44 protein-coding genes, 1 tRNA gene, 1 rRNA gene and 2 pseudogenes are annotated in these 57,671 nt (G+C 70.7%); 19 read left to right on the top strand and 29 right to left on the bottom strand.

Going from position 1 to position 57,671, the window contains the following annotated elements; translation table 11 throughout:
- Positions 1 to 4: 4 nt before the first annotated feature.
- The gene (locus tag F7R91_RS27545; RefSeq protein WP_150952530.1) at positions 5 to 1,240 is read left to right on the top strand and encodes a trypsin-like serine peptidase; all 1,236 of its coding nucleotides are present in this window, start codon (positions 5 to 7) and stop codon (positions 1,238 to 1,240) included.
- A gap of 70 nt (positions 1,241 to 1,310) precedes the next feature.
- Here the strand turns inward: F7R91_RS27545 and hflX are convergent, their stop codons facing one another.
- The 6 genes from hflX to miaA all read right to left on the bottom strand — a co-directional run bounded on the left by hflX (position 1,311) and on the right by miaA (position 9,444).
- Positions 1,311 to 2,804, bottom strand: a complete 1,494-nt coding sequence (gene hflX / locus F7R91_RS27540) for a GTPase HflX (protein WP_150952527.1) — start codon at positions 2,802 to 2,804, stop codon at positions 1,311 to 1,313.
- A 144-nt stretch (positions 2,805 to 2,948) separates the two neighbouring features.
- Positions 2,949 to 4,481 carry a M1 family metallopeptidase gene (locus F7R91_RS27535; protein WP_150952524.1) on the bottom strand — a complete coding sequence of 511 codons (1,533 nt, stop codon included), beginning with the start codon at positions 4,479 to 4,481 and terminating at the stop codon, positions 2,949 to 2,951.
- A 119-nt stretch (positions 4,482 to 4,600) separates the two neighbouring features.
- Positions 4,601 to 6,766, bottom strand: a complete 2,166-nt coding sequence (locus tag F7R91_RS27530) for a RelA/SpoT family protein (RefSeq protein WP_150952521.1) — start codon at positions 6,764 to 6,766, stop codon at positions 4,601 to 4,603.
- Between the two features lie 211 nt (positions 6,767 to 6,977).
- Positions 6,978 to 7,847 (bottom strand): diaminopimelate epimerase, encoded by an 870-nt coding sequence (gene dapF, locus F7R91_RS27525; protein WP_150952518.1) that lies wholly within the window; start codon positions 7,845 to 7,847, stop codon positions 6,978 to 6,980.
- 46 nt (positions 7,848 to 7,893) lie between these two features.
- Positions 7,894 to 8,397, bottom strand: a complete 504-nt coding sequence (locus F7R91_RS27520; protein ID WP_150952710.1) for a hypothetical protein — start codon at positions 8,395 to 8,397, stop codon at positions 7,894 to 7,896.
- Positions 8,398 to 8,505: 108 nt separating this feature from the next.
- Positions 8,506 to 9,444 carry a tRNA (adenosine(37)-N6)-dimethylallyltransferase MiaA gene (miaA, locus tag F7R91_RS27515; RefSeq protein WP_150952515.1) on the bottom strand — a complete coding sequence of 313 codons (939 nt, stop codon included), beginning with the start codon at positions 9,442 to 9,444 and terminating at the stop codon, positions 8,506 to 8,508.
- Between the two features lie 183 nt (positions 9,445 to 9,627).
- On the opposite strand from miaA, the gene F7R91_RS27510 reads away from it, so the two are divergent.
- Entirely contained in the window at positions 9,628 to 9,885 is a 258-nt protein-coding gene (locus tag F7R91_RS27510; RefSeq protein WP_150952512.1) for a hypothetical protein, read from the top strand.
- A gap of 28 nt (positions 9,886 to 9,913) precedes the next feature.
- On the top strand, positions 9,914 to 10,180 hold the full coding sequence (locus F7R91_RS27505; RefSeq protein ID WP_150952509.1) for an antitoxin: 267 nt from the start codon (positions 9,914 to 9,916) through the stop codon (positions 10,178 to 10,180).
- Positions 10,181 to 10,281: 101 nt separating this feature from the next.
- Here F7R91_RS27505 and F7R91_RS27500 read toward each other — a convergent pair whose 3' ends face one another.
- Positions 10,282 to 11,046: a class III extradiol dioxygenase subunit B-like domain-containing protein gene (locus tag F7R91_RS27500; protein ID WP_150952505.1), complete on the bottom strand. Its 765-nt coding sequence runs from the start codon at positions 11,044 to 11,046 to the stop codon at positions 10,282 to 10,284.
- A 184-nt stretch (positions 11,047 to 11,230) separates the two neighbouring features.
- A complete protein-coding gene (gene miaB, locus F7R91_RS27495; RefSeq protein WP_150952502.1) occupies positions 11,231 to 12,754 on the bottom strand; it encodes a tRNA (N6-isopentenyl adenosine(37)-C2)-methylthiotransferase MiaB in 1,524 nt (507 codons plus the stop codon).
- 197 nt (positions 12,755 to 12,951) lie between these two features.
- On the opposite strand from miaB, the gene F7R91_RS27490 reads away from it, so the two are divergent.
- Positions 12,952 to 14,349 (top strand): hypothetical protein, encoded by a 1,398-nt coding sequence (locus tag F7R91_RS27490; RefSeq protein WP_150952499.1) that lies wholly within the window; start codon positions 12,952 to 12,954, stop codon positions 14,347 to 14,349.
- A gap of 260 nt (positions 14,350 to 14,609) precedes the next feature.
- On the opposite strand, the gene F7R91_RS27485 is transcribed toward F7R91_RS27490, so the two are convergent.
- Entirely contained in the window at positions 14,610 to 15,014 is a 405-nt protein-coding gene (locus tag F7R91_RS27485) for a pyrophosphohydrolase domain-containing protein (protein WP_150952496.1), read from the bottom strand.
- Positions 15,015 to 15,204: 190 nt separating this feature from the next.
- On the opposite strand from F7R91_RS27485, the gene F7R91_RS27480 reads away from it, so the two are divergent.
- A complete protein-coding gene (locus F7R91_RS27480; protein WP_150952493.1) occupies positions 15,205 to 16,200 on the top strand; it encodes a TAXI family TRAP transporter solute-binding subunit in 996 nt (331 codons plus the stop codon).
- Here F7R91_RS27480 and F7R91_RS27475 read toward each other — a convergent pair.
- Together F7R91_RS27475 and F7R91_RS27470 are read right to left on the bottom strand one after the other, a co-directional pair.
- A complete protein-coding gene (locus tag F7R91_RS27475; protein ID WP_150952490.1) occupies positions 16,190 to 17,572 on the bottom strand; it encodes a sensor histidine kinase in 1,383 nt (460 codons plus the stop codon). The genes F7R91_RS27480 and F7R91_RS27475 overlap by 11 nt on opposite strands.
- Before the next feature lie 9 nt (positions 17,573 to 17,581).
- Positions 17,582 to 18,268 carry a response regulator transcription factor gene (locus F7R91_RS27470; protein ID WP_150952486.1) on the bottom strand — a complete coding sequence of 229 codons (687 nt, stop codon included), beginning with the start codon at positions 18,266 to 18,268 and terminating at the stop codon, positions 17,582 to 17,584.
- Between the two features lie 290 nt (positions 18,269 to 18,558).
- Here F7R91_RS27470 and F7R91_RS27465 point away from each other — a divergent pair, with 290 nt between their 5' ends.
- From F7R91_RS27465 to F7R91_RS27435, 8 genes are all read left to right on the top strand, one after another.
- Entirely contained in the window at positions 18,559 to 19,335 is a 777-nt protein-coding gene (locus tag F7R91_RS27465) for an amino acid ABC transporter ATP-binding protein (RefSeq protein WP_150952483.1), read from the top strand.
- A 67-nt stretch (positions 19,336 to 19,402) separates the two neighbouring features.
- Positions 19,403 to 20,251 carry a glutamate ABC transporter substrate-binding protein gene (locus F7R91_RS27460; protein WP_150952481.1) on the top strand — a complete coding sequence of 283 codons (849 nt, stop codon included), beginning with the start codon at positions 19,403 to 19,405 and terminating at the stop codon, positions 20,249 to 20,251.
- A 125-nt stretch (positions 20,252 to 20,376) separates the two neighbouring features.
- Positions 20,377 to 21,045 carry an amino acid ABC transporter permease gene (locus F7R91_RS27455; RefSeq protein ID WP_150952707.1) on the top strand — a complete coding sequence of 223 codons (669 nt, stop codon included), beginning with the start codon at positions 20,377 to 20,379 and terminating at the stop codon, positions 21,043 to 21,045.
- Complete coding sequence (locus tag F7R91_RS27450) at positions 21,042 to 21,959, top strand: amino acid ABC transporter permease (protein ID WP_150952478.1); 918 nt, start codon at positions 21,042 to 21,044, stop codon at positions 21,957 to 21,959. The genes F7R91_RS27455 and F7R91_RS27450 overlap by 4 nt, the downstream gene beginning before the upstream one ends.
- Before the next feature lie 175 nt (positions 21,960 to 22,134).
- Positions 22,135 to 23,751 carry an FAD-dependent monooxygenase gene (locus F7R91_RS27445; RefSeq protein WP_150952476.1) on the top strand — a complete coding sequence of 539 codons (1,617 nt, stop codon included), beginning with the start codon at positions 22,135 to 22,137 and terminating at the stop codon, positions 23,749 to 23,751.
- A 32-nt stretch (positions 23,752 to 23,783) separates the two neighbouring features.
- Positions 23,784 to 23,870, top strand: a complete 87-nt coding sequence (locus tag F7R91_RS44355) for a putative leader peptide (protein ID WP_313960178.1) — start codon at positions 23,784 to 23,786, stop codon at positions 23,868 to 23,870.
- A gap of 100 nt (positions 23,871 to 23,970) precedes the next feature.
- The gene (locus tag F7R91_RS27440) at positions 23,971 to 24,480 is read left to right on the top strand and encodes a cupin domain-containing protein (RefSeq protein WP_225320813.1); all 510 of its coding nucleotides are present in this window, start codon (positions 23,971 to 23,973) and stop codon (positions 24,478 to 24,480) included.
- Complete coding sequence (locus tag F7R91_RS27435) at positions 24,471 to 24,878, top strand: rhodanese-like domain-containing protein (RefSeq protein WP_408056068.1); 408 nt, start codon at positions 24,471 to 24,473, stop codon at positions 24,876 to 24,878. The genes F7R91_RS27440 and F7R91_RS27435 overlap by 10 nt, the downstream gene beginning before the upstream one ends.
- 28 nt (positions 24,879 to 24,906) lie before the next feature.
- Here the strand turns inward: F7R91_RS27435 and recX are convergent, their stop codons facing one another.
- Entirely contained in the window at positions 24,907 to 25,707 is an 801-nt protein-coding gene (gene recX, locus F7R91_RS27430) for a recombination regulator RecX (RefSeq protein WP_150952467.1), read from the bottom strand.
- A 3-nt stretch (positions 25,708 to 25,710) separates the two neighbouring features.
- Positions 25,711 to 26,835 (bottom strand): recombinase RecA, encoded by a 1,125-nt coding sequence (gene recA, locus F7R91_RS27425; RefSeq protein ID WP_150952464.1) that lies wholly within the window; start codon positions 26,833 to 26,835, stop codon positions 25,711 to 25,713.
- A 484-nt stretch (positions 26,836 to 27,319) separates the two neighbouring features.
- On the opposite strand from recA, the pseudogene F7R91_RS27420 reads away from it, so the two are divergent.
- Positions 27,320 to 27,724: pseudogene (locus F7R91_RS27420) on the top strand (hypothetical protein); the annotation flags it as partial.
- A gap of 32 nt (positions 27,725 to 27,756) precedes the next feature.
- On the opposite strand, the gene F7R91_RS27415 reads toward F7R91_RS27420, so the two are convergent.
- Together F7R91_RS27415 and F7R91_RS27410 are read right to left on the bottom strand one after the other, a co-directional pair.
- Positions 27,757 to 28,995 carry an AI-2E family transporter gene (locus tag F7R91_RS27415; protein ID WP_150952461.1) on the bottom strand — a complete coding sequence of 413 codons (1,239 nt, stop codon included), beginning with the start codon at positions 28,993 to 28,995 and terminating at the stop codon, positions 27,757 to 27,759.
- Positions 28,996 to 29,055: 60 nt separating this feature from the next.
- The gene (locus F7R91_RS27410; RefSeq protein ID WP_150952457.1) at positions 29,056 to 29,250 is read right to left on the bottom strand and encodes a DUF3046 domain-containing protein; all 195 of its coding nucleotides are present in this window, start codon (positions 29,248 to 29,250) and stop codon (positions 29,056 to 29,058) included.
- A gap of 79 nt (positions 29,251 to 29,329) precedes the next feature.
- Here F7R91_RS27410 and F7R91_RS27405 point away from each other — a divergent pair, with 79 nt between their 5' ends.
- Positions 29,330 to 30,274 (top strand): hypothetical protein, encoded by a 945-nt coding sequence (locus F7R91_RS27405; RefSeq protein ID WP_150952454.1) that lies wholly within the window; start codon positions 29,330 to 29,332, stop codon positions 30,272 to 30,274.
- Positions 30,275 to 30,282: 8 nt separating this feature from the next.
- On the opposite strand, the gene F7R91_RS27400 is transcribed toward F7R91_RS27405, so the two are convergent.
- Genes F7R91_RS27400 through F7R91_RS27390 form a run of 3 tightly spaced genes read right to left on the bottom strand, consistent with a single transcriptional unit; the run spans position 30,283 to position 32,242 of the window.
- Positions 30,283 to 30,591 carry an AzlD domain-containing protein gene (locus tag F7R91_RS27400; RefSeq protein ID WP_150952451.1) on the bottom strand — a complete coding sequence of 103 codons (309 nt, stop codon included), beginning with the start codon at positions 30,589 to 30,591 and terminating at the stop codon, positions 30,283 to 30,285.
- A complete protein-coding gene (locus F7R91_RS27395; RefSeq protein WP_225320812.1) occupies positions 30,588 to 31,376 on the bottom strand; it encodes an AzlC family ABC transporter permease in 789 nt (262 codons plus the stop codon). Before F7R91_RS27395 ends, F7R91_RS27400 begins: the two co-directional genes overlap by 4 nt.
- A complete protein-coding gene (locus tag F7R91_RS27390) occupies positions 31,277 to 32,242 on the bottom strand; it encodes an AraC family transcriptional regulator (RefSeq protein WP_150952448.1) in 966 nt (321 codons plus the stop codon). The genes F7R91_RS27395 and F7R91_RS27390 overlap by 100 nt, the downstream gene beginning before the upstream one ends.
- A gap of 93 nt (positions 32,243 to 32,335) precedes the next feature.
- On the opposite strand from F7R91_RS27390, the gene F7R91_RS27385 reads away from it, so the two are divergent.
- The 3 genes and pseudogenes from F7R91_RS27385 to F7R91_RS27375 all read left to right on the top strand — a co-directional run bounded on the left by F7R91_RS27385 (position 32,336) and on the right by F7R91_RS27375 (position 39,054).
- Positions 32,336 to 37,321, top strand: a complete 4,986-nt coding sequence (locus F7R91_RS27385; protein WP_150952445.1) for an ATP-dependent helicase — start codon at positions 32,336 to 32,338, stop codon at positions 37,319 to 37,321.
- A 66-nt stretch (positions 37,322 to 37,387) separates the two neighbouring features.
- Positions 37,388 to 38,131: pseudogene (locus F7R91_RS27380) on the top strand (DNA-formamidopyrimidine glycosylase family protein); the annotation flags it as partial.
- Between the two features lie 158 nt (positions 38,132 to 38,289).
- Positions 38,290 to 39,054 (top strand): SDR family NAD(P)-dependent oxidoreductase, encoded by a 765-nt coding sequence (locus F7R91_RS27375; protein WP_150952439.1) that lies wholly within the window; start codon positions 38,290 to 38,292, stop codon positions 39,052 to 39,054.
- 547 nt (positions 39,055 to 39,601) lie between these two features.
- Here the strand turns inward: F7R91_RS27375 and F7R91_RS27365 are convergent.
- The 8 genes from F7R91_RS27365 to F7R91_RS27330 form a co-directional block, all read right to left on the bottom strand.
- A complete protein-coding gene (locus tag F7R91_RS27365) occupies positions 39,602 to 39,982 on the bottom strand; it encodes a helix-turn-helix domain-containing protein (RefSeq protein ID WP_150952434.1) in 381 nt (126 codons plus the stop codon).
- 109 nt (positions 39,983 to 40,091) lie between these two features.
- Positions 40,092 to 40,637 (bottom strand): CinA family protein, encoded by a 546-nt coding sequence (locus tag F7R91_RS27360; RefSeq protein WP_150952431.1) that lies wholly within the window; start codon positions 40,635 to 40,637, stop codon positions 40,092 to 40,094.
- Complete coding sequence (gene pgsA / locus F7R91_RS27355) at positions 40,634 to 41,389, bottom strand: CDP-diacylglycerol--glycerol-3-phosphate 3-phosphatidyltransferase (RefSeq protein WP_150952429.1); 756 nt, start codon at positions 41,387 to 41,389, stop codon at positions 40,634 to 40,636. The genes F7R91_RS27360 and pgsA overlap by 4 nt, the downstream gene beginning before the upstream one ends.
- Entirely contained in the window at positions 41,386 to 42,855 is a 1,470-nt protein-coding gene (gene rimO, locus F7R91_RS27350) for a 30S ribosomal protein S12 methylthiotransferase RimO (RefSeq protein WP_150952426.1), read from the bottom strand. Before rimO ends, pgsA begins: the two co-directional genes overlap by 4 nt.
- A 94-nt stretch (positions 42,856 to 42,949) precedes the next feature.
- Positions 42,950 to 43,789, bottom strand: a complete 840-nt coding sequence (locus F7R91_RS27345; protein ID WP_150952423.1) for a helix-turn-helix domain-containing protein — start codon at positions 43,787 to 43,789, stop codon at positions 42,950 to 42,952.
- A 237-nt stretch (positions 43,790 to 44,026) separates the two neighbouring features.
- The gene (locus tag F7R91_RS27340; RefSeq protein ID WP_225320811.1) at positions 44,027 to 46,735 is read right to left on the bottom strand and encodes a DNA translocase FtsK; all 2,709 of its coding nucleotides are present in this window, start codon (positions 46,733 to 46,735) and stop codon (positions 44,027 to 44,029) included.
- Positions 46,736 to 46,858: 123 nt separating this feature from the next.
- Positions 46,859 to 47,545, bottom strand: coding sequence for a response regulator (locus F7R91_RS27335; RefSeq protein ID WP_150952417.1), 687 nt, complete (start codon positions 47,543 to 47,545; stop codon positions 46,859 to 46,861).
- Positions 47,546 to 47,857: 312 nt separating this feature from the next.
- Entirely contained in the window at positions 47,858 to 53,335 is a 5,478-nt protein-coding gene (locus F7R91_RS27330; RefSeq protein WP_150952414.1) for a HAMP domain-containing protein, read from the bottom strand.
- Positions 53,336 to 53,732: 397 nt separating this feature from the next.
- On the opposite strand from F7R91_RS27330, the gene F7R91_RS27320 reads away from it, so the two are divergent.
- On the top strand, positions 53,733 to 56,483 hold the full coding sequence (locus tag F7R91_RS27320) for a SpoIIE family protein phosphatase (RefSeq protein ID WP_150952409.1): 2,751 nt from the start codon (positions 53,733 to 53,735) through the stop codon (positions 56,481 to 56,483).
- 44 nt (positions 56,484 to 56,527) lie between these two features.
- Here F7R91_RS27320 and F7R91_RS27315 read toward each other — a convergent pair.
- The 3 genes from F7R91_RS27315 to rrf all read right to left on the bottom strand — a co-directional run bounded on the left by F7R91_RS27315 (position 56,528) and on the right by rrf (position 57,577).
- Positions 56,528 to 56,603, bottom strand: a tRNA-Thr gene (locus F7R91_RS27315).
- Between the two features lie 81 nt (positions 56,604 to 56,684).
- On the bottom strand, positions 56,685 to 57,347 hold the full coding sequence (locus F7R91_RS27310; RefSeq protein ID WP_150952704.1) for a DegT/DnrJ/EryC1/StrS family aminotransferase: 663 nt from the start codon (positions 57,345 to 57,347) through the stop codon (positions 56,685 to 56,687).
- Between the two features lie 113 nt (positions 57,348 to 57,460).
- A 5S ribosomal RNA gene (gene rrf, locus F7R91_RS27305) occupies positions 57,461 to 57,577 on the bottom strand.
- Positions 57,578 to 57,671: the final 94 nt, after the last annotated feature.

Here is a 57,671-nt window from a genome sequence, read left to right as displayed (position 1 = left end):
GACCATGCGTTCCATACGGCCGTCGTTCACCGCTCGCGGGGAGCATCGCGGGGGAAGGGGCGCGCGCCGCAGAACCTCCCCCGTGCTTGCCGCCCTGGCACTCGCTTCCGCGCTCGCGCTCACCGCAACCGCCTGCGAGTCGGGCGACACCCAGGCCGACGGCCAGGCCTCCGCCTCGGCCGCGTCCGGCGAGGACGGCAAGTTCACGATCCCGGACGGCATCAAGGACAAGCTCGAAGAGCACGGGATCGACATCGACAAGTGGAAGGACGGTGCCTGGAAGGACTGGGACAAGGACGACTGGCTGCGGGAGGCCCAGGACTACATCAACCCGATCATCGAGGGTCTGTGGGACCCGGAGCGGATGCGCGACGCCGATGACCCGGACACGGGCGTCGACGAGAACGATCTCTCCGGTGACCAGGGCGTGACCGACCCGACGCCCGAGCCGGTGGAGGCGAAGGCCGTGTCGCCTGCCTACCACGACAACGCCCCCGAGGCGGGCAAGGTGTTCTTCGACTCCCCCGAGGGCACGATGGTCTGCTCGGCGACGGTCGTGCAGGATCCGGCCCACCCAGGCAAGTCCAACCTGGTGTGGACGGCGGGCCACTGCGTGCACGCCGGCAAGAAGGGCGGCTGGTACCGCAATATCGCGTTCGTACCGTCGTACAACAATGCGGGTGAGACGGCTGAGCAGTTGCAGGACGTCACCAAGGAGCAGGTCGCTCCGTACGGTGTCTGGTGGGGTGACTGGGCGCAGACCTCCGCGCAGTGGATCGAGCAGGGCGGTGCAACGGGCGGGGACGGTGCCCCGTACGACTTCGCCGTCATCCATGTGACGCCGGAGAACGGCAGCGGCGGCAAGTCCCTGGAGGAGACGGTCGGTTCAGCGCTGCCGGTGGACTTCAACGCCCCGGCCGTGACGAAGGTCGACGGCATCACGGCGACCGGTTACCCGGCCGCGTCGCCGTACGACGGGCAGGCGCTGTACCAGTGCCAGGACAAGCCGGGCCGGCTGTCGATCAGCGCGTCCGACCCGACGATGTACCGCATCGGCTGCACCATGACCGGTGGTTCGTCCGGTGGCGGCTGGGTCGCGACGGGCTCGGACGGCAAGCAGGCACTCGTGTCGAACACCTCGATCGGCCCGGTGTCCGCAGGCTGGCTGGCCGGACCGCGACTGGGTGAGGCGGCCCAGGGGGTGTACGACTCCGTGAGCAAGAAGTTCGCAGGTCGGTGACCCGGGCATGCTGAAGGCCCGCTCCCTGCGAGAGGCAGGGAGCGGGCCTTCGGGCCGTGGTTGATGCGGCTCAGCCGAGTGCCGCCGGGATGTACGGCGCGAGGTCGGCCGCCAGTTCCTCGTGCACCCGCGCCTTCAGCAGCGTGCCCTCCGGGGTGTGCTCCTCGGAGATCACCTCGCCCTCGGTGTGGGCACGGGCCACCAGCTTGCCGTGGGTGTACGGGACAAGCGCCTCGATCTCGACCGACGGCCGGGGCAGCTCGTTGTCGATGAGCGCCAGCAGCTCGTCGATGCCCAGGCCGGTGCGGGCCGAGACCGCGATCGAACGCTTCTCGATCCGCAGCAGCCGCTGGAGCACCAGCGGGTCGGCCGCGTCCGCCTTGTTGATCACGACGATCTCGGGCACGTCGGTGGCGCCGACGTCCGTGATCACCTCGCGCACGGCGGCGAGCTGCTCCTCCGGGGCCGGGTGCGAGCCGTCCACCACGTGCAGGATCAGGTCGGATTCGCCGACCTCCTCCATGGTGGAGCGGAACGCCTCGACCAGGTGGTGCGGCAGGTGCCGGACGAAGCCGACCGTGTCGGCCAGCGTGTACAGCCGGCCGCTCGGGGTCTCGGCCCGGCGCACGGTCGGGTCGAGGGTCGCGAACAGCGCGTTCTCGACGAGGACGCCCGCGCCGGTCAACCGGTTCAGCAGCGAGGACTTGCCGGCGTTCGTATAGCCCGCGATGGCGACCGACGGCACCTTGTGGCGCTTGCGCTCCTGGCGCTTGATCTCGCGGCCGGTCTTCATCTCCGCGATCTCCCGGCGCATCTTCGCCATCTTCTCGCGGATCCGTCGCCGGTCCGTCTCGATCTTGGTCTCACCGGGACCACGGGTGGCGAGGCCGCCGCCCTTGCCGCCGCCCATCTGACGGGACAGCGACTGACCCCAGCCTCGCAGCCTCGGCAGCATGTACTGCATCTGCGCGAGCGCCACCTGCGCCTTGCCCTCCCGGGACTTGGCGTGCTGGGCGAAGATGTCCAGGATCAGGGCCGTACGGTCGATGACCTTGACCTTCACGACGTCTTCGAGGTGGATCAGCTGGCCGGGGCTCAGCTCACCGTCGCAGATGACGGTGTCCGCGCCCGTTTCGATCACGATGTCCCGCAGCTCCTCGGCCTTGCCGGAGCCGATGTAGGTGGCCGCGTCGGGCTTGTCGCGGCGCTGGATCACGCCGTCGAGCACGACCGCGCCCGCGGTCTCCGCGAGGGCGGCGAGCTCCGCGAGGGAGTTCTCCGCGTCCTGCACGGTCCCCGAGGTCCAGACGCCGACGAGGACGACCCGCTCCAGGCGGAGCTGGCGGTATTCGACCTCGGTGACGTCCTCGAGCTCCGTGGAGAGGCCCGCCACGCGGCGCAGGGCCGCGCGCTCGGAGCGGTCGAACTGGTCGCCGTCCCGCTCTCCGTCGATCTCGTGGCTCCAGGCGACGTCCTCTTCCATCAGGGCATCGGCCCGAAGACCTTCGGGGTAGGCGTGCGCGAAGCGCTGAGTGTCCTGGGAAGGGGATGAAGAGGAGGTCATTGGGTCCTTACGTCGTTGGGGATGCCGATTCGGCGGTCATGGTGGACAACGCACGAGCGTTCCGGGAGATTCCCGGGTCCCGTCTCGCGTATCGCGCCGACCTGACGATGGTCGCACGGTGCGCCCCGGGCGTCACCGCCTTATTCAGGGGCCGACAGGCCCTGTTCCGGATTCAGGGGCCGGCATCGCCCCTCCCGGGGCCCGCGCGGCCGGCGCCGCCGGCTTCCAGTCCGGGTGGCCGGGCATCGGCGGGGTCTTCTCGCCGTACAGCCAGGCCTGGAAGAAGCCGCCGAGGTCGCGTCCGGAGGTCACGGAGGCGAGCCGGACGAAGTCCGCGGTGGTGGCGGTGCGGTCGCGGTGGGTGGTCACCCAGGCCCGTTCCAGGCGCTCGAAGGCCGGGCGGCCGATCTCCTGGCGCAGGGCGTACAGGACCAGTGCGGCTCCGTCGTAGACGACCGGCCGGAAGATGCTGATCTTCCGGCCCGGGTCGGGTGGCTTGGGGGCCGCGGGCGGGCCGCCGGCGGCGCGCCAGACGTCGGACGCGCTGTACGCCGCCCTCATCCGCGTCTCCATGGGCTTGTCCGCCTTCTCCTCCGCGTACAGGGCCTCGTACCAGGTGGCGTGCCCTTCGTTGAGCCACAGGTCGGACCAGGTGCGCGGGCTGACGCTGTCGCCGAACCACTGGTGGGACAGCTCGTGCACCATGACCGAGTCGACGTACCACTCGGGGTAGGCGGGCTCGGTGAACAGGTCCTTCTCGAAGAGGGAGAGGGTCTGTGTCTCCAGCTCGAAACCGGTGGTCGCCTCGGCCATGAGCACGCCGTAGGTCTCGAAGGGGTACGGCCCGACCTTGCTTTCCATCCAGGCGATCTGGCCGGGCGTCTTCTTCAGCCACGGTTCCAGCGCGGTGGCGTCCGCGGCGGGTACGACGTCCCGTACGGGCAGTCCGTGCGGTCCGGTGCGGCGCAGCACGGCGGAGCGGCCGATGGACACCTGGGCGAGCTCGGTGGCCATGGGGTGCAGGGTGCGGTAGGTCCAGGTGGTCGTGCGGCCGGTCCGGTCGACGCCGGTCGCCAGGCCGTTGGCGACGGCCGTGTAGTCGTCGGGCGCGGTGACCCGGATGGTGAACATCGCCTTGTCGGAGGGGTGGTCGTTGCACGGGAACACCAGGTGGGCGGCGTCGGCCTGGTTGGCCAGGGCGAGGCCGTCCGCGGTCCGTACCCAGCCGCCGTCGCGGCCGTCGGGTGAGACGGGGTCGCTGGTGTGCCGGACGGTGATCCGCATCCAGCTGCCGTCGGGCAGCGGCTTCTCGGGCGTGATCACGAGGTCCTCGCCGGCGGCGGCGAAGGAGGCCGGCTCCCCGTCCAGCTCGACCGACTCGACGTCCCCGTGGGCGAAGTCGAGGTTGACGCTGTCCAGAGTGCTGGTCGTCCAGGCGTCGATGGTCGTGACCGCCTGGAGGGGCTTGTCGTTGGCGCCGGAGTAGGTGAGGGCGAGGTCGTACGACGCCACGTTGTAGCCGGGGTTGCCCAGCTGCGGGAAGAGGCGGTCACCGACGCCCAGCGGGACGGCGGGCGCGCTCGCGGCGAGGAGGCAGACGGAGACGGCCGAGGCGAGCAGCGCAGCCGCCTTGAGCCGTGGGCGGCGGGACGCCCGGGTGCGGGGGGTGAGCAGCATGGACCACCGCTACCAGCGCGCGCCCGCGGTACGGCGACGGCGCGCGCCCGGCCCACTCGAACGGGTACCGGGAGCGGTCCGGTCCGCCGCGCTCGGGCGCACGCCGGCGGGCGCGCGCCTCACACACCCGGTGTCTGCGCCCTGCTCACGTCGTACACGCCGGGCACGTTGCGCATCGCCCGCATGAGCGCGGGGAGGAGCGCCGCGTCGGGGAGCTGGACCGTGTATGTGTGGCGTACGCGCTGCTGGCTCGGGGGTTCCACGGTCGCCGAGACGATCTCGGCGCCCTCGAGGGCCATCGCCTCGGTGAGGTCGGCGAGCAGATGCGGGCGGCCGAACGATTCGGCGAACAGGGTGACCCGGCATGCGGTGGTGTCTCCCCAGCGCACGTCGACGTCCGCACGCCCCCCGCTCTTCATGCGCTCCACCCCGGGGCACTCGACGCGGTGGACGGTCACCACTCCCCCGCGGACGGCGAATCCGGTGATCTCGTCGGGCGGTACGGGCGTGCAGCAGCCGGCGAGCCGTACGGTCGCGCCGGGCAGATCGGTGACGGCGTTCGCGGCACCGGGGCGTGCGGCGGGGCCGTCGGCGGCGGGGCGGGACGGTACGTCGGACTGCGGTACCGGCGGACGGGACGGCGCCTCGGTCCGCGCCTCCGGAGCCGGTGAGGCCTCCTCCGGGCCGGTGGCCGCCGGATGCGTCGCGAGCCATCGCTGGATGGCGATCCGGGCGCCCGGCGTGTGCGCGTGCTCCAGCCATTCCCGCGAGGGCTCGGAAGCCGGGTCCTGGCCCATCAGGAGCTGAACGGTGTCACCGTCCTTCAGGACGGTACTCAGCGTCGCCAGGCGACCGTTGACGCGGGCGCCGATGCACGCGTGCGCGTCCTCGCCGTACTGCGCGTACGCGGCGTCCACACAGGTGGCGCCCTCGGGCAGGCCCAGCGTGCCGCCGTCGGGCCGGAAGACGGTGATCTCACGGTCTTGGGCGAGGTCCTCGCGCAGGGTGGACCAGAAGGTGTCCGGGTCGGGCGCGGCCTCCTGCCAGTCGAGCAGGCGGGACAGCCAGCCGGGGCGGGTGGGGTCGACGCGCTCGCCGTCGGCCGCGTGGTGCTGGTCCTCCGCAGGTGGAGCGTAGGGATTGCCCAGTGCGACGACTCCGGCCTCGGCGACCTTGTGCATCTGGTGGGTGCGGATGAGGACTTCGGCGACCTGGCCGTCCGCGCGGGCCACCGCCGTGTGCAGCGACTGGTACAGGTTGAACTTGGGGACGGCGATGAAGTCCTTGAACTCCGAGACGACCGGCGTCATACAGGTGTGCAGCTCGCCCAGGACGCCGTAACAGTCGGCGTCCTCGTTCACCAGCACCAGCACCCGGCCGAAGTCGGTGCCGCGCAGTCGGCCCCGCTTGCGGGCCACACGGTGCACCGAGACGAAGTGGCGTGGCCGGATGAGGACTTCGGCCGTGATGTCCGCCTCGCGCAGGACACCGCGCACCTCGTCGGCGATCTCGGCGAGCGGGTCGTCGCTGCGGGCGGTGTTGTCGACGATCATCTCCCGCGTGCGGGCGTACTCCTCGGGGTGCAGGATCGCAAAGACCAGGTCCTCCAGCTCGGTCTTGAGCGCCTGGACACCGAGCCGTTCGGCGAGCGGAATGAGCACGTCCCGGGTGACTTTGGCGATGCGGGCCTGTTTCTCGGGGCGCATCACACCGAGGGTGCGCATGTTGTGCAGCCGGTCGGCGAGTTTGATGGACATCACGCGGACGTCGTTGCCGGTGGCGACGAGCATCTTGCGGAAGGTCTCGGGCTCGGCGGCGGCGCCGTAGTCGACCTTCTCCAGCTTCGTCACGCCGTCGACCAAATAGCGGACCTCGGCGCCGAACTGCTCGCCGACCTGATCGAGGGTCACATCGGTGTCCTCGACGGTGTCGTGGAGCAGAGAGGCCGTCAGGGTCGTGGTCTCGGCGCCGAGTTCGGCGAGGATCAGAGTCACGGCGAGGGGGTGTGTGATGTACGGCTCGCCGCTCTTGCGCATCTGGCCGCGGTGCGAGGACTCGGCGAGGACATAGGCCCGTCGCAGGGGCTCCAGATCGGCGTCGGGGTGGTGGGCGCGGTGTGCCTCGGCCACATGGCCGATCGCGTCGGGCAGCCGGTCACGGGCGGCCGGGCCGAGCAGTGCGGCCCGGCCGAGGCGGCGCAGGTCGATCCGGGGGCGGGCCTTCCTGCGGGGCACTGTCGGGGCGACAGGGCCTGGGCTCGCAGGGTTCGTGGCCTCCGCACTCATGGGCACCTCCGGCTGCGTGGACCGGCGGACGGGGTGCCCCAGGGCGGACACGGCTCGGGGGGCGGCTTCGATCCCCCCGTCCGGGCCGGTGCTTGATGCTACCGAGCCCATCACGTGCGGCTGACCGCCTCTCGCCGAGCGTGAAACGGATCACCCAAACGAGCGTAGGTTTCCAGGTTTACGGTTTCACATCCCGTGACCAGGCGGGTACTCAGCGAGCGGCGCTTTCCAGCCACTCGACGTCGATTTCGCCCGTGGCGACGATCACCGCGGGTCCGGTCATCTCGATCTCGCCGTCGGGCCGCTCGGTGATCACCAGCGTGCCGCCGGGAACGTCGACGGTGTACGTCGCGGGCGTGCCGGTGACGGCCGGGTCGGCGCCGTCCCTGCGGGCCGCGGCCACGGCGACGGCGCACGCGCCGGTGCCGCACGAGCGGGTCTCGCCGGCACCGCGCTCATGCACCCGCAGGGCGACGTGCCGGGGTCCGCGGTCGACGACGAACTCGACGTTCACCCCGTCCGGGTAGGTACCGGCCGGGCTGAAGGGCGGCGGGGAGTGCAGGTTTCCGGCGTGCGCGAGGTCGTCCACGAAGGCGACCGCGTGGGGGTTGCCCATGTTCACGTTCAGCGCGGTCCAGCTGCGCTCACCGACGCTCACGGTGACCTCGCCCTCGGGGAGGCGTGCCTTGCCCATGCCGACGGTGATGTCGCCGTCCTTCGCAATGTGGACGGTCTTCACACCCCCGCGCGTGGCGACGGCGAGGTCGCCCTCTCCGGTGTACCCGGCGCACTGGAGGTAGCGAGCGAAGACCCGCACGCCGTTGCCGCACATCTCCGCGACGGAACCGTCGCCGTTGCGGTAGTCCATGAACCACTCCGCCTCGGCCGCCATCTCCTCGGCCTCGGGGTGCGCCGCGGACCGCACCACGTGCAGCAGCCCGTCACCGCCGATGCCCGCGCGGCGGTCGCACAGGGCGGCGACGGCGGCCGGGGGCAGGTCGATGACGTTGTCCGGGTCAGGGACGATCACGAAGTCGTTCTCCGTGCCATGACCCTTGAGGAAGCCGATCCGCGTGCTCATTCCTCGATCGTACGGGGTGGGTACGACAGACCGGGCGCCGGTCGCGTCAGCGCAGGCGGGCCACGCGCCAGACGGCCAGCACGACCACCGCGGCCACCAGCACGACGTACGCGATCACGATCCGCCAGTCCGGGCGCCGTCCGGAGCCACGCTGCGGCAGGCCCGGCCAGGTGTAGCCCACGCGGCGGGCGGCCATCATGCCCCAGCCGGCCGCGCACGAGCAGATCAGCAGGCCCAGCATGGCGATCACGGCGCCGCTGTCGCCGAAGTCGAAGGCCAGCGGGAAGGCGAACATCAGGGAGCCGACCGCGGCGAGGGCGACGATGGGGGCGAGCTGCCAGATGCGCAGCCGGCGCTGCGGACGCAGCTCGACCTCGACCTCCGGGCCGCTCGCGAACATCTCCTCGGGCTCGGGGCCGTCGGCGGTCACGCCGCCTTGCGCGTCGTCGGGCCCGTCGGGGCTCAGACGGTCGTCGTCCCGCTCCGGTTCACCGAGATCGGTGGTGAGCTGCTCGGTGTCTTGTGCGGTGTCGCGAGGGCCGGCCTCCATCGCCACGCGCCCTCCCAACTAGGACTCCACTTGGTCGATCGAAGCACGATGATGGCATGGCACCGGAGGGCCGGATGGCGGCCTGAGCGTCCCGATGCCATGACGTGATCAGGCTGTAACCGGTCGTTCGACCAACATCAGTGCGAGCCGGGGAAGTTCTGTGAGGTCCACCGAGGCCCCACTCAACCAGTGCACCCGCGGATCACGTCTGAACCATGAATCCTGACGGCGCGCGAAGCGTTTGGTGGCCCGCACGGTCTCGGCCCGCGCCTCGTCGAGCGTGCACTCCCCGGCGAGCGCCGTGAGTACCTGCTGGTAGCCGAGCGCGCGCGAGGCCGTACGCCCCTCGCGCAACCCCTGCGCCTCCAGCGAGCGCACTTCGTCCACCAGCCCGGCGTCCCACATCCGGTCCACCCGGCGCGTGATGCGCTCGTCGAGCTCGGGGCGGGCCACGTCCACCCCGATCTGGAACGTGTCGTAGACGGAGTCGTGGCCCGGGAGATTGGCGGTGAAGGGCCTGCCGGTGATCTCGATCACTTCGAGGGCCCGGACGATACGCCGGCCGTTGCTGGGCAGGATCGCCCGGCCGGCCTCGGGGTCGGCGGCGGCGAGACGCGCGTGCAGCGCCCCGGAACCGCGCAGCGTGAGCTCCTCCTCCAGCCGGGCCCTGACCTCGGGGTCGGTGCCGGGGAACTCCAGATGGTCGACGGCCCCGCGGACGTACAGGCCGGAGCCGCCGACCAGGATCGGCCAGCGGCCCTCGGCGAGCAGCGCGTCGATGCGCTCTCTCGCAAGCCGCTGGTACTCGGCGACGGACGCCGTGACCGTCACGTCCCAGATGTCGAGCAGGTGGTGCGGGACGCCGCCGCGCTCCTCGGGCGTCAGCTTGGCCGTACCGATGTCCATCCCTCGGTAGAGCTGCATGGAGTCGGCGTTGACGACCTCGCCGCCGAGCTGCTGGGCCAGAAAGACGCCCAGATCGGACTTTCCCGCGGCGGTGGGTCCGACGACGGCGATGACTCGGGGGGCGAGGGGTGCGCTGCTCACCGCCCCAGTCTCGCAAACCTTCCGTAGTGGTCTCGAACGAGTTACGTGACGGCGAACGCCCGGGTTCGTTGCCAGTTTCCGAGGTTCTCGCCGCCGGTTCACACAGGCGGCGACCGGGTGACGCAAACGGGCGCACCGGACGACGCGGGATTTCGCCCGCACGAGTAACGTATTGGAGTGGATATGGGCGTTTTTGCACGACTTCTCCGGAGGTCGAAGATCACGGAGGAGGCGCAGGCCACCGAGGCTCCAGCCGGTTCAGGGGCGGCGGCCGACGAGGACACGGCTGAGGCGCAGGGGTCGGCCGAGGCCGGGACCGTCCAGGAGCCGACGGCGACGGAGGCCGGCAGGACCGCCGCCGACGAGAGCGTCGAGATCCCGAAGCAGCAGTCCGCCGATACGGCGGCCGACAGCGAGGCCGCCGAGGACGCCCGCACGTAAGCAACTGCCCCGCGTGGGAAGGTGAACCATGGGTGTGATGAACAATCTGAAGGCCAAGCTCGCCCCGGCCAAGGGCAAGGTCTCCGACCTCGCGCACCAGCACGGGGGCAGGATCACACATGGCCTCGACAAGGCCGCCGAGGCCGTCGACAAGAAGACCAAGGGCAAGTACCGCGACAAGATCCATACGGGTACGGACAAGGCCAAGGGCGCCATGGACCGACTCGCGCACCGGCACGGTTCGCAGGAGCCGGGCGGCAAGACTCCGCCCGCCTCACCCCCGCCGGCTTCCTGAACGGCAGGGCACCCGCCGGACGGCCGCGGAGCGTCACAGCTCCCGGCCGTCCGCCGTTTCGCGGCGCCACCCGTCGCGGCCCTCGCGCCAGGTGTACGCCCCTACGACCACGTCGCGACCAGGTACCCCACCCCGTACGGAGCGTCCTCGTACAGCAGCGCCCCGCCGAGATCCGCGCCCTCGGCGGCACCGGCCAGCACCTGCCAGGGTGCCCGGCCCGACGCCTTCAGCTCGTACGCCAGCCCGGCGTCCAGTGCCCGGAGCGCCGCCACGTCCGCCGCCCCCAGCGCCCGCGCGACCTCCGCATCGAAGGGTGCCGCGCGCTCGTCGAGATACCCCGGCGCCTTGAGCGTCCGGCACGCGCTGGCGTCGCCCATCACCAGCAGCGCCACGCGCTCGGTCCGCGCCGCGATGTCCCTTCCCCTTTCGATACACCGCTCGGCGGCGAGCAGTTCCCCCACACCGAGTCCCTCGATCGGGGCGTCCGCCCATCCGGCCCGCTCCAGCAGCCATGCGGCCACGGTGAGCGAGGGCGGCAGCGCACGCTCGGACAGGGTGCCGTCGTCCGCGCCCGGCCGTACGGCGCCTGTGCGCTCCCCTTGGTCCGCCCCTTTGTTCGCGCCCAGCCGTACGTCCAGGTCCACGCCGAAGCCGCGGAAGGAGCCGCGCGCCCCTTCCGGGTAGGTGCTGTGCCCGCTCTGCCCGGCGGGTCCGACGATCACGAGCCGGTCGGGACGGGCGGCGGCGAGCACACCGAGCGCGTCCGTGCAGGCGGCACGCGCCGCGTTCAGTTCGGCTGCGGCGCTCGCGGCGACCGCGGGCACCAGAAGGGGCGGACAGGGGCACACTGCAGCAGCGACAAGCATGATCGGCAGGGTAACGCCGCAGGACCGGCTACGGGCAGCTCACGGGCACGACCGCCGACGGGCACCCGCCGAGCCCCACACCTGACCCCGCTCGTGCCCAGCCCGGACAGCCGGCCCCCTCTCGCCGAGCCCCGGCAGCCGGCCCCTGACCGCAAAGTCCCGGCAGCCGACCCCGACCGCCGCGTCAGTCGCAGCCGCAGCCGCTCCCCGTGGCCACCGACAGCGGAGCCGGTGCGCCGATGGTCGGCAGGCCCAGCATCACGCCGGCCGGCTTGTCCTCCGCGGCCTTCTCGATGTTCCGCTTCTCCCAGGCGTCACCCGCGCGCGTGGGGCGCACGTCCAGCACCGGGCCCTCGGCGAGGAGGTGGTGCGGGGCCGCGTAGGTGATCTCGACCGTGACGACATCGCCCGGGCGGACCTGCTCGTCCGGCTTGGTGAAGTGGACCAGGCGGTTGTCGGGGGCACGGCCGGAGAGGCGGTGGGTGGCGCCGTCCTTGCGGCCCTCGCCCTCGGCGACCATCAGCTCCAGCGTGCGGCCGACCTGCTTCTTGTTCTCCTCCCACGAGATCTCCTCCTGGAGGGCGACAAGACGCTCGTAGCGCGCCTGGACGACCTCCTTGGGGATCTGGTTCTCCATGGTCGCGGCGGGGGTGCCGGGGCGCTTGGAGTACTGGAAGGTGAAGGCCTGCGCGAACCGGGCCTCCCGGACGACCTGCAGGGTCTGCTCGAAGTCCTCCTCGGTCTCGCCGGGGAAGCCCACGATGATGTCGGTGGTGATCGCCGCGTGCGGGATGGCCGCGCGCACCTTCTCGATGATCCCGAGGTAGCGGTCCTGGCGGTACGAGCGGCGCATCGCCTTCAGGACGGTGTCCGAGCCGGACTGCAGGGGCATGTGCAGCTGCGGCATGACGTTCGGGGTCTCCGCCATGGCGGCGATCACGTCGTCCGTGAAGTCGCGCGGGTGCGGGGAGGTGAAGCGCACGCGCTCCAGCCCGTCGATGCCGCCGCAGGCCCGCAGCAGCTTGCTGAAGGCCTCGCGGTCGCCGATGTCGGAGCCGTAGGCGTTGACGTTCTGGCCGAGCAGGGTGATCTCGGAGACGCCCTCGGCGACCAGGGCCTCGATCTCGGCGAGGATGTCGCCGGTGCGGCGGTCCTTCTCCTTGCCGCGCAGCGCCGGGACGATGCAGAAGGTGCAGGTGTTGTTGCAGCCGACCGAGATGGAGACCCAGGCCGCGTACGCGCTCTCGCGGCGGGTGGGCAGCGTGGAGGGGAAGGCCTCCAGCGACTCGGCGATCTCGACCTGAGCCTCTTCCTGTACCCGTGCCCGCTCCAGCAGCACCGGCAGCTTGCCGATGTTGTGCGTGCCGAAGACGACGTCCACCCAGGGCGCCTTCTTCACGATGGTGTCGCGGTCCTTCTGCGCGAGACAGCCGCCGACCGCGATCTGCATGCCGGGGCGCGAGGCCTTCTTCGGGGCGAGGCGGCCGAGGTTGCCGTACAGCCGGTTGTCGGCGTTCTCTCGTACGGCGCAGGTGTTGAACACCACGACGTCCGCCTCGCCGTCCGATCCTTCGGGAGCGCGCACGTAACCGGCCTCTTCGAGCAGCCCCGACAATCGCTCGGAATCGTGGACGTTCATCTGGCACCCATAGGTGCGCACTTCGTACGTCTTGACGTCCACTGCCTGGCTCCGGTCGCTGCTGCTCATGTGACAAGGGTAGGCCGTGCCGGAAGTGGCTCCTGTCGGGTGAGTTCCGCTCGGGCGCCGCGTGATCCACGTCATATCCAGCCGTGGGCGGAACGTGGGATTCCGGTGGAGCTCAACTGGCATGCTCATGCACTACTACCCGCTGGTTCTACTCGCGGGTATACCTATGCCACCCCCCACCCCCACAGGACCGAACCTTGCGCAGACGCAAGAGGCACACGCGTGCCCTGCTGCCCGCCCTGTCCGTGACCGCCCTGCTCCTCGCCGCGGGCTGTTCCTCGCCCCCGGCGCAGGCCGACCACCCCGCCCCGGACCCCGGCCGGACCCGCACCGGCGAGGCGTCCCCGGCGGCCGACCGCCCGCTCGCCGTCGCTGCGGCCCCTTCCGGCACCACGGCCGCCACCGCGAGCCCGAGCGGCTCGGGCGGCCGGGCCCGCCCGACGACGCTCACCGTGAGCTCGTACGACAGCAAGACCCGGCGTGCCGTCATCTCGCCCAAGAACCCCAGGAGCCCCAAGAACACGGGGAGTTCGTCCTCCCCCGCCCCGGCCAAGGCCCCGCACCGGGCCGCCGTCGGCGACGTCATCGCCAGCGCCCCCGCACCCGGCGCCCCGCGCGGGCTGCTCGCCAAGGTCACCGAGGTGGTCGGCGAGACCGACGCGGGCACGGAGGTGCGGACCGAACCCGCCACCCTCGACGCCCTGCTCGGCGACGACACCGCGCGTGGAACCGTGCCGGTCGACCCCGCCGCCTTCGACGTCGACAAGCTGATTCCCGACGTCGACATCTCCTGGGCCAAGGCCGGCGACGTCCACGTGGGTCCCGAGGGCGCGACCGTGCCGCTCGGCAGCCTGCGGCTCGACGTCGAGGCAGACGTGCCCACGCCTCCGGGCACGCCCGTCTCCGCCGACGCGTCGGTCTCCGGCTTCGTGCAGGTCGCCCCGAAGGTCGACTTCCGGTACGGCGGTCAGGGCGCCGGCGACGCGCCCGGCTCGGCTTACCTGGGCGTGTCCGGCGACTGGACCTCGGGCTGGGCCCTGAAGGGGCGCGCCTCCGCCTCCACCTCGACCCCGCTGCGGATCCCGTTCGCCAAGCTGCATGCCGACCCCGTGCTTCAGGTCGGCCCGATTCCCGTCGTCGTGAACCTCGACCTGACCTGCTACTTCCAGATCAGCGCGGACGGCAGCGTCACCGTGGACATCCGGCAGGAGCTCAAGGGCGACTTCACTGCGGGCGGCACGTTCGGCCCGGTCTCGGGCTGGAAGCCGGTCAGCAGCGCGGACATGACGAGCACGCCGGTGCGGGCCACGATGACGGCCGCCGGGCAGGCGAAGGCGTCGCTCGGCGCGGAGGCCTCCGTCGGCCTGTACGGCACCGTGGGCGTCACCGCCGACCTCGCGCCGTATCTGCGCGCCGAGGCCGCGGGCAAGGTGTCCACACAGGACGGCGTGGACGGCTCCTGGGCCGTGTACGGCGGCGTGGACCTGAGCGGGACCCTGCGCCTGCAGCTGTCGATCTTCGGCACACCGGTGTTCCAGCGGAGCATTCCGCTGGGTGCGCTGAACCGGGAGTGGAAGCTCGCGGGCACGCCCTGAGGCCGCGGCACGCCCCGCGGTCTGTCCGACCCATTCCCGACGCCGCCGGGGCCGGCCCCGGCGGCGTCATGGGCCCCCCGCTTGAGCGCGCCGAGAGCGGGGCTCCTGCGACGGCAATGCGCCGGAGCGCCCGTCGTGGCGGAGCCATGGGGTGTTTCGGCAACGCCGCGCGCGTGCAGCCGCACTGCCCGCCAACGGTTGCGCGGCGCGCGGCGGTGCCGGGCGTCACGGGAGGGGGATCGCCGGGAGGCCGGGCGATCTCACGCGCCGCCAGGAGCCCAGCCCTGGCGGCGCAGCACGGCCGACACGTCCGGCGCCTCGTAGTGCTCGCCCTTGAGCACCTTGCCGTCCGCCCGGCGGGCCACACGGCCGTCGGGGCCGAGCTTGGTCATGTTGGAGCGGTGGATCTCGGCGATCACCGCGTCCAGGTCGATGCCGTGCACGAGGGCCGTGCCGTAGGCGACATAGACGACGTCAGCGAGTTCGTGCGCGAGCCGGTCGAGAGGGCCGGTCACCGCGACCTCGGCGACCTCCGCCGCTTCCTCGGCCAGCAGTTCGCCACGGTGTGCGGCGAGGTCCGGCGAGACCTCGGTCGGAGTGCCGCGGGTGTCGAGCCCGGTGGCGAGGTGGAATGCACGGACCAGATCGGCGGGCGATGAGCTCATGCGGCGACTGTAGCGACGCCCTCCGACAGCCCGCCCTGCCTGCCGCACTCCCGTCTCCTGGAGCCTGCCCCGCCTGCCGCGCTCCCGCCTCCCAGAGCCGGTCCAACCTGCCGCGCTCCCGCCCCCGAGCACCCCCGCCTGTGATCCCCGCCCTGGTCAGCATCGCCCGCGGGCTGGCAGGATCGCGCGCATGTCCACGATGTTCCCGCGTATCGGCAGACGCCGGGCCCTGCAGGGTGCGGCCGCCGGCTTCGTCGCCTTCGGGCTGCTGCTGTGGTGGCTGCTGCCCCTGGGCAAGGCTCCGCCGAGCGGGACGATCACCTTCAGCACGGGCACGCGCGCCGGGGTCTACCAGGAGTACGGCGTGCTCCTCCGCAAGGCACTCGCCAAGTCCATGCCCAACCTGAAGGTGAAGCTGCTGACGAGCGCGGGCTCACAGGAGAACGTCGCGCGCGTGGACGACGGCACGGCCGACTTCACCATCGCCGCGGCCGACGCGGTGGAGACGTACGAGCTCCTGCATCCCGAGAGCACCCAGCGGCTGCGCGGCGTCGCCCGCTTGTACGACGACTACCTTCAGCTCGCCGTCCCGAAGGACTCGGACATCCGCTCCGTCGCCGACCTGCGGGGCAAGCGCGTGGCCATAGGGCTGCCGCGTTCGGGCGTGCGGCTGATCGCCGACCGGGTGCTCCGGGCGGCGGGCATCGACCCGGAGAAGGACATCATTCCCTCCGCCGACGGCATCGACGTCGGACCCGAGCGGCTGGGGCACGAGATCGACGCGTTCTTCTGGTCGGGCGGGCTGCCCACGAAGGGGCTGAAGAGGGTCGCCGAGACCTCTGGCCTCCGGTTCGTGCCGATCAAGGCCGAACTGGTCGCCAAGCTGCACTACCAGGACGGACCGACCGCCTACTACCGCGCCACCAACATGCCGGCGTCGGCCTACCCCAAGGTGCAGATGGGGTCCACGGTGCCGACGATGGCGGTGTCCAACCTGCTGATGACGCGCAAGGACATGGATCCCCGGCTCACCGAGTGGGTGACGCGGACCGTACTCAAGAGCCGTGACGGCATCGGCGCGCACTTGCACTCGGCCCAGCTGGTCGACGTACGCACGGCGATCTACACCGACCCGCTGGCCCTGCACGAGGGCGCCCGGCGCTACTACCGGTCCGTCAAGCCGTAGGGCTGCGGGGAACCGTCACCGTCACGGTCAGCCCGTGCGGCTCGTGATGGCCGTACGAGATCGAGCCGCCGCCCGCCGCCAGCAGCACCCGGGAGATGGACAGGCCGAGGCCCGAGCCCTTGATGTTCTGGTGGCGGCCACTGCGCCAGAAGCGGTCGCCGATGCGGGCGAGTTCCTCGTCGGTGAGGCCGGGGCCGTGGTCGGTGACCACGACGGTCGAGGTGGCGCCGTTCGAGGCGACCGTGACCTCCACGGTCTTGTCCTCGGGCGTGAACTTCACGGCGTTGTCGATCACCGCGTCCAAGGCGCTGGACAAGGTGACGGGATCGGCCCAGGCGGTGGTGGGCGGGCAGTCGCCCAGCAGCCGTACGCCCTTGGCCCGGGCGGTGGGCGACCAGGCCGCGACGCGCTCGGCGGTCAGCGCACCGATGTCGGTGATCCCCAGATCGGCCTCGGTGTGCTCTGCCAGCGCCAGATCGAGCAGATCGTCCAGAACCTGCGCCAGACGCTTGCCCTCGGTTTGGACCGAGGCGATCTCCTCGTTGCCCTCCGGGAGTTCGAGGGCGAGCAGTTCGATGCGCAGCAGCAGCGCAGCGAGCGGGTTGCGCAGCTGGTGCGAGGCGTCGGCGACGAAGGCGCGCTGCTGCTCCAGGACGTCCTCGACGTTGTCCGCCATCTCGTTGAACGACCGGGCCAGGCGCCTGAGTTCCGGGGGTCCGCCGGCGGCGGCGACCCGGGACTTGAGCCGGCCGGTGGCGATGTCGTGGGTGGTGGCGTCGAGGATGCGCACGGGTCTGAGGACCCAGCCGGTCAGCCGCAGGGCCGCGCCGACGGCCAGCAGCATCGCGGCGATCTCGCCGGCGCCGACGATCAGCCAGCCGTGCAGGATGCGCGAACGCATCTGGCCGGTGGGCGAGTCGGTGACCACGACCGCGACGACATCACCGTCCCTGATGACCGGCGAGGCGACGACGAGACGGTTGCGCTGCCAGGGCCACACCTGCCGGGGATCGTGGCTGCGGCGGCTGAGCAGTGCCTCCTCGAAGGCCTCGCGCACCTCTCCCGCCTCGGGGAGGACCCAGGTGATGGGCGCATGGGCCATGGGTGTGCCGTTGCCGTAGAAGACGCCGGCCCTGATGCCGTAGACCTCGTAGTAGCTGGCGAGTTCGCGGCTCAGGGTGTCCTTGCGCTCGTTCTGGCCGTCCTCGGTGACGAACTGGGCGAGGGCCGCGAAACGCGCCGTGTCGTCGATCCGGTCGACGACCACGTTCTGCTGCTGGGCGGCGGCCACGCTCACGGCGAGCGGGACGCCGAGCGCGAGGAGCACGGCCGCCATCAGGACGATGAGCAGCGGGAGGAGACGTGTGCGCACCCGTCCCCGCTACGAGGCCGGGGCGACGAGGCGGTAGCCGACGCCGCGTACGGTCTCGATCAGGGCCGGCATCCGCAGCTTGGCGCGCAGGGACGCGACATGCACCTCCAGGGTCCGCCCGGTGCCCTCCCAGCTGGTGCGCCACACCTCGCTGATGATCTGCTCCCGGCGGAAGACTACGCCGGGGCGCTGGGCGAGGAGGGCGAGGAGATCGAACTCCTTGCGGGTCAGCTGGACGACCGCGCCGTCCACGCTGACCTGGCGGGTGGGCAGCTCTATCGTGACGGACCCGAGGCGCAGCGCGCTGTCCGCACCCGCGCCGGCCTCCTCATGGACGGTGCGCCGGCTGACGGCGTGGATACGGGCGAGCAGCTCTCCGGTGTCGTAAGGCTTCACCACGTAGTCGTCCGCGCCGAGGTTGAGGCCGTGGATGCGGGAGCGGACGTCGGAGCGGGCGGTGACCATGATCACCGGGATGCCGGTGCGCTTGCGGATCTTGCCGCAGACCTCGTAGCCGTCCTGGTCGGGAAGGCCCAGGTCGAGGAGGACGACCCCGAAGCCGGCGCCCTCCGGGACGAGCGCCTGGAGCGCCTCTTCACCGCTGCGCGCATGGGTGACCTCGAAACCGTGCCGCGCCAGGACCGCGGACAGCGCCGCGGCGACGTGGTTGTCGTCCTCGACAAGGAGGAGTCTCATCCCGGCCCCCTTCGGTTCATCGGTCGTACGCTGTCCCTGTGTAAACAAAACGCGTGCACGCGCGCGCGTGCACCATGGCAGTCACGCTGATGGACGACGACGGAGTCAAGCGGGTTCCGGTTGCGCGACGCTTCCGTTATCCGGCCGATACGCGTCCTGGTGACCAGCACTACGACACGTGTCCGATTGCTATCGGATCGTGATGCTCAGATTCCCCTCAGATGTAATGACGCTGCTCTGACGGGGTTACTACTGTCCTCCGAAACCGAGGAGGACGGAGCCTGAGAGCGATGACCGAAGTATCGGTGGCCAAGCAAGACATGGCCGCGACCGGCGAACTGGTCGTCCTGAAGAGCGTCAACAAGCACTTCGGCGCGTTGCACGTACTCCAGGACATCGATCTGACGATCTCCCGCGGCGAGGTCGTCGTGGTCATCGGACCCTCCGGGTCCGGGAAATCCACCCTGTGCCGCACCATCAACCGCCTGGAGACGATCGACTCCGGCGCGATCACGATCGACGGCAAGGCCCTGCCCGAGGAGGGCAAGGCGCTGGCCCGGCTGCGTGCCGACGTCGGCATGGTCTTCCAGTCCTTCAACCTGTTCGCGCACAAGACCGTGCTCGAGAACGTCATGCTGGGCCAGATGAAGGTCCGCAGGACCGACAAGAAGAAGGCCGAGGAGAAGGCCCGCGCCCTGCTCGACCGGGTCGGCGTGGCCACCCAGGCCGACAAGTACCCCGCCCAGCTGTCCGGCGGACAGCAGCAGCGCGTCGCCATCGCGCGGGCACTGGCCATGGACCCCAAGGTCATGCTCTTCGACGAGCCGACTTCGGCCCTCGACCCGGAAATGATCAACGAGGTCCTGGAGGTCATGCAGCAGCTCGCCCGCGACGGCATGACCATGATCGTCGTCACCCATGAGATGGGCTTCGCCCGTTCGGCTGCCAACCGAGTGGTGTTCATGGCCGACGGTCGCATCGTCGAAGAGGCTGTGCCGGACCAGTTCTTCAGCAATCCGCGCAGCGACCGCGCCAAGGACTTCCTGTCCAAGATCCTGCACCACTGACCGTCCGATCTTCCCTCGCTTCCGTCATCGACGGGCCGCATCCCTCCTCACCCAAAGGATGTTCATCATGAAGCTCCGCAAGGTCACCGCCGCTTCGGCTGCCGTGCTCGCCCTCGCCCTGTCGGCCACCGCGTGCGGTGGCGACGACAGCAAGGACTCCGACTCCGCCGCCACGGCAGGCGGCGGCGGCAAGATCAAGGTCGGCATCAAGTACGACCAGCCCGGTCTGGGTCTGAAGGAGCCGGACGGATCCTTCTCCGGCTTCGACGTGGACGTGGCGACCTACCTCGCCAAGGAGCTCGGCTACGAGCCCGGCCAGATCGAGTTCGTCGAGACCAAGAGCGCCGACCGTGAGAACGCGCTCGCCCGCGGCGACGTCAAGTTCATCGCGGCCACCTACTCGATCACCGACGAGCGCAAGCAGAAGGTCGACTTCGCCGGCCCGTACCTGCTGGCCCACCAGGACCTGCTCGTCAAGACCGACTCCGACATCACCAAGGGCACGGACCTCAACGGCAAGAAGCTGTGTTCCGTGACCGGCTCCACCTCGGCGCAGAACGTCCGCGACACGATCGCCCCTAAGGCCCAGCTGAAGGAGTACGGCGGTTACTCGGAGTGCATCGCCGCCCTCCAGAGCGGTGCCGTGGACGCGGTGACCACCGACGACTCGATCCTCGCGGGCTTCGCCGCGCAGGACAAGTACAAGGGTCAGTTCAAGCTCGCCGGCCTCAAGCTGAGCAACGAGAACTACGGCGTCGGTGTGAAGAAGGGTGACACCGAGACCCTGAACAAGATCAACACTGCGCTGGAGAAGATGGTCAGCGACAAGTCCTGGCAGAAGGCCGTCGAGGCGAACTTCGGTCCGGCGAACTACCAGAACGAGCCCGCGCCGACGATCGGCAACATCGTCAAGTAACGCAGGGCTCCGGCTGAGGGGCCTCAGCCACGCAGGGTTCCATGGGCGCGCCGCCGTCCGCCGCGATCAGGCGGCGGTGCGCCATGCCCTCCTCGTACGCCACACACCCGGAAGCGCGGGAGATCGTGTTCGACTTTCTTGAAGGTTACGACGTCCTCGGGGCGTTCTGGATGACGGTGAAACTCACCGCCCTCTCCGCCCTCGGCTCCCTGGTCTGGGGCACCCTGCTGGCCGCGATGCGGGTCAGCCCGGTCCCGCTGATGCGCGGGTTCGGCACCGCCTATGTGAACATCGTCCGGAACATCCCCCTGACGGTCATCATCGTCTTCACCTCGCTCGGCCTCGCCGACATCTTCGGGGTGACGATGGGCGCGCCCGACAACTTCGATGTGCAGGGCTTCCGCCTCGCGGTCCTCGGTCTCGTCGCCTACACCTCGGCGTTCGTGTGCGAGGCGCTTCGCTCCGGCATCAACACCGTGCCGGTCGGACAGGCCGAGGCCGCACGCGCCATCGGGCTGAGCTTCAGCCAGGTCCTCAGGCTCGTCGTCCTGCCGCAGGCCTTCCGTTCGGTGATCGGCCCGCTGGCCAACGTGCTGATCGCGCTGACCAAGAACACCACGGTCGCCGCCGCGATCGGCGTGGCCGAGGCGGCCTACCTGATGAAGGAGATGATCGAGAACGAGGCCCAGACGCTGGCCATCGGCGCGGTCTTCGCCCTCGGGTTCGTGGTACTGACCCTGCCCACCGGACTCATCCTCGGCTGGCTGAGCAAGCGACTGGCGGTGAAGCGATGACCTCCGTCCTCTACGACGCACCCGGCCCCCGGGCCAAGCGGCGCAACGCGCTCTTCACGGTGATCTTCCTCGTCCTGCTGGCCCTCGTGGCGTGGTGGGTGTGGCAGACAATGGACGACAAGGGGCAGCTCAAGTGGGATCTGTGGGAGCCGTTCACCACGTCCGAGGCGTGGACGACGTATCTGCTGCCCGGCCTCGGTGACACGCTCAAGGCCGCAGCCCTCGCCATGATCATCGCGCTCCCGCTGGGCGCTGTCTTCGGCATCGCGCGCCTGTCCGACCATCGGTGGGTGCGGCTCCCGGCCGCCTGGGTGGTCGAGTTCTTCCGGTCGATCCCGGTGCTGCTGCTGATGCTGTTCGCCAACGAGGTCTACGCCCGCTCCGGGAGCGTCGGCAGCGAGGATCGGCCCCTGTACGCGGTCGTCACCGGCCTGGTGCTCTACAACGCCTCGGTTCTTGCCGAGATCGTGCGGGCCGGCATCCTCGCGCTCCCCAGGGGACAGACGGAGGCCGCCTACGCCGTCGGTCTGCGCAAGGGCCAGACGATGAGCAGCATCCTGCTCCCGCAGGCGGTCACGGCGATGCTGCCGGCCATCGTCAGCCAGCTCGTGGTCATCGTGAAGGACACCGCGCTGGGCGGCGTGATGATCGGGTTCACCGAGCTGCTCAACACACGCAGCACCCTGGCGGCCAACTACGCCAACGTCATCCCCAGCTTCATCGTGGTGGCGGTCATCTTCATCGTGCTGAACTTCATCCTCACCAGCTTCGCGAGCTGGCTGGAGCGCAGGCTGCGGCGCAGCAAGAGGAGCACCGGTGCGGTGCTCCACGAGGACACGGTGGAGGTCAACCCCGCGGCGGTGGACGGCAGCTACGGGTCCGGTGCCGGCGGCGCCTTCGGCGGCACCGTGTGATGAACAGTCAAGTGACATGAACCTCCCGGAGGCAGTGGCATGATCGCCACTGCCTCCGTCGCTTGACGCAAACACCGCCAATGGGTTGCATACGTTCTGTGATCGTGCACCCTGCTCCAACTTCTTGTTCACAGACGTCCCTCAGGACGCAGCCGCGGGCAGGGGGCGCCGCGCCGTGGACCCGGTGATCATCGTCGGAGCGGGTCCCGTAGGGCTCACGCTCGCCCTCGCGCTGGCACGCCAGGAAGTGCCGTGCGTCGTCCTCGACGAGGGACCGGGCAAGGACGAACAACGCCCGGCCCGCACGGTCGTGCTGCGTGAGGACACCGCCGCCCTGGTGGCACGGCTGACCGGCGTGCCGCTCGCGGAGGCCGGCTCCCGCTGGGCCGGATGGCGGTCGCTGCGCCGCAAACAGGTGATGCGCGAGATCACGTTCGACGGCACCGATCCGTCCTCGCCGGGACCGGACGCCCCGCCACTGCACATCGCCCAGCATGTGCTGACCGGGGCCCTGCGTGCGGCCCTGGCCCGCGAGCGCCTCGTCAAGGTCGCCGTGGACAGCCGTCTCGACTCGGTCGAACAGGAGCCCTCGGGCGTCACCGCCCACACCCGCGGCGCCGAGGGAACCTGGTGGCGCGGCAGTTACCTGGTCGGCTGCGACGGCCCGCGCTCGACCGTGCGCAAGCTCCAGGACATCCGCTTCCCGGGCCGTACGGCGGTGGAACGGCACGCCGTCGCCGCCCTGCGCGCGGAACTTCCCTGGCCCGACAAGGCGTTGCTGCACCGGATGCCGCCCTGGCGCACATCCGGACCCACGGCCGGGGAGATCACCGCACGCCCCCTGCCCGACGGGGTGTGGCGCCTGGACTGGCTGCTGCCGCCGGGCAAGGACCTGGTCACGCCCGAACTGCTGGTGGCCCGCGTCCGGGAGACACTGGCGGGCTGGAGCGCGGGGCCGACTCCGCCGTACGAGCTCCTCGACACGGGCGTCCACACCGTGCACCACCGGCTCGCCCGGCGCTGGCGGGCCGGCCGGGTCTTTCTCGCCGGGGACGCGGCGCATCTGCTCGGCGCGCTCGGCACGCAGGGGCTCGACGAGGGACTGCGGGACGCCGACAACCTCGCCTGGAAGCTGGCCCTCGCCTGGCACCACGGGCCGCACGAGGCGCTCCTCGACAGTTATCAGACGGAGCGGCGCGCGGTCGTCGCGGCCCGGCTGCGCGCCGCCGACCAGGCGCTGCCGTTGCTGCGCGGCGGCGGAGGCCTGCGCGGGTATGTCCGCGGCTCGGCCCGCGGCCACGACACGCTGCTCACGGACGGTCACTTGGGGCGCGGAGCACTGGGTACGCCGGGGGCGTACGCCGACTCACCGCTCGCACCCCCGCACCTCGACGGAGAGACCCCCGTGGCCACGCTTCCCGGCGCACCGGTCGTGGATGTGCGGGTCACCGCGGAGGACGGCTCGTTCGTACGGCTGCGGGAACGGCTCGGCCGAGGTGCGCTGCTGGTCGTGCTGGTCGCGCCGGGCACCGGCGTGTGGGAGCGCAAGCACTGGGTGACCGCCGGGATCATGCCCCGGCTGGCGGCGGCGGTGACGGCGCTCCCGAACCCCGCCGAACTGCTCGTCGCCGAGAACTATCCGGGCGCCGCCCCGCACACCGTCCTCCTGGTACGGCCCGACGGCCACCTGGTCACGGCGCTGAGCGGGGTACGCCCGGCCGACCTGTACACGGCGGCGGAGGCCGCGCTCGGCGGGCCCGCCAAGGCCGGCGTGGAAGCGACGGTGAGTTGACCGCCCCTCACCGCCATGGTGTACTCCGCATCGTGACCGACACCTGTGTGCGCCTGTGGCGGAGGGTCCATATGGACCTCGTCCGCTATGCGGGCTGCGTGTGTCGTCCGTCCTGCTGACTTCGCATTCCATTCCCACCCGCGCGCGCCGCTCCTCTGCTGTCGCGCGCCCGCGCGAACGCTCTTCAGGACGGTGCCCGTGTCTTCTCCCTCCCCTGCTGTGTCTGTCGCCGCTTCCGCGCCGAGCCAGGCCGACCTCCTCGACTTCGTACGGCGTACGGCCGCCGACACCGAACTCATCGCCTCGCTCCCCCTCGACCCCGAGGGCCGCACCTGGGTGCGTCTGGAGGGGCCCGGCGGCAGCGAGGCCTGGCTGATCGGCTGGCCGCCCGGCACGGGCACCGGCTGGCACGACCACGCCGAGTCGGCCGGCGCGTTCGTGACCGCGGCGGGCGAGCTCAAGGAGTACTCGCTCGCCGCCCGGCTGCCCTCCGACGGCTGGAAGACCCTGGAGCTCACCGAGGGCGTGGACCGTGAGCGACTGCTGCCGGCCGGCGAGGGCCGCTCCTTCGGCCGCCACCATGTGCACGAGGTGCTCAACGAGTCCCCCGACCGACACGCCGTCTCCGTTCACGCCTACTACCCGCCTCTGCCGCAGATCCGCCGCTACAGCCGCAGCGGACAGATCCTGCGCCTGGAGCAGGTGGAGCGCCCGGAGGACTGGCAGTGAGCGGCGAGGGCGAACAGCCGGTGGGCATCGACGAGTTGCTGGATCGGGTGCGAGGGGCGTACGAGCGGATCGGCCCGCGCGAGGCCCACGCCGCCGCCGCGACGGGCGAAGCCCTCCTGGTCGACATCCGCTATGCCGCCCTGCGCGAGCGCGACGGCCTCATCCCCGGCGCACTCGTCATCGAACGCAACGAGCTGGAGTGGCGCCTCGACCCGCGCGGCAGTCACCGCGTCCCCGAGGCGACCGGCCACGACCTGCGCGTCGTGGTGATCTGCAACGAGGGTTACGCCTCCAGCCTTGCGGCCGACTCCCTGCACCGGCTGGGGCTGCACCGGGCCACCGACCTGGTCGGCGGGTTCCAGGCGTGGAAGGCGGCGGGGCTTCCGGTGGCGTCGTAGGCGGGCAGTCGCCCGTGCACGTGGGTCGTCAGAACCCCTCGTCGCCGAGGAAGTCCGTTTCCTCGCCCTCCTCCTCCAGCGCCTGCCGGACCACCCGCAGGGCCATGCCCTCGGAGTAGCCCTTGCGGGCGAGCATGCCGGCGAGGCGGCGCAGCCGCTTGTCGCGGTCGAGGCCGCGGGTGGAGCGCAGTTTGCGGGCGACGAGCTCGCGCGCGGTCGCCTCCTCCTGCTCGGAGTCGAGTTGGGACACGGCCGCGTCGATCAGCGTGGAGTCGACGCCCTTGGTTCTCAGCTCCTGGGCGAGCGCGCGCCGGGCCAGTCCCCGGCCGTGGTGCCGGGACTCCACCCAGGCGTCCGCGAACGCGCTGTCGTCGATCAGGCCGACCTCCTCGAACCGGGAGAGCACCTCCTCGGCCGCGTCCTGAGGAATCTCCCGTTTGCGCAGCGCGTCCGCGAGTTGCTTCCGCGTGCGCGGGGTCCCGGTGAGCAGGCGCAGACAGATCGCCCGTGCCTGCTCGACCGGGTCCCCTGGAGACTCCTCCTTCTCGGCCCTCGACGAGAAGGAGGAGCCCCCGTCCTGACCGGGCGGCTCGCCGAAGCCACGCCGACGGCGCCCGCGTCCCCCGCGTGAGCCGCCGTCGCCGCGTGACCTGCGGTCGCCAGGGAGCCGTTCGCCGCCGCCCGGAGCCTCACCGCCGTACCCGCCCCCGTACGAGCCGCCGTCCGGCCGACCGTCGTCCCGGGCGAAGCCCCCCTCACCTGCGCTCCCCCGCTCCTGCGGGACATCCGGGCAGGCGGCGTACTCGGCCCAGTCGGTTCGCCGTGTCACGGATCAGCTCTTGGCCGCCGCGGCCTTGCTCTTGGCCGCCTTGGCCGCCGGGGCCGGCACCGACTTCGCCGCGTCGTCGGTCGCGGTGGAGACCACGGCATCCGCACCCGGCTCGGCAGCCGGCTCCTCAGGCCGCACGCCGACGCCCAGCTTCTCCTTGATCTTCTTCTCGATCTCGTTGGCCAGGTCGGGGTTGTCCTTGAGGAAGTTGCGCGCGTTCTCCTTGCCCTGGCCGAGCTGGTCGCCCTCGTACGTGTACCAGGCGCCGGCCTTGCGGACGAAGCCGTGCTCCACACCCATGTCGATCAGGCCGCCCTCGCGGCTGATGCCCTGGCCGTAGAGGATGTCGAACTCGGCCTGCTTGAAGGGCGGCGCGACCTTGTTCTTGACGACCTTGCAGCGGGTGCGGTTGCCGACCGCCTCGGTGCCGTCCTTCAGGGTCTCGATACGGCGGATGTCGATGCGCACCGAGGCGTAGAACTTCAGCGCCCGGCCACCGGTCGTGGTCTCCGGGGAGCCGAACATCACGCCGATCTTCTCGCGGAGCTGGTTGATGAAGATCGCGGTGGTCTTGGACTGGTTGAGCGCGCTGGTGATCTTCCGCAGGGCCTGGCTCATCAGGCGGGCCTGGAGACCGACGTGGCTGTCGCCCATCTCGCCCTCGATCTCCGCGCGCGGGACGAGCGCGGCGACGGAGTCGATGACGATGAGGTCGAGGGCGCCGGAGCGGACCAGCATGTCCACGATCTCCAGGGCCTGTTCGCCGTTGTCCGGCTGGGACAGGATCAGGTTGTCGATGTCGACGCCGAGCTTGCGCGCGTACTCGGGGTCGAGGGCGTGCTCCGCGTCCACGAAGGCGACCTGGCCGCCCGCCTTCTGAGCGTTCGCCACCGCGTGCAGGGTCAGCGTGGTCTTACCGGACGACTCCGGTCCGTAGATCTCCACGACGCGGCCGCGCGGCAGACCGCCGACGCCGAGGGCCACGTCGAGCGCGGTCGACCCGGTCGGGATGACCTCGATGGGCTCCATCGACCGCTCGCCCATGCGCATGACCGCGCCCTTGCCGAATTGCCGTTCAATCTGTGCGAGCGCGGCGTCGAGGGCCTTCTCGCGGTCGGTTCCTGCCATGGGTTCCACCCGGTTTGCTTGAGTCGATCGCTTCACGTCAAAGACGCTAACGCCTGCCACTGACAATGCGCCCCGACGCCCGTCCGGCCTGTGGATAACTCGGGCACTTCTCCATCGAAACCGTGGTGAAACGGCCGTCGCCGACCTCGCCGGAGCTTCCATAAGAATGGATGTTCGATTTTCATGTCAAGCGCACCACGCGGCACCTCCGAGACTACGTCCGCGCTGTCCTGTGACGGTGGTCGAGCGAGTCCGCCACGGCTCGGTCCCAGGGATCCGGACGATTCCTCCGTCCGGAGCTCCTTCAACTCGGTCTGCTTGCCGGGCGGGAGACTCGCGTTCAGCTGCTCGAATCCGGTCGCTGATATCTGGCCCTGACGGGCGTGGTTCCTCCACGGCAGTAGGCCGGCCCGTCTGCGCGCAGCAACAACTGGTCGATGAAGGCCGGCACAGTCAACAGGACGCAGACCGCGCTGGCCGCGCCGGCGGTTCCGAGCGCACCCTCCAGGCCTGGCGCCGGGTGCCCTCGCATCTCGACATGGAGTCCGCCTTCGACACCGCGGTGTCCATGACGCTCGCGGTGGGCGACGGCGTGCTCGTGGTGCTGCTCGCCGTGTTCGGCCAGCGGGTCCCGAAGGAATGGCGCTCGCGGTGCGGTCCGGCTTCGCGATCCTGCTGGTGGGGCCGGCCTCGGGCACCGCGATGATCGCGCGTGGTGCTCGTCCGCACCGGCCATCAGGAAACGGCCTACCACTCGGCCGCCCCGCTCAAGCCACTGCACGGCGTGAGCCTGCATGCCGTCCTGGTCCTGCCCGCGCCGGCCTGGCTGCTGTCCCGTACGCCTTGGTCGGCGGCAGTCCAACGGCGGATCGTGAGGGGCGCCGACGGCGCGCCGTGCTCACGTACTGATCGGACCGCTCGTCAGGAGTCCTCTTCGGGCTGCTTCACACCCGGCCGCCGTGCCCACAGCATCCACGCGCGCGTGAACAGGCCGGACCCCGATGTGCCTCGGCGGTGGCCGTGGACGCGGGGGTCGTCGGTGACGGCGTACCGCTTCACGTACGCCCCCAGGAAAGCCTGCAGCGTGGCGACGGCCGGGATGGCTATCAGCGCGCCGACGGCGCCGAGGAGGGCGGTCCCCGCGACGACCGAGCCGAAGGCGACCGCGGGATGGATGTCGACGGTCTTGGAGGTGAGCTTGGGCTGCAGCACATAGTTCTCGAACTGCTGGTAGATCACGACGAAGATCAGCACCCACAGCGCGTACCAGGGGTCGACCGTGAAGGCGATCAGCATCGGCAGGGCGCCCGCAAGGTACGTGCCGATGGTGGGGATGAACTGCGACACCAGCCCCACCCAGACAGCGAGCACGGGCGCGTAGGGCACACCCAGGAATTCCAGCAGGATGTAGTGCGCCACTCCGGAGACGAGCGCCATCAGGCCGCGCGAGTAGAGGTAACCGCCGGTCTTGTTCACGGCGATCTCCCACGCGCGCAGCACCTCGGCCTGCTTCGCGGGCGGCAGGACCGAGCAGATCGCCCGCCGCAGCCGTGGGCCGTCTGCGGCGAAGTAGAACGAGAACAGCGTGATCGTCAGCAGCTGGAAGAGTCCTCCTAGGACCTGGGCGGACACGTCCAGGACGCCGGTGGCGCTGTTCCTGACGTAGTTGCGCAGCCAGTCCGAGCGGAGCAGGCCCTCCTGGACGTCCACCCGTTTCAGGTCGGTGTTGAAGTGGGTGTTGATCCAGTTGATGACGGAGTCGAGGTAGTTCGGGAAATCCTCGACGATCTTGATGATCTGGCCCGCGAGCATGGAGCCGAGGAGGGTGACGAAGCCCGCTGCCACGATCATCACCGTGAGGAAGACCAGGCCGGTGGCCAGCCCTCGGCGCATGCCGCGTGAGGCCATCCAGCTCACCGCGGGCTCGATGGCGAGCGCCAGGAAGAACGCGATCAGGATGTTGATCAGCAGGCCGGTGAGCTCGTGGAAGACCCAGCTGCCCAGCTGGAACACGGCTATGAGCGCGAGCGCGAGCACCATGGCGCGCGGCAGCCAGCGCGGCATGCCGGCGTTCGGCCCGGCCGGGGGCCCGGCGGGCGGCGTCGTGCCGATCGGAGATGTGTGCTGCGCTGCCTGCCCGGAGTCGTCAGTGGATGCCACGGTGCAAGTCTCGCCCACACATCCGACAATCAGCCCCGGTCCTGCGATCTTCGTGACCGATCAGCGCTTTTCCCCGGGAACGTTCATGACCGTGCAGACCACCCGCCAGACGTCCTTCGCCTCCCAGCCGGCGTCCAGCGCCTCGTGCACCGTCCGGCCGCCGAGCTCCGCCATCACATGGTCGCGCGCGAAGGTGTCGGCGTAGCCCGGACCGAAGTGTTCCGCCATCCGCTGCCAGAAGACCGTCAACCGCATGCCCTCAGTATCCCGCCCTGAGAGTGGGCCTGAGCCGGGACCCCTCGCCGGGACCTCTTTCCCCCCTACGGTCTGATCCATGGCCGAAACAGGAGCTTCCCCGCTCTCCCCGACGCCCCCGGCGCAGTCCCCGCTGTTCCGGGCCGAGCACTTCGTCTGGCTCACCGCGCGCGTGCTCGAGCAGCGGCTGTTCGCGTACCACTTCCTGAACGGCGGCGCCGATCCGGTGGAGACCGCGCTCGACGCCTATCTCAACGAGGACGGCGGGTACGGCCATGCGCTGGAGCCCGATCTGCGCGGCCTGGTCAGCCAGCCGCTGCACACCTCTCACGCCCTGCGGGTCCTGGACGCCGTCGGACGCTGCGGCGGACAGCGGGTGGAACGCGTGTGCCGCTATCTGACCTCCGTGTCCACCGCGGACGGTGCCCTGCCGGCGATCCACCCCAGCCAGCGCGGCTACCCGGCGGCACCGTTCATCCCGATCGTGGACGACCCGCCGAGCGAACTCCTGGCCACCGGGCCGGTCGTCGGTCTGCTGCACCGCAACGAGGTGTGGCACGCCTGGCTGTTCCGGGCCACGGACTTCTGCTGGCACAGGGTCGAGCACCTGGAGGAGTCGCACCCCTACGAGATCGAGGCCGCCGTGGCCTTCCTGGACTACGCACCCGACCGCCCGCGCGCGGAAGCGGCCGCCCACCGGCTCGGCGTGCTGGTGCGCCGGCACCGGCTCGCGGCGCTGGAACCGGACCGCCTCGACGCGTATCCGGTCGCGCCCGGCTACGCCCCCGGCGAGCACCACTTCCCGCACGACTACGCGCGGACGCCGGGCTCCCTCGCGCGCGCGTGGTTCACGGACGACGAGATGGCACGTTCCCTGGACTTCCTCGCGAGCGAGCAGCGGGAGGACGGCGGCTGGCCGATCCGCTGGCGCCAGTGGGCCCCGGGCACCGCCCTGGAGGCACGTCCCGTCGTGACCATCGGGGCCCTGCGCACGCTGCGGGCGTACGGCCGCTTCCTGGGGTGACCGCGGGGTCAGCCCGCGATGGCCCGTACCCCGGCCGTGACAAGGACCGCGGTCGCGACGACGAGCAGGAACGGCGCCCTCAGGACCAGCGCCACGGCGGCCGCGGCAAGCCCCGCGGCCCGTGCGTCGAGCACGAGCGCACGCCCGTCGGCGAAGGTCTGCTGGGCCGTGAGCGCGGCGAGGAGGGCCACGGGCAGCAGGGCGGCCAGCCGCCTGACCAGAGGCCGCTCCAGGGCGCCCGCGGGCACCATCAGGCCGGCGAGCTTGACGGCGTAGCAACCGAGGGCGGTCGCACCGATCGCGATCCAGGTGTTCAACGGTCTTCCTCTGGTGTGTCCTGCGCGTACGCGTCCGGGTGTGTGTCCTGTACGCCGTCATGTGTCCGTGTCCCGCCCCTGCGGCGGCCCTGGGCCCACAGGACGGCCGGAGCCGCGAGCGCGGCCACCAGGACGGGCACCCCGGCGGGCAGGACGGGCAGCAGACCGAGCCCCAGCACAACGGCGAGGGCCGCCACGGCCCGCTCGGTCGTGGTCTTCAGCATCGGCGCGAGCAGCGCGAGGAACACGGCGGGCCCGGCCGCGTCGAGGCCCCATGCCTCGGTGTCCCCGATGGCCTCGGCCCCCAGTGCACCGAGCAGTGTGGTGAGGTTCCACAGCAGGTAGAGGCTGAGCCCCGTCACGGCGAAGCCGATGCGTGCGCTGCGCCGGGTGGGCTGTGCCAGCGCGACGGCCGTGGTCTCGTCGATGACCCACTGGGCGGCGAACGGCCGCACCGCGCGCGGGAGGGCCAGCAACTGCGACAGACGCAGCCCGTAGAACGCGTTGCGCACTCCCAGGAAGAAGGCGCCGGCGGCCGCCGTGAGCGGGTTGCCACCGGCCGCGAGCGCCCCCACGAGGGCGAACTGGGACGCGCCGGTGAACACCAGGAGGCTCAGCGCACAGGTCTGCAGCAGCGTGAGGCCACTGCCGGCCGAGGTCACCCCGAAGGCGAACCCCGACAGTCCTACGGCGACCCCGACTCCAAGGGCGTCGCGTACGACCGCGGCGTCCGGCCTTCCTCCGTCGTCGGCGCGTATGTCTGCGAGAGCTGTCTGTTCTGCCACGCGTCGGACGGTACGAGCAGCCGCCCGCGCACGTCTTGTACGTTCTTGCGCTCGCGCTGGTACGACCCGGGAGGCACTCCGACGATCCGGGTGAAGTGCCGGTTGAGGTGCGGCTGGTCGGTGAACCCCACGGCGACGGCCGCCTCCGCGGGCGCCGTCCCCGCATCCAGCAGCCGCCGTGCCCGGCGCACCCGGGCATCCGTCAGCCACGTGTGCGGCGGCATGCCGTAGGCGTCCCGGAAGGCCCGCAGCAACGCGAACGGGCTCGTCCCGAGGTCGAGGGCGAGCCTCTCCAGCGTGGGCGGCTCGGCCATGCGTTCCTCCAGCACGGCACGCGCGCGTGCGGCGATCCGCGCTCCGGCGGTCCGTACCTCCCGCTGCGGAAGCGGCCCGCCGTTGAGCCGGAGCAGCCTGGTCACGGCGACCCGCAGCAACGTGTCGGCGGCCAGCGCGTTGCCCTCGTCCGCGGCCCGCAGCACCTGGTGCACCAGGTCCACCGCGTACGGATCGTCGAGCACCGGGCTGAGGAATCCCGGCGTCCCCCGGATCGCGGTGGTCTCGGCGGCGATCTCGGCCACGACCTCCGGCGAGGGATACACGGCCCCGTACCGCCAGCCCTCGGGGGTGCCGGCCCGCCCGGTGTGCGGGGTGTCCGGATTGACCAGCGCGAGCGCCCCCGCCCCGGCGTACTGGTCGACTCCGCGGTGACCGAAGACCTCGACGCCGTCGGCGATGGCGGCGATCACGAAGTTCTCGTGGGTGTGCCGCACGAACGTCTTGCGGACGTACCGGGCCCGCAGCAGATCGACACCCGGCAGTTCCTCGTACTGCCAGTGCCGCGCCCGCTCCGTGCCCGACCCCGTCATGCAGTCATTCTCCGTCACGGCGCCCGCGTCCGGAGGCGCACATCATCCCCGCAGGTCAGAGCCGTTGTCAGTGCGCGGGTGCAGGATGGACGCATGGTCAGCTCCGCACACCGAGCCCTCGACGGCTTCTCCCCCGCGACCCGCGGCTGGTTCACGGGGGCGTTCTCCGCGCCCACCGCGGCCCAGGCGGGCGCGTGGCAGGCCATCGGAGAGGGCTCGGACGTCCTGGTGGTCGCCCCCACCGGCTCCGGCAAGACCCTGGCCGCCTTCCTCGCCGCCCTCGACCAGCTTGCCTCGACACCCCCGCCCGCCGATCCCAGGAAACGCTGCCGCGTTCTGTACGTGTCCCCGCTCAAGGCCCTGGCCGTGGACGTCGAGCGCAACCTGCGCAGCCCGCTGACCGGCATCCGTCAGGAATCCATGCGACTGGGCCTGCCCGAGCCCGAGGTGAAGGTGGGCATCCGGTCCGGCGACAGCCCAGCCGCGGAGCGCCGTGCCCTGGCCACCCGGCCGCCGGACATCCTGATCACCACCCCCGAATCCCTGTTCCTGATGCTGACGTCGGCCACGCGCGATGCGCTGACCGGCGTGGAGACGGTGATCCTCGACGAGGTGCACGCGGTCGCGGGCACCAAGCGCGGCGCACACCTCGCACTCTCCCTGGAGCGGCTCGACGAGATCCTGCCGAAGCCGGCCCGGCGCATCGGCCTGTCGGCGACGGTCCGCCCGGTCGACGAGATCGCCCGCTATCTCTCCCCCCGCCGCAAGGTGGAGATCGTCCAGCCGGAATCCGGCAAGGAGTTCGACCTCTCGGTCGTCGTCCCGGTCGAGGACATGGGAGAGCTGGGCGGCTCCCCGGTCGCCGACGGCACCGAGGGGGCGGAGCGGCCCTCGATCTGGCCGCACGTCGAGGAGCGGATCGCGGACCTCGTCCAGGCCCACCGCTCCACGATCGTGTTCGCCAACTCGCGCCGCCTCGCGGAGCGCCTGTGCAACCGGCTCAACGAGATCGCCTACGAGCGGGCCACCGGCGAACCCCTCGACGAGCACCACGCCCCCGCCGAGCTCATGGGCGGCTCGGGAGCGGCCCAGGGCGCACCGGCCGTCATCGCGCGCGCCCACCACGGCTCGGTCTCCAAGGAGCAGCGCGCCCTGGTCGAGGAGGACCTCAAGGCCGGCCGCCTGCCCGCCGTGGTCGCCACCTCCAGCCTGGAGCTGGGCATCGACATGGGTGCCGTGGACCTCGTCGTCCAGGTGGAGTCCCCGCCGTCGGTTGCCTCCGGCCTGCAGCGCGTCGGCCGCGCGGGACACCAGGTCGGCGCGGTCTCCACGGGCGTGGTCTTCCCGAAGTACCGCGGTGACCTCGTGCAGGCCGCCGTGGTCACCGAGCGGATGCGCACCGGCTCCATCGAGTCCCTGAAGATACCCGCCAACCCCCTGGACGTCCTGGCGCAGCAGCTCGTCGCGATGACGGCCCTGGACACCTGGCAGGTCGACGACCTGCTCGCCACCGTCCGCCGCGCCGCCCCGTTCGCCTCGCTCCCCGAGTCGGCGTTCACCGCGGTCCTCGACATGCTCGCCGGCCGATATCCGTCCGACGCCTTCGCGGAGCTGCGTCCCCGCGTGGTGTGGGACCGCGTCACCGGCACGGTCACCGGCCGCCCCGGCGCACAGCGCCTCGCCGTCACCTCCGGGGGCACGATTCCGGACCGGGGCCTGTTCGGGGTCTTCCTCGCCGGAGCCGACCCCAAGAAGGGCGGCGGCCGGGTCGGCGAGCTGGACGAGGAGATGGTCTACGAGTCCCGTGTGGGGGACGTCTTCACGCTCGGCACCAGCTCCTGGCGCATCGAGGACATCACACGCGACCGCGTCCTGGTCTCGCCCGCCCCGGGAGTGCCCGGCAGGCTCCCCTTCTGGAAGGGCGACCAACTGGGCCGCCCGCTCGAACTGGGCCGTGCCGTGGGCGCGTTCCTGCGCGAGGTCGGCTCGCTGCCCAAGGAGGACGGCCGCCTGCGCCTGCTCGCCGCCGGACTGGACGCCTGGGCCGCGGACAACGTCCTGTCCTATCTGGACGAGCAGCGCGAGGCCTGCGGCCACGTCCCCGACGACCGCACCATCGTCGTGGAGCGCTTCCGCGACGAAATGGGCGACTGGCGGGTCGTCGTGCACTCCCCCTTCGGCGCCCAGGTACACGCCCCGTGGGCACTGGCACTCGGCGCCAAGCTCTCCGAGCGGTACGGCTTCGACGCTCAGGTCATGCATGCCGACGACGGCATCGTGTTGCGCCTTCCGGACGCCGACCTCCTCGGCCTCGACCTGCTCGACCAGGAGCCCCGGAAGGCCGGCACCGAATACGACGCCGAGCAGGCGCCGGTCGGCGCGGCGGACGTCGTCTTCGACAAGGGCGAGGTCGACCAGGTCGTCACCGACCAGGTGGGCAGCTCGGCCCTGTTCGCCTCCCGGTTCCGCGAGTGCGCCGCCCGCGCGCTGCTGCTGCCGCGCCGCAACCCGGGCAAGCGCACCCCACTGTGGCAGCAGCGCCAGCGCGCCTCCCAACTGCTCCAGGTGGCCAGCGAGTTCGGCTCGTTCCCGATCGTGCTTGAGGCGGTCCGCGAGTGCCTCCAGGACGTCTTCGACGTCCCCGGACTCGTCGAACTGATGGGCGACCTCGAATCCCGCAAGGTCCGTCTGGTCGAAGTCACCACCCCCGAGCCCTCCCCCTTCGCCCGCTCCCTCCTCTTCGGATACGTCGCCCAGTTCCTGTACGAGGGAGACTCACCGCTCGCCGAGCGCCGCGCCGCAGCACTGTCGCTGGACTCGCGGCTGCTGGCCGAGCTGCTCGGCCAGGCGGAGCTGCGCGAGCTGCTCGACGCGGAGGTGCTGACCGAGCTGGAGCGCGAGCTGCAGTGGCTCACGGAGGACCGCCGTGTCAAGGATGCGGAAGGCGTCGCCGACCTGCTGCGGCTGATCGGCCCGCTCACGGACGCCGAGCTGGCCGAGCGGGGCGCCGAGCCACAGTGGGCCCGGGAGCTCGCCTCGGCCCGGCGCACGATCCGGGTCCGTATCGCCGGCGCCGACCACTGGGCGGCGATCGAGGACGCGGGCCGACTGCGCGACGCGCTGGGAACGGCGCTGCCGGTCGGCGTCCCGGAAGCCTTCATGGAGCCCGTCAAGGACCCCCTGGGCGACCTCCTCGCGCGCCATGCCCGCACCCACGGCCCGTTCACATCGGCCACGGCCGCGGCCCGCTTCGGCCTGGGCGTGGCCGTCACGGAGGGCGCCCTGCAGCGGCTGGCGGCGAGCGGACGGGTCGTACAAGGGGAGTTCCACCCGGCCGGGATCGGCCAGGAGTGGTGCGACGCGGCGGTCCTGCGCCGTCTCCGTCGCCGCTCCCTCGCCGCCCTGCGGCACGAGCTGGAGCCGGTGCCGCTGGCCGCCCTCGCCCAGTTCCTCCCCCAGTGGCAGCACATCGGCAAGGGCCACGGGCTGCGCGGCATCGACGGACTGGTGCGTGCCGTCGAGCAGTTGCAGGGCGCATCGGTGCCCGCGTCGGCGCTGGAGAAGCTCGTCCTGCCGTCCCGGGTCGCCCACTTCACGCCCGCGATGCTCGACGAACTCACCGCCGCCGGGGAGGTCGTGTGGGCCGGAGCGGGCGCGCTCCCCGGCAAGGACGGCTGGATCTCCCTGTACCTGGCGGACGCGGCCCCACTGCTCCTGCCACCGCCGCACCCCCTGGAACTGACGGCGCTCCACCAGTCCGTCCTGGACGCCCTCTCCGGGGGCTACGGCCTGTTCTTCCGTCAGATCGCCGACCAGGTCCGTGCCACCACGCACCCCGAGGCAACCGATCCCCAACTGGCCGACGCAGTCTGGGACCTGGCCTGGTCGGGACGTCTCACCAATGACACGCTCGCGCCCCTGCGCTCCCTGCTCGGTTCGGGCCGTACCGCGGGCTCCACGGCTCACCGCGCCAAGCGCACCATCCCGCGCGGGCGATACGGCTCGCTCACGGCCGCCGCACGCCCCGCCTCCCGCAGCGGCCCGCCGACCGTCGCCGGCCGCTGGTCCCTCCTCCCGGAGCGCGAGGCCGACACCACCGTGCGGGCCCACGCACTGGCCCGCACACTCCTCGACCGGCACGGCGTGGTGACCCGGGGAGCGGTGTCCGCGGAGGGTGTCGAGGGCGGCTTCTCGGCGACGTACCGCATCCTGTCCGCCTTCGAGGAGAGCGGTCAGGCACGGCGCGGCTACGTCGTGGAGGGACTCGGCGCCGCACAGTTCGCGATGGACGGCGCGGTGGACCGCCTCCGCGCGGTGGCGAACGCCCGCGACCGCGGGGAGCCGCTGCCGGCCCCCGGCTTCGGAGATACGTCCGGCAGTTTCGAAAGCGCCTCCCACAGCTTCGGAAACCCGTCCCACGGCTTCGGTGCATCCGCCGCCCCACCCGACGGCAGCGGCTCCGCTCACCCCTTCGCCCCCGGACCCGACACCGACACCGACTTCGGCTCCGCAGCCGACGTCGACTGGACGGCGGATCTCGGCCCCGCAGACACCTCGGGCACCGACAGCGGCTCACGCCGGCCAGACGGCTCACGGCCGAGCAGCGGTCCCGGCTTCGTGCCACAGGGCGGCCCCGGCTTCACCCCCGCCTTCGCCGGCCGTACCCGTCCTCCCGCGTCCGCCCGGAGCGTCGTTCTCGCCGCGGCCGACCCCGCGAACGCGTACGGCGCCGCCCTCCCCTGGCCCGAGCCCCCGACCGGCGCCGGACACAAACCGGGCCGCAAGGCCGGCTCGCTGGTGGTCCTCGTCGACGGCGAGCTGACGCTCTACATGGAGCGCGGCGGCAGGACACTCCTGGCCTGGCCCGCGTCCCCGGACGATGCGGACGGCACAGCCACCGACGACCCACGCCTGCGTGCCGCGGCGGAGGCCCTGGCTGCCGCCGCCCAGGCGGGGTCGCTCGGCACGGTCACGGTGGAGCGGGTCAACGGCGTCTCGGCGCTGACGTCCCCGATAGGCACCCTGCTGGAGGGAGCAGGCTTCATCGCGACCCCGCGCGGGCTGAGGCTGCGGGCATGAGCCCCGCAGGGCCGCACCGGACACAGGGCCGGCTCCCGGCATGGCCAGCCGTGCAACCCTTGACCCATGCCCGAAGGAGACACGGTCTGGCAGGCCGCGAGCCGGCTGCACGGCGCCCTCGCGGGCAAGGTGCTGACCCAGAGCGATCTCCGGGTGCCCAAGTACGCCACGGCCGACCTCACCGGCCGTACCGTCCTGGACGTCACCCCCCGTGGCAAGCACCTCCTCACCCGGATCGAGGGCGGCCTGACCCTCCACTCGCACCTGCGGATGGACGGCTCCTGGAAGGTGTACGCGACCGGTCAGCGCTGGACCGGCGGCCCGGCCCACCAGATCCGCGCGATCCTGGGCACCGCCGATCGCACGGCCGTCGGCTACCGCCTGCCCGTACTGGAGCTCCTGCGCACCGCCGACGAACACCGCGCGGTCGGCCACCTCGGCCCCGACCTCCTGGGCCCGGACTGGGACCCGGACCAGGCCCTGGCCAACCTGCTCGCCGACCCCACCCGGCCGCTCGGCGAGGCTCTGCTCGACCAGCGGAATCTCGCCGGTATCGGCAACGTCTACAAGAGCGAGCTCTGCTTCCTGCTCGGCGCCACGCCCTGGCTCCCCGTGGGCGCACTGCCCGCCGAGCGGGCAGCCCGGCTGCCCGCACTCGCCAAACGACTCCTGGAGGCGAACCGGGACCGTCTGGTCCGCAGTACGACAGGCAGCCGCGGACAGGACCTGTTCGTGTACGGTCGTGCGCCCCGCCCCTGTCTGCGCTGCCACACTCCGGTCCGCGTGGCCGACCAGGGCGACGGCTCCCGCTAGCGCCCCACGTACTGGTGCCCCGGCTGCCAGTCGGGACCGGCCCCGGTCCCCACCGCATCCCGCAGAACCCCACGCCGTACGACGCATTGACGAGCCCACACCAAGACGCCGCCAACCAATTGACGATCCGTCAGAAATCCTCGTACCGTCCCCTCATGGCCGTCAGCGTGTACGACCTCACCGGACGCACCGCATTCGTCACCGGCGCCGCCGGCGGCATCGGCCGCGCCTCGGCGGTGCTGCTCGCCCGGGCCGGGGCCACCGTGCACTGCGCCGACCGCGACCCGCAGGGCCTGCACGAGACCGCAACCCTGATCAAGGGCGAGGGCGGCACCGCCCACACGCACCACCTCGACGTCACCGACCGCGTCCGGCTCCAGCAGGCCGTCGCGTCCTGCGAGCGCCTGGACGTGATGGCGGCGGTCGCCGGGATCATGCACAGCAGCCCGGTGCTGGAGACCCGGGACGAGGACCTGGACCGGGTGCTGGCCGTCAATTTCAAGGGCGTGCTGTACGCCTGCCAGGAGGCGGCCCGCCTGATGCTCGCCGGGAACAGCGGGGGCAGCATCATCACCATGGCGTCCGGCGCCGTGGACACCGGCGGCCCCGGTCTGCTCTGCTACGGCGCTGCCAAGGCGGCCGTGGTCCAGCTGACCAAGACGCTGGCGAACGAGGTCGGCCGGCGCGGCATCCGCGTCAACACGGTCGCGCCGGGCTGGATCCGCACCCCCATGACCGACCGACACGAGGGCGAGGCACAGGCGCGTACCGAGGCGATGATGACCCGGATGTCGCCGCTCGGCCGGGTCGGCGAACCGGAGGACGTCGCCCAGGCCGTGCTCTATCTGGCGTCCGACGCCTCGTCCTTCATGACCGGTCAGATCCTGCGTCCGAACGGCGGCGTGGCCATGCCCTGGTAGTCCGGGCCCCGGCGGGCCGGGCCCGGGTCGGCCCGGCCGCCGCCCGCCATGCCTCGGCCCACCGCCCGGCACCGACGGCACCCACGGCCCGATCCTTGGGCACACAGTGCACCGGCAGAAGGCTCAGGCCCCATCCCCCGGCCGCCACTGCGGCTTCCAGCACCCCCGCGTCCGGCGCCAGCGCGAGCCGGAGCACAGCCCACCACCACAGCGCTCCGAACCCGAGAACGGCTCCCCAGCGCACTGCCCGCCCCGACATGGCCGCCACCTCCAGCTCGACGCCAGACCGCCATGCCTACCCACAGGGAGGGCGCACCAACGGCACACGGGCCGACCGTGGACAGCCCGGCCGTCGGAGACACCCGCCCCTCCACGATGGGGGCAGCTCCCCGTACGGGCAAACGGACCAAGGAGGCACCCGCACCGACGGCAGATGCGAAAAACCCCGACCGCACCTCTCCGGGTCTCCCCGGAGAAGCCCTGGCCGGGGCCTCACACAGTTGCTCGGCGCCCAGGGCGCCCTCTCTGCGTCACACCCGCGCGAACGTCACGCGGCGACCACGTCCACCGCCTCGGTGGGCGCCTTGATGGTCACCCGTTCCGGTGGCACACCGGTCACCGATACGGAACCCAGCATCGGACGGACCGACGCCGGAACAGGCTCGCTGGGGGTGGCCGCAGCAGACTGGGCCAGCTCGGCGAGGGCGAGCTCGTCGCTCACCTCACGCATGAGCTCGGACATCCGTACGTCCAGCGCGTCGCAGATGGCGGAGAGCAGCTCGGAGGAAGCCTCCTTCTGCCCCCGCTCCACCTCGGAGAGATAGCCGAGTGAGACTCGGGCGGACGAGGAGACTTCGCGCAGAGTACGGCCCTGGCGTTGGCGCTGCCGACGCAGCACGTCACCAAGCAGGCGACGGAGCAGAATCATCGGTGGCTCCCTCCTCGGACCGCGTAGCCGCATCCTTCACGCCCCACCGTACCGCCTTGCGCCGCGGCCGTGCGGGGAGCGATGTCGTGTTCACTCAGGGCTGCAAACATCAAAACCCCCCGTTCTGTTCCGTATCCTGTGCGCGCTCATTCCCACTGTGTTCGCCCGCAAGCTCCCTCAGGAGCAGTGCGAGTACGCTCCGTACACTCTCCATACGAATTTCCGCGCGGTCGCCGTTCAACCTCAGGGCCTCCACTTTTCCGCCACCGGCGGAACCGGAATCCGCACGAAGCGGGCCGTCCACGGCCACGAAGACCGTCCCGACGGGCTTGTCGTCCTGCGGTTCCGGCCCTGCGACGCCGGTCGTCGCGATGCCCCAGTCGGCGTCGAGCGCCTTGCGCACGCCGGCCGCCATCTGGGCCGCGACCTGCGGATCCACCGCGCCGCGCTGCGCCAGCAGGGCGGCGTCCACGCCCAGCAGTCCCTGCTTGAGCTCGGTGGCGTAGGCGGTCACCGAACCGCGGAACACCTTGGACGCCCCGGAGACCGCTGTGATGTCCGCCGCAACCAGACCACCGGTCAGCGACTCGGCGACGGCGAGCGTCTCGCCCCTCACCGTGAGTAGTCGCACGACGTCGGCGGCCGTGGAGTTCACGCTTCCGTCTCCTCCGACGCGGCCTTGCGCTCGGCGATTCCCTGCCGGCGCAGCACAATGGCCTGTCTCACATAGTCGAGCCCGGTCACCACGGTCAGGACGACCGCCACGGCCATCACCCAGAACCTCGCGGTGGCCAGCCACCCCGTCAGCGCCAGGATGTACATCCCGACGGCCACGCCCTGGGTGAGGGTCTTGAGCTTGCCGCCGCGGCTCGCGGGGATGACGCCGTACCGGATGACGAGGAAACGCAGGAGTGTGATGCCGAGTTCCCGTCCGAGGATGACGCCCGTCACCCACCACGGCAGATCTCCGAGTGCGGACAGACAGATCAGCGCCGCTCCCATGATCGCCTTGTCGGCGATGGGGTCGGCGATCTTCCCGAAGTCGGTGACCAGGTTGTAGGTGCGCGCCAGATGCCCGTCGAACAGATCGGTGATCATGGCAATGGCGAAGGCCGCCCAGGCGAGCGAGCGCCACGCCGGGTCGTACCCGCCGTCGGCCAGCATCAGCGCGACGAAGCCGGGTACGAGGAGCAGCCGCAGCATCGTCAGCAGGTTCGCGACGTTCCACACACTGGCCTGGTTGACCGCGGCGGCCGCGATCTTCCCGCCGCGCGCGCTCTTCCCGCCGTTCTGCGGACCGGAGACGGCACCGGAAACTGCACCGGAGGCAGGACCCGAAGCCGCGCTCGCGGGCGCACCGTTCGTGCCGGAGGCGCCGCCCGCCGCCGATGCCGGTACTCCGGTCATCTGCCCGCCTCCTCACCGCACGCGAGCGAGCCCTGCAGCGGCTCGGCCACCAGGTCGACACCTTCCGTGCCGACCACCTTCGCCTCGACCATACGGCCGACGGCGAGGCCCGCGCCGCTCGTGAGCAGCACCTGGCCGTCCGTCTCCGGGGCCTGGTGCGTGGCGCGGCCGTAGACACCCTCCTCGTCCACCGACTCCACCAGCACCTGCACGGTCTCGCCCAGGCGCTCCTCGGCACGCTGCGAGACGAGTTCCTCGGCGAGCCGGGAGACATGCGCCAGCCGCTCGGCGACGACGTCCTCGTCGAGCTTGTCGTCGTACGTCGCCGCCTCGGTGCCCTCCTCGTCGGAGTACCCGAAGACACCGATGGCGTCCAGCCGCGCGCCGTTCAGGAAGCGCCCCAGCTCGGCCAGGTCGGCCTCGCTCTCGCCGGGGAAGCCGACGATGAAGTTGGAGCGCACGCCGGCCTGGGGGGCCTTGCTCCTGATGGTGTCGAGCAGTTCGAGGAAGCGGTCGGTGTCACCGAAGCGGCGCATCGCGCGCAGCACGCCGGGCGCGGAGTGCTGGAAGGACAGATCGAAGTACGGCGCGACCTTCGGGGTCGAGGTCAGGACGTCGATGAGCCCGGGGCGCATCTCGGCCGGCTGGAGATAGCTGACACGCACCCGCTCGAGGCCGTCGACCTCGGCGAGCTCGGGCAGCAGCGACTCTAGCAGCCGGATGTCGCCCAGGTCCTTGCCGTAGGAGGTGTTGTTCTCGGAGACCAGCATGATCTCCTTGACGCCCTGCTCGGCCAGCCACCGCGTCTCGTTCAGCACGTCGCTCGGGCGGCGGGAGATGAAGGAGCCGCGGAAGGACGGGATGGCGCAGAAGGAGCAGCGCCGGTCGCAGCCGGAGGCGAGCTTCACCGAGGCGACCGGCGCGCCGTCCAGACGGCGGCGCAGGGGCGCGCGCGGGCCGGAGGCCGGAGCCAGACCTTCCGGAAGGTCGGCCGCGGCGCCGTGCCCGGGAAGGGCGACGTCCGACACCGACTGCCGCTCGGCCGGGCTGATCGGTAGCAGTTTGCGCCGGTCGCGCGGGGTGTGCGCGGCGTGGATGCCGCCGCTGAGGATGGTCTGCAGGCGGTCCGAGATGTTCGAGTAGTCGTCGAAGCCGAGCACGCCGTCGGCCTCGGGGAGGGCCTCGGCGAGTTCCTTGCCGTACCGCTCGGCCATGCAGCCCACGGCCACGACGGCCTGGGTTCTGGCCTGCCCCTTGAGGTCGTTGGCCTCCAGCAGGGCGTCGACGGAGTCCTTCTTGGCGGCGTCGACGAAGCCACAGGTGTTGACGACGGCGACATCCGCGTCCGCGGCGTCCTCCACGAGGTCCCAGCCGTCCGCCTCCAAGCGGCCTGCGAGCTCCTCCGAGTCCACCTCGTTACGGGCGCAGCCAAGAGTGACGAGTGCGACGGTACGGCGTTCAGGCATGCGCTCAAGACTACTTTGTCTCACTGACAGCCCACGTCGACGGGGTTGGCCGATCTTGGCCAACCCCGTACCCGCTGCGATCCTTCAGGAGGACTTATCCGACCTGCGGGTCGCCCTTCGTGTACGTCAGGCGCTCCACCGCGCCCGGCTGAAAGTCGTCCTCGATCTTCTTGCCGTTGACGTGCAGCTGGATCGCCCCGGCGTCGCCGAGGACGAGGTTGATCTTCTCGCTGTCCTGGAAGGTCTTGGACTCGCCCTGCTTGAGCAGTCCGTCGAAGAGCAGCCGGCCGTTGTGGTCCTTGGCCGAGATCCAGCTGCGTCCGTCGTCGGCGCTCACCTGGACGGTCACCTTGTCCTGGGGGGCGGCCGCGATCGCGCTGTCGGACGGCTCCGGCTTGGGGTCGGCGGGCTTGCTGTTCTTGGGCGTGGGTGAGGAGGACTTGCCGGTCGCGGGCTTGGAGCCGTCGGCCACCTGGGTCTGTGTGCCGCCGTCGTCACCGCCCTTGACCGCGGTGAACCCGACGAAGCCGACCACGACGACGATCGCGGCGACCATGGCCGCGGTCCAGTTGGGTCCGCGCCGCTCGGGGCGGATGCGTTCCGCCTCGAAGAGGGGCGCCGCCGGTGTGGGGGCCGGACGCCCCCCGTGATCGGCGTCGTACTGGGCGAGGAGCGGGGCGGGATCGAGGCGGACCGCCTTGGCCAGGGTCCGGATGTGGCCGCGCGCGTAGACGTCGCCGCCGCACGGCGCGAAGTCGTCCGCCTCAATGGCGTGCACGATGGCGATGCGGACCCGGGTGGCGGAACTGACGTCGTCGACGGTCAGCCCGGCCTCGATGCGTGCCTGGTGCAGGGCACGTCCGATCGAGGGGCGGGCTTCCTCAGGGTCGTCTTCGAACGGACGCTCGTCTTCAGGGGAGTTGCCGATGGACACGGGGGCGCCTTTCGAGCGTTTAGCCGCCTGTGCTGGAAGTTCAGTCTAGGGGGGGTACGAAAGGGTGGGGCAACCGGGCGGTGGGACCTTTACTCCATCGGAATGGCCGGTCATCCCGAGGGTGGGGTATGTGCTTGTCGTTTCCCTCAACTTGACGTACGCCACGGGGAAACGGTTGCTCGATGATCCCTTACGGAACGGTCACGACGGAACGCTCCGGTCCTGGAACGCTCCTGTTCAAGACTCCCCGCGGATCACGGCGAGCACACCGTCCAGCTCGTCGGCCTTCACAAGAACGTCACGAGCCTTGGATCCTTCGCTCGGTCCCACGATTCCCCTGGACTCCATCAGGTCCATGAGCCGCCCGGCCTTGGCGAAGCCGACGCGCAGCTTGCGCTGGAGCATGGACGTGGACCCGAACTGTGTGGTGACGACCAGCTCGGCCGCCTGGCACAGCAGGTCGAGGTCGTCGCCGATCTCCTCGTCGATCTCCTTCTTCTGCTTGGTGCCCACCGTGACGTCGTCCCGGAAGACGGGCGCCATCTGGTCCTTGCAGTGCTGGACGACCGCCGCGACCTCGTCCTCGGTCACGAAGGCGCCCTGCATACGGGTCGGCTTGTTCGCCCCCATCGGCAGGAAGAGCCCGTCGCCCTTGCCGATCAGCTTCTCGGCCCCGGGCTGGTCGAGGATGACGCGGCTGTCGGCGAGCGAGGAGGTGGCGAAGGCGAGCCGGGACGGCACGTTCGCCTTGATCAGACCGGTGACGACGTCGACCGACGGCCGCTGGGTGGCGAGCACCAGGTGGATGCCGGCCGCGCGCGCGAGCTGCGTGATGCGCACGATGGCGTCCTCGACGTCGCGCGGGGCGACCATCATCAGGTCGGCGAGCTCGTCGACGATCACCAGCAGATAGGGGTACGGCTGGAGCTCGCGTTCGCTCCCCTCGGGAGCCTTGACCTTGCCGTTCCTTATGGCCTCGTTGAAGTCGTCGATGTGCCGGAAGCCGTACGCCGCGAGGTCGTCGTAACGCAGGTCCATCTCCCGTACGACCCACTGCAGCGCCTCGGCGGCCCGCTTGGGGTTGGTGATGATCGGCGTGATCAGGTGCGGGATGCCCTCGTACGCGGTCAGCTCGACCCGCTTGGGGTCGACGAGGACCATGCGGACGTCCTCGGGGGTCGCGCGGACCATGATCGACGTGATCAGACAGTTGATGCACGACGACTTTCCGGAACCGGTGGCTCCGGCCACCAGCACATGCGGCATCTTCGCGAGGTTGGCCATCACATAGCCGCCCTCGACGTCCTTGCCGAGCGCGACCAGCATCGGGTGCTCGTCCTCGGCGGCCGCCGCGAGGCGCAGCACGTCGCCGAGGTTGACCATCTCGCGGTCGGTGTTCGGGATCTCGATGCCGACGGCGGACTTGCCGGGGATCGGCGAGATGATCCGGACGTCGGGGCTGGCGACCGCGTAGGCGATGTTCTTGGTCAGCGCGGTGATCCGCTCGACCTTGACCGCGGGGCCGAGCTCGACCTCGTAGCGCGTGACCGTCGGCCCGCGCGTGAAGCCGGTGACGGCGGCGTCGACCTTGAACTCGGTGAAGACGTTGGTGAGCGAGGCGACCACCGCGTCGTTCGCGGCACTGCGCGCCTTGCCGGGGCCCCCGCGGGTGAGGAGGTCGAGCGAGGGCAGCGAGTAGGTGATGTCGCCGGACAGCTGGAGCTGCTCGGCACGCGGCGGCAGCTCGCGGGACGCCTCGGGCGGGGCCTTGGTGAGGTCCGGGACGGCAGCGTCCAGCTTCTCCTGCTTGGGCCGCGCGGCCGGCACCGGCGTCGGCGTCGGGGTGGGGGTCGGCTCCTCGCGGTCCCCCACGCTCACGCCCTGGGTGAGGTCGGCGACGACCGGCGAGGGCGGCATGCCGTGCAGCACCGCGCCGTCGAGCGCGGCCGCGGCCGCGGCGGCGACGTCCACGGCGTCGAGCCGGCGGTCCATGTCGGGCTGTGGCACGGCGGAGCGCCTGGGGCGGCCGCGGCGCCGGGAGAGTGCCTCCTGCTCCGCGCTGTCGGGGTCGTACGTCTCGGGGGCGGGCCCGCGACGGCGGCGGCTCGCGGGCAGCGCCTCGCGCCACTGGTCGTCGTAGCGCTCGTCGTCCTCGCTGGGCTCCTCCGCGGCCGGGTCGTGGACGATGCCCAGCTTCACCCCGAGCAGCCTCAGCCGCTGCGGGATGGCGTTGACCGGCGTGGCCGTGACGACCAGCAGACCGAACAGCGTGAGCAGCACGAGTAGCGGTACGGCGAGGACCTCGCCCATCGCGTACGTCAGCGGGGTCGCCGCACCCCAGCCGATGAGCCCGCCGGCGTCCCTTATCGCCTGCATGCCGTCGCTGCGGGCGGGCGCGCCGCAGGCGATGTGGACCTGGCCGAGCACGCCGATGACGAGCGCGGACAGACCGATCACGATGCGGCCGTTGGCGTCGGGCTTCTCGGGGTGCCGGATGAACCGTACGGCGATGACCGCGAGCAGGATCGGCACCAGCAGATCGAACCGGCCGAAGGCGCCGGTCACCAGCATCTCGACGAGGTCGCCGACCGGGCCGCGCAGGTTCGACCAGGTTCCGGCGGCGACGATCAGCCCGAGGCCGAGCAGGAGCAGCGCGATCCCGTCCTTGCGGTGCGCGGGGTCGAGGTTCTTCGCGCCCTGCCCTATTCCGCGGAACACCGCGCCGACGGCGTGCGCGATGCCGAGCCAGAGGGCGCGCACGAGCCGGTAGATGCCCCCGGTGGGGTTCGGCGCGGGTTTGGGCGCGGGCTTCTTGGCCGCGGCCTTCTTGGCCGGCGCCTTCTTCGCGGGGGCCTTCTTTGCAGCGGCCTTCTTCGCCGGTCCCTTCACGGGAGCGGCCGCCTTCTTCGCGGGCTGCTTCTTGGCTGCGGAGGGACGTGAGGCCATGGGTGTGAGATTACCGGTGGAGAGGGCAGTGGACACGCGTGCCCACTGCTTCACCCGTTCGTGTCGCCCTTGCCGGAGCGCGAAGCTGACGCGGGCTCATGCACACCGCCCGTCGCCGGTACGTCAGTTCTGCGACGACACCGAGGGAGAACTGCCCGTCCCCGGCTCCAGCGCATCGAGCGCCCGCCGCAACCCCGTGAGTTTGCGTTCGAGATGAGCCGCCGTGGCCACCGCGGCCGCGTCCGCCGACTCGTCGTCGAGCTGCTTGGACAGCGCCTCGGCCTGCTCCTCCACCGCCGCGAGCCGCGCCGACAGCTCGGCGAGCAGCCCCGCCGGCTCCTTCGCGTCCCCGGGCAGGGCTTTGCCGCCGCCACCGCCCTCCAACTGGAGCCGCAGCAGCGCTGCCTGCTCCCGAAGCTGGCAGTTCTTCATGTACAGCTCGACGAAGACCGAGACCTTCGCGCGCAGCACCCACGGGTCGAACGGCTTGGAGATGTAGTCGACCGCGCCCGCCGCATATCCGCGGAAGGTGTGGTGCGGCCCATGGTTGATCGCGGTGAGGAAGATGATCGGGATGTCCCGGGTCCGTTCTCGGCGCTTGATGTGCGCGGCGGTTTCAAAACCGTCCATCCCTGGCATCTGGACGTCCAGCAGAATGACCGCGAAGTCGTCCGTGAGCAGTGCTTTGAGCGCTTCCTCCCCGGACGATGCCCGCACCAGCATCTGATCGAGCGCAGAGAGGATGGCCTCCAGCGCCAGCAGATTCTCCGGCCGGTCATCCACCAGAAGGATCTTGGCCTTCTGCACCATGGCCCGCCCTCCTCGCCCCGGAAGTGCACCGGGCGCCGCCCCAGGGGACGACTCCCTTACGTCGCCCGTCCTTGTGCCGGTCATGGTAGCCGCACCCCGCTCGTCGCCACACCCTGTCACCGCGATGTCACTGTGGATATCACAGCGCACGTAGCAGAAACGCAGCGGGAGACCAGAAGGTTCCCCGAATCCCGTGCTTCTACACGGCCTCGGCCACACTGAGTCAGCAACTCCATGTGTACATCGACCGTTCCCGCCACATGCGAATGACATCTCAACGCATGAAACCCGAACGGAGTCTGACGGTTTTCGTCACGCCTCGCGCATCCACTGGTCCATCACCGCCAGCAGATGATCGGGATCGACCGGCTTCGTCACATAGTCGGTAGCGCCCGACTCGATCGCCTTCTCCCGGTCGCCCTTCATCGCCTTCGCGGTCAGCGCGATGATCGGGAGCCCGGCGAACTGCGGCATCCTGCGGATCGCCGTGGTCGTCGCATACCCGTCCATCTCCGGCATCATGATGTCCATCAGAACGACCGCCACATCGTCGTGCTGCTCCAGGACCTCGATGCCCTCACGGCCGTTCTCGGCGTACAGCACCGACAGCCCGTGCTGTTCCAGGACGCTGGTCAGCGCGAACACATTGCGGATGTCGTCGTCGACGATCAGCACCTTCTCCCCGCCGAACCGGATCCCGCGGCGCGCCTGCGCCGCGTCCTGCTCGGCCACGGCCCACTGCTCCCGCGCCGCCCGGTGCTCGGTGAAGGGCGCACCCCTGCGCCGGCGCCTGAAGAGCGCCGCGGCGCCGTTCTGCGTCTCCTGGTACGACTTCACCTCGGCCGGCGTCTCGATCTCCGCGTCGGACAGCTCGGACAGCTCGGCCCGGTCGTGCGCGGAGGCCACCAGGTCCCCGGCCTCCAGCGTGGGTGCGAGCTGCTGATAGCCCGTCGGCGGCAGTTCGCTCGGGTGCAGCGGCAGATACAGCGTGAACGTCGATCCGCGTCCCGGCTCGCTCTGCGCATGGATCTCACCGCCGAGCAGCTGGGCGATCTCCCGTGAGATGGACAGCCCGAGGCCCGTACCGCCGTATTTACGGCTCGTCGTACCGTCCGCCTGCTTGAACGCCTCGAAGATCACCCGCATCTTGCTGGCCGCGATGCCGATGCCGGTGTCCGTGACGGAGAAGGCGATCAGGTCAGCGTCCGCCTCGCGCAGCGAACCCGTCTCCAGGAGCTGCTCGCGGATCGCCATCGGCACGTCCTTGCCGGCGGGCCGGATGACCAGCTCCACCGCCCCGGAGTCGGTGAACTTCACCGCGTTGGACAGCAGGTTGCGCAGCACCTGCAGAAGCCGCTGCTCGTCCGTGTGCAGGGTGGCCGGCAGCTCCGGCGACACCCGTACGGACAGGTCGAGGCCCTTCTCCGCGGTCAGTGGCCGGAAGGTGGCCTCCACGTAGTCGACGAGCTGGACGAGCGCGATGCGCGTCGGGGAGACGTCCATCTTGCCCGCCTCGACCTTGGACAGGTCGAGGATGTCGTTGATCAGCTGAAGCAGGTCGGAGCCCGCCCCGTGGATGGTCTCGGCGAACTCGACCTGCTTCGGGGTGAGGTTGGAGTCGGCGTTGTCGGCGAGCAGCTTGGCGAGGATCAGGAGCGAGTTGAGCGGCGTACGCAGCTCGTGGGACATGTTGGCCAGGAACTCGCTCTTGTAGCGCATGGAGACGGCGAGTTGCTCGGCACGCTCCTCCAGGACCTGCCGCGCCTCCTCGATCTCGGTGTTCTTGACCTCGATGTCGCGGTTCTGCCGGGCCAGCAGCTCGGCCTTCTCCTCCAGTTCGGCATTCGACGCCTGAAGGGCCTTCTGCCGGTTCTCCAGCTCGGCCGACCGCTCACGCAACTGCTCCGTCAGCTCCTGCGACTGCTTCAGCAGCACCTCCGTCTTGGTGTTGACGGAGATCGTGTTGACGCTCGTCGCGATCATCTCGGCGATCTGGTTGAGGAAGTCCTTCTGGATCTGTGTGAACGGTGTGAACGACGCCAGCTCGATCACGCCGAGCACCTTGCCCTCGAACAGCACCGGAAGCACGATCACCTGCGCGGGCGGCGCCTCGCCGAGCCCCGAGGAGATCTTCAGATAGCCGCTGGGCGCGTTCTCCACCAGGATCGTGCGCTTCTCCATGGCGGCCGTCCCGATCAGCGCCTCACCCGGCCGGAACGACGTCGGCATGGAGCCCATCGAGTAGCCGTACGAACCGAGCATCCGCAGCTCGTACTGGTCCTCGGCCTCGGCGCTCAGGTCCTTGCCGTCGACCAGCGGCATCGCCAGGAAGAAGGCGCCGTGCTGCGCGGACACCACCGGGGTCAGCTCGCTCATGATGAGCGAGGCGACGTCCTCCAGATCCCGGCGGCCCTGCATCAGCGCCGAGATACGGGCGAGGTTGCCCTTGAGCCAGTCCTGCTCCTTGTTGGCGATCGTGGTGTCGCGCAGGTTGGCGATCATCTTGTTGATGTAGTCCTGGAGCTCCTGGATCTCGCCGGCGGCGTCCACGTCCAGCTTCAGGTTGAGGTCACCGCGGGTCACCGCGGTGGCGGCACGCGCGATGGCACGCACCTGCCGGGTGAGGTTCCCCGCCATCTCGTTCACCGACTCGGTCAGGTCCCGCCAGGTGCCGTCGACGTCACGCACGCGTGCCTGGCCGCCCAGCCGGCCTTCCGTGCCCACCTCGCGGGCGACCCGGGTGACCTCCCCCGCGAAGGACGACAGCTGGTCGACCATCGTGTTGATGGTGGTCTTCAGCTCCAGGATCTCGCCGCGCGCATCGATGTCGATCTTCTTGGTCAGATCGCCCTTGGCGATCGCGGTCGTGACCATGGCGATGTTGCGCACCTGGCCGGTCAGGTTGGACGCCATCTGGTTCACGGACTCCGTGAGGTCCTTCCACGTACCGGCCACGCCCGGCACGCGCGCCTGCCCTCCCAGGATGCCGTCCGTGCCCACCTCGCGGGCCACCTTGGTGACCTGGTCGGCGAACGAACTCAGCGTCTTCACCATGGTGTTGAAGGTGTCGGCGAGCTGCGCGACCTCACCGCGCGCCTCGATCGTCACCGTCCGCGTCAGATCGCCGTTGGCGACCGCCGCCGCGACCTGGGAGATGTTCCGCACCTGCACGGTCAGGTTGTTGGCCATCAGGTTCACGTTGTCGCTGAGGTCCTTCCAGATGCCCGTGACACCGGGCACCCGCGCCTGACCGCCCAGCTGGCCCTCGGTGCCCACCTCGCGGGCCACCCGGGTCACCTGCTCGGCGAAGGACGACAGCTGGTCCACCATCGTGTTGACGGTGGTGACGAGTTCGAGGATCTCGCCCTGCGCATCGACCGTGATCTTCTTCGAGAGGTCGCCCTTGGCGACCGCGGTCGTGACGTCGGCGATGCTGCGCACCTGGATCGTCAGGTTGTTCGCCATGAGGTTCACTGACTGCGTGAGGTCCTTCCAGGTACCGGAGACACCCTGCACCTCGGCCTGACCGCCGAGGATGCCCTCCGTACCCACCTCGCGGGCCACCCGCGTCACCTGGTCGGCGAAGCTGGACAGCTGGTCCACCATCGTGTTGAGCGTGTTCTTCAGCTCCAGGATCTCGCCGCGCGCGTCCACATCGATCTTCTGCGACAGGTCACCCCGGGCCACCGCGGTGGCGACCTGCGCGATATTGCGCACCTGGGCGGTGAGGTTGCCGGCCATGCCGTTCACGGAGTCGGTCAGGTCGCGCCACACACCGGCCACACCGGGCACCTGCGCCTGACCGCCGAGCCGGCCCTCCGTACCCACTTCACGGGCGACCCTCGTCACCTGGTCGGCGAAGGCGGAGAGCTGGTCGACCATCGTGTTGATGGTGTTCTTCAGCTCCAGGATCTCGCCGCGCGCGTCCACGTCGATCTTCTGCGACAGGTCACCCCGGGCCACCGCCGTCGTCACCTGGGCGATCTGCCGCACCTGTGAGGTGAGATTGCCCGCCATGAAGTTGACGGAGTCGGTCAGTTCCTTCCAGGTGCCGCTGACCCCGGACACCACGGCCTGACCGCCGAGCCGCCCCTCGGTGCCCACGTCACGGGCGACCCGCGTCACCTGGTCGGCGAAGGCCGACAGCTGGTCCACCATCGTGTTCACGGTGTTCTTCAGCTGCAGCATCTCGCCGGACACGTCCACGGTGACCTTCTGCGACAGATCACCGTTGGCCACGGCCGTCGTCACCTGGGCGATGTTCCGCACCTGTCCGGTGAGGTTGCGGAACGCCGTGTTGACGGAGTCCGTCAGGTCCTTCCACGTACCGGCCGCCCCCGGCACCTGCGCCTGCCCGCCCAGCTCACCCTCGACACCGACCTCACGCGCCACACGCGTGACCTCGGCACCGAAGGACGACAGCTGGTCGACCATCCCGTTGACGGTGTTCTTCAGCTCCAGCATCTCGCCGGCCACGTCCACCGTGACCTTCTGCGACAGGTCGCCGCTGGCCACGGCCGTCGTCACCGCGGCGATGTCCCGCACCTGAGTCGTGAGGTTCCGGAACACCGTGTTGACGGAGTCCGTCAGGTCCTTCCACGTACCGGCCGCCCCCGGCACGTTCGCCTGCCCGCCGAGCCGCCCCTCGGCACCCACCTCGTTGGCGACCCGCGTGACCTCGTCCGCGAAGGTCCGCAGCGTCTCGGTCATCTGGTTGATCGTGTCGGCGAGCTGCGCGACCTCACCGCGTGCCGACACCGTCACCTTCTGCGACAGGTCACCGCTGGCGACCGCCGTCGTCACCTGGGCGATCCCCCTCACCTGGGCCGTCAGATTGCCGGCCATCAGGTTCACCGAATCGGTGAGGTCCTTCCACACACCCGCCACACCGGGCACCTGCGCCTGGCCGCCCAGCTCGCCCTCGACACCCACCTCGCGCGCGACCCGGGTCACCTCGGAGGAGAAGGACGACAGCTGGTCCACCATCGTGTTGACGGTGTTCTTCAGCTCCAGCATCTCGCCGGCCACATGAACCGTCACCTTGCGTGACAGATCACCCTTGGCGACCGCCGTCGTCACCAGCGCGATGTCCCGCACCTGCGCCGTCAGCCGGTACGCCATCGTGTTGACGGACTCCGTGAGGTCCTTCCACGAGCCCGACATGCCACGCACGCGTGCCTGCCCGCCCAGCTTGCCCTCGGTACCCACCTCGCTGGCCACGCGCGTGACCTCGTCGGTGAACGTCGAGAGCTGGTCGACCAGATTGTTGACGGTCCGCCCGACCTTCAGGAACTCGCCCCGCAGCGGATGACCGGTTCCGTCCGGCGCCTGAGTCCGCAGTTCCATACGGGGCGACAGATCGCCCTCCGCCACCGCCGACAGCACGCGGCTGACCTCGGAGACGGGCCGTACGAGATCGTCCACGAGCGCGTTCGAGGCATCGATGGCAGTGGCCCAGGACCCCTCGGAGGCGCCTGTTTCCAGCCGTTCCGTGAGCTTTCCGTCACGGCCCACCACGCGCCGTACCCGGGACAGCTCGCCCGTCAGATGCAGATTGCGGTCGGCCACCTCGTTGAAGACGGCCGCGATCTCCGACATCACGCCGTCACCGGACACCGTGAGCCGCTTGCGGAAATTCCCGTCCCGCATCGCGACAAGTGCCGCCAGCAGACGGTTCAGGGCAGCCGTGTCCACCGCGGTGGTCCCATTGGCCGGTTTCCGCTTGTTACTCAGGGACTGTCCGCCTTTCGCGCGCGTCTTGGTGCTCCGCGTCGCTGCGCCAGACTCCACTGTGTCCCTCCCGCAGGGGTCGACCGTTACTGCTGTGGCCCGGTACTCCTGACCGGCCCACCGGATACTGCTGCATAGCTCTGCCTACTACTGCGTATTTTCAGTCAGGCACGACGAGCCGCACCACGGGCTGCTGCCCGTCTCACGCAAAAGACACTCGGCCTGCCCGGACCTTCAACAGAAGCTTGCCCAGTGTTTCACCCCGGCTGAACCAGGCCATAACAGTTCGGCAGCTTCGCACATCGTCCGCACACCCTCCGGACGGAAACACCGGCGACCGGCATCCGCATGGACGGGGAAGGTAAGTAACCTTGCATGCGGCTGTCCAGCCGCGCCGGTCCGTCCGGCCTGGGCGGTGGCACGAGAACGAGCGGGCATCGGAGGGGCGGCCGCACACATGACCACCGGACTGATCCCTGGGGAACAGCCCCCGGACCCCCGGCCGACGGACGGAATGCCGCACCAGCGGCACGAGCCGGTCGGCCACGCAATCCTGCACGCCGACCACAGGATGAGGAGCTCAGTGATCACCGCGCGCGCGGCCGCCAGCTTCGAGCCGCTCGGACGTTCGGTCGCGAGCGCGCGCTCCTTCGTCCGCGACACCCTCCAGGGCTGGGGCTTCGCGGACATCGTCGACGACGCGGTGGTCCTCACCAGCGAACTGGTGACCAACGCCGTCGTCCACGCGGGCACTTCCGCGGACGTCCTGTGCCTGCGCAGTGAAGACGGCGTAAGGATCGAGGTCGCCGACCGCTACCCGGAGCGCGAGATCCCGCTCCAGGGCTCGCCCGTCACCATGGGCAGCCCGGACCGCGAGGGCGGCCGCGGCCTCCAGCTCTGCGCGGCCCTCGCCGGCCGCTGGGGCGTCGAGTACACGCCCACCCACAAGCAGGTCTGGTTCCAACTCGCCCTCCCCGGTCGCCCGGTGGGCACCCGCGCCGCCGGCCCGTCACTGCCCGCCGACCTCCTTCCGCTCGCCGACGGCCGCGTCCGCGTCGCCGTCGTCCAGATCGACCGCACCGGCGCCATCACCGCCTGGAGCGAGGACGCCGAGGAACTGTTCGGCTACGCCTCCGAACAGGTCACCGGCAAGCCCCTGACCGACCTCGCCGCCTGGCCGCACACCCCGGGCACCGGCACCGGCATCGCGGAGGCGCTCCAACTCTCGCGCTGGGAAGGCAGTTACGGCATCAGGAGCGCGAGCGGCCGCGTCACCCCCGTCTACGCTTCCCACCTCCGCGTCCGTGACACGGCAGGCGAGCCGTCCACCGTGTGCCTGCTGGTACGGGACCACGAACGGGCCGTGCTCCAGACGCCGTTGCGCGTCCACGCCGCCGACCCGAAAACAGCCGACGGCCAGAGCGCCGACCCCTTCGAGGTGTTCATCGGCTCCCCCGCCCCGGACGATCTGGACGGTCTCCTCCAGCGCACGGTGGAACGCGCCCGCGACATGCTCGACGGCGACTCCGCCTTCCTGCTCCTCGCGACCGACGACGAGACGGAGCTGGAGGTCCGCGCCTCCACGGGCCTGCCCTCCGCCCGCCAGCGCTTCGCCCGCGTCCCCGTCGAGGCGGGCCCCGGCCGCTACGGCTCGGCACGCATGCCGGCCGTCCACGACGACCTCACGGCCGTACCGGGCGCCGTCCCGCTGCTCAGCGGCACCGGCATGCGCTCCGTGGTCACCGTCCCCCTGAAGGTGGAGGGCCGCCTCACCGGCTCGCTGGGCGTGGCCGCCGAGGGCCCCGGCCGCTACTCGAACGAGGAGGCCCTGCGCCTCCAGTTCGCCGCCGACCGCATCGCGCTGGCCGTCGAGTCCGCCCGCCTCGGCGAACTGGAACGCCTGCGCCGAGGCTCCCTGAGCTTCCTCGTCGAGGCCTCCGACCTGCTCGCGGGCACCCTGGACCGCGACCAGACCCTGGCCCTGATGGCCCAGATGACCGTCCCGACCCTGGCCACCTGGTGCGCCGTCTACACGATCGCCGACCAGGCCTCGGAGCCCTACCTGTCCTACGTCCTGCACGAGGACGAGGAACTCATCGACGGCATCAAGTCGTTGCTGTCGAAGATCCCCCCGCCGGACCCGGTACCCACCCCCGGCGCCCGCGTCTGGCCGGCCCCCGGCGAAGCGGCCCACCAGGCGGCCCTGCGCAGTTCCATGCGCAGCCTGGGCCTGAGCGGCGGCCACACCCACCAGGTCTCGTCGGGTATCGGGCCGACCCTGGCGACGGCATCCGCGGTGGGCGGCGAGACGGTCGTCCTGCCCCTGGTCGCCCGCAACCGGGTCATCGGCATGCTGACCCTCGGCAAGCCGACCGACGAACACTTCCGCCAGGAAATCCTGGAACTGGCCGAGGACTTGTCCCGCCGAGCCGCCCTGGCCCTGGACAACGCCCGCCTGTACTCCGAGCGCACGGCGATCAGCCAGTCCCTCCAGCGCAGTCTCCTGCCACCCGAACTCCCGGTCATCGAGGGCGTCGAGGTCGAGGTCATCTACCGCGCGGCCGGCGAGGGCAACGAAGTCGGCGGCGACTTCTACGACGTCTTCCCCATCCGCGACGGTGCATACGGCTTCGCCATCGGCGACGTCTGCGGTACGGGCCCCAACGCGGCTGCCGTGACAGGCCTCGCCCGCCACGCCCTCAGACTCCTTGCGAGAGAGGGCCTCAGCGGCCCGGCGGTCCTGGAGCGCCTCAACTCCGCGATCCTCGACGAGGGCGCCCGCAGCCGCTTCCTCACGCTCCTGTACGGCGAGTTGTGGCCTCAGCAGGACGGCAGCGCGAAGCTGAAGGTCGTCTGCGCCGGCCATCCGCTCCCGCTCCGCCTCCGCCAGGACGGCACGGTCGAACCGGCCGCCGAGCCCCAGCCGCTCCTGGGCGTCATGGAGGACCTGGAGCTGTACGAGGAGACGGTCACCCTCGACCCGGGCGACGTCCTGCTGTGCGTCACGGACGGCGTCACGGAACGCCGCGAAGGCACCCGTATGTTGGGCGACGACGGCCTCACCGACGTCCTCACCACATGCACCGGCCTGACCGCCGGCGCGGTCGCGGCCCGCATCATGCGCGCGGTGGAACGCTTCGCGTCGGACGCCCCGTCCGACGACATGGCGATCCTGGCAATGCGGGTACCGGGCCTCCATAAGGACTGAGGGCATACGAAAGGCCCCGCCCGAAGGGGCGGGGCCTTTGTCGCTGGAGCCCCCAAACGGAATCGAACCGTTGACCTTCTCCTTACCATGGAGACGCTCTACCGACTGAGCTATAGGGGCCTGTCACCTTTTCGAGGTTTCCCTCGCGCGGCAACGCAATAGATCATACCCCGAACAGACCCGTGCTCCCAACCTCGACCATCAGAAGGCAGGCTGCAGCAATCCGCCGAGCGCATTGCACGCACCCACGATGCGCTGCATGTCCCGCTTGGTCAAAGAGGCGTCCACGGGCAGCGCAAGGGTCTCGTCGGACGCGCGCTCGGTCTCCGGCAGGGACACACAGCGCCGGTACTCCGGCAACCGGTGCACGGGGGTCTTCGCGGGCACCCGGCAGTCAACTCCCCTGGCCCGCAAGGCCCGGGCGAAGGCATCGCGGTCCGGTCGCCCGTTTCCGGGCACCCGCACGACGTACTGCTGGTAGGTGTGCCCGTCACCGCCGTCGGGGGTGAGTACGCCCCTCAGCCGCGCATCGAGATAGGCGGCCCGCTGCCGGCGCTGGGCTATCTCGTCGTACGGCGCCTCGGACTCGCCGTGCTGCAGCACCAGAAGCCCGTGCCGCTGGCCGACACTGTGCAACCGCAGGAGGTCGGCAGGCCGTCCGAAACGGTGCACGACAACGACAGCCGCGGTCCGCGGAGTTATGGAGGCCTCGACGCCGGACGGATCGAGGCAGTACGTCGCCGGATCTATCTCGGCGAACACCGGAAGCGCACCGGCCAGGACCACGGCCTCGGCAACCTCTACGTTCCCGAAGGCCGGTACGACGACCTCGTCACCGACGCCGACGCCGGCAGCCCTGAGCATTGCAGCAGTACCCATGCTTGGATGCTGAGCGCGGAACGTGAACTTCTGGTGACGCATAGCAAAAAAGGGTTGGACCCTGAATCGAAGTTCAGGGTCCAACCCTTTGAATAATCGTTCGGCGGCGTCCTACTCTCCCACAGGGTCCCCCCTGCAGTACCATCGGCGCTGTAAGGCTTAGCTTCCGGGTTCGGAATGTGACCGGGCGTTTCCCTCACGCTATAACCACCGAAACACTATGAAACACGAACCGGAAAAACGGTCGTTGCCTCAGAACAAACACAGTGGACGCGAGCAACTGAGGACAAGCCCTCGGCCTATTAGTAC

Origin of the sequence: Streptomyces luteolifulvus (assembly GCF_008806595.1) — a bacterium.
Lineage (GTDB): Bacteria > Actinomycetota > Actinomycetes > Streptomycetales > Streptomycetaceae > Streptomyces > Streptomyces luteolifulvus.
This window is presented reverse-complemented; position numbering and strand designations above follow the sequence as displayed.

Excerpts from the sequence above, each read along its gene's own strand:
- F7R91_RS27545 (WP_150952530.1), top strand. The coding sequence starts at position 5 with ATGCGTTCCATACGGCCGTCGTTCACCGCTCGCGGGGAGCATCGCGGG.
- hflX (WP_150952527.1), bottom strand. The coding sequence starts at position 2,804 with ATGACCTCCTCTTCATCCCCTTCCCAGGACACTCAGCGCTTCGCGCAC.
- F7R91_RS27535 (WP_150952524.1), bottom strand. The coding sequence starts at position 4,481 with ATGCTGCTCACCCCCCGCACCCGGGCGTCCCGCCGCCCACGGCTCAAG.
- F7R91_RS27530 (WP_150952521.1), bottom strand. The coding sequence starts at position 6,766 with ATGAGTGCGGAGGCCACGAACCCTGCGAGCCCAGGCCCTGTCGCCCCG.
- dapF (WP_150952518.1), bottom strand. The coding sequence starts at position 7,847 with ATGAGCACGCGGATCGGCTTCCTCAAGGGTCATGGCACGGAGAACGAC.
- F7R91_RS27520 (WP_150952710.1), bottom strand. The coding sequence starts at position 8,397 with ATGGAGGCCGGCCCTCGCGACACCGCACAAGACACCGAGCAGCTCACC.
- F7R91_RS27510 (WP_150952512.1), top strand. The coding sequence starts at position 9,628 with ATGGGCGTTTTTGCACGACTTCTCCGGAGGTCGAAGATCACGGAGGAG.
- F7R91_RS27505 (WP_150952509.1), top strand. The coding sequence starts at position 9,914 with ATGGGTGTGATGAACAATCTGAAGGCCAAGCTCGCCCCGGCCAAGGGC.
- F7R91_RS27500 (WP_150952505.1), bottom strand. The coding sequence starts at position 11,046 with ATGCTTGTCGCTGCTGCAGTGTGCCCCTGTCCGCCCCTTCTGGTGCCC.
- miaB (WP_150952502.1), bottom strand. The coding sequence starts at position 12,754 with ATGAGCAGCAGCGACCGGAGCCAGGCAGTGGACGTCAAGACGTACGAA.
- F7R91_RS27485 (WP_150952496.1), bottom strand. The coding sequence starts at position 15,014 with ATGAGCTCATCGCCCGCCGATCTGGTCCGTGCATTCCACCTCGCCACC.
- F7R91_RS27480 (WP_150952493.1), top strand. The coding sequence starts at position 15,205 with ATGTCCACGATGTTCCCGCGTATCGGCAGACGCCGGGCCCTGCAGGGT.
- F7R91_RS27470 (WP_150952486.1), bottom strand. The coding sequence starts at position 18,268 with ATGAGACTCCTCCTTGTCGAGGACGACAACCACGTCGCCGCGGCGCTG.
- F7R91_RS27465 (WP_150952483.1), top strand. The coding sequence starts at position 18,559 with ATGACCGAAGTATCGGTGGCCAAGCAAGACATGGCCGCGACCGGCGAA.
- F7R91_RS27460 (WP_150952481.1), top strand. The coding sequence starts at position 19,403 with ATGAAGCTCCGCAAGGTCACCGCCGCTTCGGCTGCCGTGCTCGCCCTC.
- F7R91_RS27450 (WP_150952478.1), top strand. The coding sequence starts at position 21,042 with ATGACCTCCGTCCTCTACGACGCACCCGGCCCCCGGGCCAAGCGGCGC.
- recA (WP_150952464.1), bottom strand. The coding sequence starts at position 26,835 with ATGGCAGGAACCGACCGCGAGAAGGCCCTCGACGCCGCGCTCGCACAG.
- F7R91_RS27410 (WP_150952457.1), bottom strand. The coding sequence starts at position 29,250 with ATGCGGTTGACGGTCTTCTGGCAGCGGATGGCGGAACACTTCGGTCCG.
- F7R91_RS27405 (WP_150952454.1), top strand. The coding sequence starts at position 29,330 with ATGGCCGAAACAGGAGCTTCCCCGCTCTCCCCGACGCCCCCGGCGCAG.
- F7R91_RS27390 (WP_150952448.1), bottom strand. The coding sequence starts at position 32,242 with ATGACGGGGTCGGGCACGGAGCGGGCGCGGCACTGGCAGTACGAGGAA.
- F7R91_RS27385 (WP_150952445.1), top strand. The coding sequence starts at position 32,336 with ATGGTCAGCTCCGCACACCGAGCCCTCGACGGCTTCTCCCCCGCGACC.
- F7R91_RS27375 (WP_150952439.1), top strand. The coding sequence starts at position 38,290 with ATGGCCGTCAGCGTGTACGACCTCACCGGACGCACCGCATTCGTCACC.
- F7R91_RS27365 (WP_150952434.1), bottom strand. The coding sequence starts at position 39,982 with ATGATTCTGCTCCGTCGCCTGCTTGGTGACGTGCTGCGTCGGCAGCGC.
- pgsA (WP_150952429.1), bottom strand. The coding sequence starts at position 41,389 with ATGACCGGAGTACCGGCATCGGCGGCGGGCGGCGCCTCCGGCACGAAC.
- rimO (WP_150952426.1), bottom strand. The coding sequence starts at position 42,855 with ATGCCTGAACGCCGTACCGTCGCACTCGTCACTCTTGGCTGCGCCCGT.
- F7R91_RS27340 (WP_225320811.1), bottom strand. The coding sequence starts at position 46,735 with ATGGCCTCACGTCCCTCCGCAGCCAAGAAGCAGCCCGCGAAGAAGGCG.
- F7R91_RS27335 (WP_150952417.1), bottom strand. The coding sequence starts at position 47,545 with ATGGTGCAGAAGGCCAAGATCCTTCTGGTGGATGACCGGCCGGAGAAT.
- F7R91_RS27320 (WP_150952409.1), top strand. The coding sequence starts at position 53,733 with ATGACCACCGGACTGATCCCTGGGGAACAGCCCCCGGACCCCCGGCCG.
- F7R91_RS27310 (WP_150952704.1), bottom strand. The coding sequence starts at position 57,347 with ATGCTCAGGGCTGCCGGCGTCGGCGTCGGTGACGAGGTCGTCGTACCG.